The organism is Celeribacter sp. (assembly GCF_048270365.1).
Taxonomy (GTDB): Bacteria; Pseudomonadota; Alphaproteobacteria; order Rhodobacterales; family Rhodobacteraceae; genus Celeribacter.
The window spans coordinates 1-54,554 of the sequence record NZ_JBLWTA010000008.1 but is presented as its reverse complement, the minus strand read 5'-3'; the positions used below and the strand labels follow the sequence as shown (position 1 = coordinate 54,554).

60 protein-coding genes, 1 tRNA gene and 1 pseudogene (1 of these 62 running past the window's edge) are annotated in these 54,554 nt (G+C 59.3%); 36 read left to right on the top strand and 26 right to left on the bottom strand.

Translation table 11 applies throughout. The features are described 5' to 3' along the window. Window positions 1–24 carry the 3' portion of an OsmC family peroxiredoxin gene (locus ACN0X0_RS12225; protein WP_417279380.1) on the top strand. It extends 396 nt beyond the left edge of the window, so the window shows 24 of its 420 coding nt (coding positions 397–420); the start codon falls outside the window, past its left edge; it ends in the stop codon at window positions 22–24. A 70-nt stretch (window positions 25–94) separates the two neighbouring features. On the opposite strand, the gene ACN0X0_RS12220 is transcribed toward ACN0X0_RS12225, so the two are convergent. From ACN0X0_RS12220 to ACN0X0_RS12205, 4 genes are all read right to left on the bottom strand, one after another. Continuing rightward, window positions 95–541, bottom strand: a complete 447-nt coding sequence (locus tag ACN0X0_RS12220) for a hypothetical protein (protein WP_417279379.1) — start codon at window positions 539–541, stop codon at window positions 95–97. Between the two features lie 126 nt (window positions 542–667). Next, window positions 668–1,264: an exopolysaccharide biosynthesis protein gene (locus ACN0X0_RS12215; RefSeq protein ID WP_417279378.1), complete on the bottom strand. Its 597-nt coding sequence runs from the start codon at window positions 1,262–1,264 to the stop codon at window positions 668–670. Between the two features lie 83 nt (window positions 1,265–1,347). After that, the gene (locus ACN0X0_RS12210; protein ID WP_417264072.1) at window positions 1,348–2,955 is read right to left on the bottom strand and encodes a peptide chain release factor 3; all 1,608 of its coding nucleotides are present in this window, start codon (window positions 2,953–2,955) and stop codon (window positions 1,348–1,350) included. A 105-nt stretch (window positions 2,956–3,060) separates the two neighbouring features. Then, entirely contained in the window at window positions 3,061–4,104 is a 1,044-nt protein-coding gene (locus ACN0X0_RS12205; protein WP_417279377.1) for a Hint domain-containing protein, read from the bottom strand. A 353-nt stretch (window positions 4,105–4,457) separates the two neighbouring features. Between ACN0X0_RS12205 and ACN0X0_RS12200 the strand changes: the two genes are divergently transcribed. The 3 genes from ACN0X0_RS12200 to ACN0X0_RS12190 are packed head-to-tail and all read left to right on the top strand — an operon-like array spanning window position 4,458 to window position 7,454. Beyond that, entirely contained in the window at window positions 4,458–5,237 is a 780-nt protein-coding gene (locus ACN0X0_RS12200; protein WP_417279376.1) for an SDR family oxidoreductase, read from the top strand. A 22-nt stretch (window positions 5,238–5,259) separates the two neighbouring features. Beyond that, window positions 5,260–6,315 (top strand): methyltransferase domain-containing protein, encoded by a 1,056-nt coding sequence (locus ACN0X0_RS12195; RefSeq protein WP_417279375.1) that lies wholly within the window; start codon window positions 5,260–5,262, stop codon window positions 6,313–6,315. Window positions 6,316–6,371: 56 nt separating this feature from the next. Continuing rightward, the gene (locus ACN0X0_RS12190) at window positions 6,372–7,454 is read left to right on the top strand and encodes an ABC transporter ATP-binding protein (RefSeq protein WP_417279374.1); all 1,083 of its coding nucleotides are present in this window, start codon (window positions 6,372–6,374) and stop codon (window positions 7,452–7,454) included. Here ACN0X0_RS12190 and ACN0X0_RS12185 read toward each other — a convergent pair. After that, entirely contained in the window at window positions 7,451–8,185 is a 735-nt protein-coding gene (locus tag ACN0X0_RS12185; RefSeq protein ID WP_417279373.1) for a helix-turn-helix transcriptional regulator, read from the bottom strand. The genes ACN0X0_RS12190 and ACN0X0_RS12185 overlap by 4 nt on opposite strands. Before the next feature lie 3 nt (window positions 8,186–8,188). Further along, window positions 8,189–8,515: a hypothetical protein gene (locus ACN0X0_RS12180; RefSeq protein ID WP_417279372.1), complete on the bottom strand. Its 327-nt coding sequence runs from the start codon at window positions 8,513–8,515 to the stop codon at window positions 8,189–8,191. A 216-nt stretch (window positions 8,516–8,731) separates the two neighbouring features. On the opposite strand from ACN0X0_RS12180, the gene ACN0X0_RS12175 reads away from it, so the two are divergent. The 4 genes from ACN0X0_RS12175 to ACN0X0_RS12160 all read left to right on the top strand — a co-directional run bounded on the left by ACN0X0_RS12175 (window position 8,732) and on the right by ACN0X0_RS12160 (window position 11,203). Continuing rightward, entirely contained in the window at window positions 8,732–8,947 is a 216-nt protein-coding gene (locus ACN0X0_RS12175; RefSeq protein ID WP_219785174.1) for a twin-arginine translocase TatA/TatE family subunit, read from the top strand. Window positions 8,948–9,016: 69 nt separating this feature from the next. Then, the gene (tatB, locus tag ACN0X0_RS12170) at window positions 9,017–9,484 is read left to right on the top strand and encodes a Sec-independent protein translocase protein TatB (protein ID WP_417279371.1); all 468 of its coding nucleotides are present in this window, start codon (window positions 9,017–9,019) and stop codon (window positions 9,482–9,484) included. Continuing rightward, entirely contained in the window at window positions 9,481–10,371 is an 891-nt protein-coding gene (gene tatC, locus ACN0X0_RS12165) for a twin-arginine translocase subunit TatC (RefSeq protein WP_219785172.1), read from the top strand. The genes tatB and tatC overlap by 4 nt, the downstream gene beginning before the upstream one ends. Next, the gene (locus tag ACN0X0_RS12160) at window positions 10,361–11,203 is read left to right on the top strand and encodes an ATP-binding protein (protein ID WP_417279370.1); all 843 of its coding nucleotides are present in this window, start codon (window positions 10,361–10,363) and stop codon (window positions 11,201–11,203) included. Before tatC ends, ACN0X0_RS12160 begins: the two co-directional genes overlap by 11 nt. 229 nt (window positions 11,204–11,432) lie before the next feature. Here the strand turns inward: ACN0X0_RS12160 and ACN0X0_RS12155 are convergent, their stop codons facing one another. The 3 genes and pseudogenes from ACN0X0_RS12155 to surE form a co-directional block, all read right to left on the bottom strand. Beyond that, the gene (locus tag ACN0X0_RS12155) at window positions 11,433–12,620 is read right to left on the bottom strand and encodes a LysM peptidoglycan-binding domain-containing protein (RefSeq protein WP_417279369.1); all 1,188 of its coding nucleotides are present in this window, start codon (window positions 12,618–12,620) and stop codon (window positions 11,433–11,435) included. Window positions 12,621–12,697: 77 nt separating this feature from the next. Further along, window positions 12,698–13,358 (bottom strand): annotated as a pseudogene (locus ACN0X0_RS12150) (protein-L-isoaspartate(D-aspartate) O-methyltransferase). Beyond that, window positions 13,339–14,121: a 5'/3'-nucleotidase SurE gene (gene surE, locus ACN0X0_RS12145; RefSeq protein WP_417279368.1), complete on the bottom strand. Its 783-nt coding sequence runs from the start codon at window positions 14,119–14,121 to the stop codon at window positions 13,339–13,341. Before surE ends, ACN0X0_RS12150 begins: the two are co-directional and overlap by 20 nt. A gap of 87 nt (window positions 14,122–14,208) precedes the next feature. On the opposite strand from surE, the gene ACN0X0_RS12140 reads away from it, so the two are divergent. Both ACN0X0_RS12140 and ACN0X0_RS12135 read left to right on the top strand, forming a co-directional pair. Continuing rightward, window positions 14,209–14,598, top strand: coding sequence for a VOC family protein (locus ACN0X0_RS12140; RefSeq protein ID WP_417279367.1), 390 nt, complete (start codon window positions 14,209–14,211; stop codon window positions 14,596–14,598). A 134-nt stretch (window positions 14,599–14,732) separates the two neighbouring features. Then, entirely contained in the window at window positions 14,733–14,960 is a 228-nt protein-coding gene (locus tag ACN0X0_RS12135; RefSeq protein ID WP_417279366.1) for a hypothetical protein, read from the top strand. A 58-nt stretch (window positions 14,961–15,018) separates the two neighbouring features. Here the strand turns inward: ACN0X0_RS12135 and ACN0X0_RS12130 are convergent, their stop codons facing one another. The 12 genes from ACN0X0_RS12130 to pyrC form a co-directional block, all read right to left on the bottom strand. After that, complete coding sequence (locus tag ACN0X0_RS12130; RefSeq protein ID WP_417279365.1) at window positions 15,019–15,687, bottom strand: SDR family NAD(P)-dependent oxidoreductase; 669 nt, start codon at window positions 15,685–15,687, stop codon at window positions 15,019–15,021. A 31-nt stretch (window positions 15,688–15,718) separates the two neighbouring features. Further along, a complete protein-coding gene (locus tag ACN0X0_RS12125) occupies window positions 15,719–16,237 on the bottom strand; it encodes a DUF2199 domain-containing protein (protein ID WP_417279364.1) in 519 nt (172 codons plus the stop codon). A gap of 3 nt (window positions 16,238–16,240) precedes the next feature. Then, the gene (purF, locus tag ACN0X0_RS12120; RefSeq protein WP_417264086.1) at window positions 16,241–17,746 is read right to left on the bottom strand and encodes an amidophosphoribosyltransferase; all 1,506 of its coding nucleotides are present in this window, start codon (window positions 17,744–17,746) and stop codon (window positions 16,241–16,243) included. A gap of 354 nt (window positions 17,747–18,100) precedes the next feature. Further along, window positions 18,101–18,655, bottom strand: a complete 555-nt coding sequence (locus ACN0X0_RS12115; RefSeq protein WP_226553178.1) for a CvpA family protein — start codon at window positions 18,653–18,655, stop codon at window positions 18,101–18,103. 183 nt (window positions 18,656–18,838) lie between these two features. Next, complete coding sequence (gene radA / locus ACN0X0_RS12110) at window positions 18,839–20,209, bottom strand: DNA repair protein RadA (RefSeq protein ID WP_417264088.1); 1,371 nt, start codon at window positions 20,207–20,209, stop codon at window positions 18,839–18,841. Window positions 20,210–20,271: 62 nt separating this feature from the next. Further along, window positions 20,272–20,706, bottom strand: a complete 435-nt coding sequence (locus ACN0X0_RS12105; RefSeq protein WP_417279363.1) for a paraquat-inducible protein A — start codon at window positions 20,704–20,706, stop codon at window positions 20,272–20,274. Further along, window positions 20,703–21,452, bottom strand: a complete 750-nt coding sequence (locus tag ACN0X0_RS12100; protein WP_321362843.1) for an ATP-binding cassette domain-containing protein — start codon at window positions 21,450–21,452, stop codon at window positions 20,703–20,705. Before ACN0X0_RS12100 ends, ACN0X0_RS12105 begins: the two co-directional genes overlap by 4 nt. After that, window positions 21,449–22,237 (bottom strand): MlaE family ABC transporter permease, encoded by a 789-nt coding sequence (locus tag ACN0X0_RS12095; protein WP_417264091.1) that lies wholly within the window; start codon window positions 22,235–22,237, stop codon window positions 21,449–21,451. The genes ACN0X0_RS12100 and ACN0X0_RS12095 overlap by 4 nt, the downstream gene beginning before the upstream one ends. Further along, on the bottom strand, window positions 22,234–23,274 hold the full coding sequence (alr, locus tag ACN0X0_RS12090) for an alanine racemase (protein ID WP_417279362.1): 1,041 nt from the start codon (window positions 23,272–23,274) through the stop codon (window positions 22,234–22,236). Before alr ends, ACN0X0_RS12095 begins: the two co-directional genes overlap by 4 nt. 74 nt (window positions 23,275–23,348) lie before the next feature. Next, window positions 23,349–24,905: a replicative DNA helicase gene (locus tag ACN0X0_RS12085; protein WP_417279361.1), complete on the bottom strand. Its 1,557-nt coding sequence runs from the start codon at window positions 24,903–24,905 to the stop codon at window positions 23,349–23,351. 202 nt (window positions 24,906–25,107) lie between these two features. Next, entirely contained in the window at window positions 25,108–25,788 is a 681-nt protein-coding gene (locus ACN0X0_RS12080) for an orotate phosphoribosyltransferase (protein WP_226553184.1), read from the bottom strand. Window positions 25,789–25,801: 13 nt separating this feature from the next. Beyond that, a complete protein-coding gene (pyrC, locus tag ACN0X0_RS12075; protein WP_417279360.1) occupies window positions 25,802–26,842 on the bottom strand; it encodes a dihydroorotase in 1,041 nt (346 codons plus the stop codon). Window positions 26,843–27,016: 174 nt separating this feature from the next. Between pyrC and ACN0X0_RS12070 the strand changes: the two genes are divergently transcribed. The 6 genes from ACN0X0_RS12070 (at window position 27,017) to ACN0X0_RS12045 (ending at window position 30,998) form a co-directional block, all read left to right on the top strand. Then, window positions 27,017–27,862, top strand: coding sequence for an urease accessory protein UreD (locus ACN0X0_RS12070; RefSeq protein WP_417279359.1), 846 nt, complete (start codon window positions 27,017–27,019; stop codon window positions 27,860–27,862). Window positions 27,863–27,875: 13 nt separating this feature from the next. Next, entirely contained in the window at window positions 27,876–28,178 is a 303-nt protein-coding gene (locus ACN0X0_RS12065; protein WP_226553187.1) for an urease subunit gamma, read from the top strand. A gap of 10 nt (window positions 28,179–28,188) precedes the next feature. Next, entirely contained in the window at window positions 28,189–28,494 is a 306-nt protein-coding gene (locus ACN0X0_RS12060) for an urease subunit beta (RefSeq protein WP_417264097.1), read from the top strand. Next, window positions 28,494–28,865, top strand: coding sequence for a lysozyme inhibitor LprI family protein (locus ACN0X0_RS12055; RefSeq protein WP_417279358.1), 372 nt, complete (start codon window positions 28,494–28,496; stop codon window positions 28,863–28,865). The genes ACN0X0_RS12060 and ACN0X0_RS12055 overlap by 1 nt, the downstream gene beginning before the upstream one ends. Window positions 28,866–28,877: 12 nt before the next feature. Continuing rightward, a complete protein-coding gene (ureC, locus tag ACN0X0_RS12050) occupies window positions 28,878–30,620 on the top strand; it encodes an urease subunit alpha (RefSeq protein WP_417279357.1) in 1,743 nt (580 codons plus the stop codon). Window positions 30,621–30,773: 153 nt separating this feature from the next. Next, window positions 30,774–30,998: a hypothetical protein gene (locus ACN0X0_RS12045; protein ID WP_417279356.1), complete on the top strand. Its 225-nt coding sequence runs from the start codon at window positions 30,774–30,776 to the stop codon at window positions 30,996–30,998. A gap of 59 nt (window positions 30,999–31,057) precedes the next feature. On the opposite strand, the gene ACN0X0_RS12040 is transcribed toward ACN0X0_RS12045, so the two are convergent. Together ACN0X0_RS12040 and ACN0X0_RS12035 are read right to left on the bottom strand one after the other, a co-directional pair. Further along, window positions 31,058–31,384: a hypothetical protein gene (locus tag ACN0X0_RS12040; protein ID WP_417279355.1), complete on the bottom strand. Its 327-nt coding sequence runs from the start codon at window positions 31,382–31,384 to the stop codon at window positions 31,058–31,060. Window positions 31,385–31,440: 56 nt separating this feature from the next. Continuing rightward, entirely contained in the window at window positions 31,441–32,523 is a 1,083-nt protein-coding gene (locus ACN0X0_RS12035; protein WP_417279354.1) for a hypothetical protein, read from the bottom strand. Between the two features lie 74 nt (window positions 32,524–32,597). Here ACN0X0_RS12035 and ACN0X0_RS12030 point away from each other — a divergent pair, with 74 nt between their 5' ends. The 3 genes from ACN0X0_RS12030 to ureG all read left to right on the top strand — a co-directional run bounded on the left by ACN0X0_RS12030 (window position 32,598) and on the right by ureG (window position 34,549). Next, on the top strand, window positions 32,598–33,173 hold the full coding sequence (locus tag ACN0X0_RS12030) for an urease accessory protein UreE (RefSeq protein ID WP_417279353.1): 576 nt from the start codon (window positions 32,598–32,600) through the stop codon (window positions 33,171–33,173). Continuing rightward, window positions 33,127–33,804, top strand: coding sequence for an urease accessory protein UreF (locus tag ACN0X0_RS12025; protein WP_417279352.1), 678 nt, complete (start codon window positions 33,127–33,129; stop codon window positions 33,802–33,804). Before ACN0X0_RS12030 ends, ACN0X0_RS12025 begins: the two co-directional genes overlap by 47 nt. Window positions 33,805–33,934: 130 nt before the next feature. Beyond that, complete coding sequence (gene ureG, locus ACN0X0_RS12020; RefSeq protein WP_417279351.1) at window positions 33,935–34,549, top strand: urease accessory protein UreG; 615 nt, start codon at window positions 33,935–33,937, stop codon at window positions 34,547–34,549. Window positions 34,550–34,576: 27 nt separating this feature from the next. Here the strand turns inward: ureG and ACN0X0_RS12015 are convergent, their stop codons facing one another. Together ACN0X0_RS12015 and ACN0X0_RS12010 are read right to left on the bottom strand one after the other, a co-directional pair. Continuing rightward, entirely contained in the window at window positions 34,577–35,596 is a 1,020-nt protein-coding gene (locus ACN0X0_RS12015; protein WP_417279350.1) for a phosphoadenosine phosphosulfate reductase, read from the bottom strand. 316 nt (window positions 35,597–35,912) lie between these two features. Next, a complete protein-coding gene (locus tag ACN0X0_RS12010; RefSeq protein ID WP_417279349.1) occupies window positions 35,913–36,128 on the bottom strand; it encodes a hypothetical protein in 216 nt (71 codons plus the stop codon). Between the two features lie 158 nt (window positions 36,129–36,286). Between ACN0X0_RS12010 and ACN0X0_RS12005 the strand changes: the two genes are divergently transcribed. From ACN0X0_RS12005 to ACN0X0_RS11985, 5 genes are all read left to right on the top strand, one after another. Next, window positions 36,287–37,057 (top strand): 5-oxoprolinase subunit B family protein, encoded by a 771-nt coding sequence (locus ACN0X0_RS12005; protein ID WP_417279348.1) that lies wholly within the window; start codon window positions 36,287–36,289, stop codon window positions 37,055–37,057. Further along, window positions 37,054–38,067 (top strand): biotin-dependent carboxyltransferase family protein, encoded by a 1,014-nt coding sequence (locus ACN0X0_RS12000; protein WP_417279347.1) that lies wholly within the window; start codon window positions 37,054–37,056, stop codon window positions 38,065–38,067. The genes ACN0X0_RS12005 and ACN0X0_RS12000 overlap by 4 nt, the downstream gene beginning before the upstream one ends. A gap of 3 nt (window positions 38,068–38,070) precedes the next feature. Next, a complete protein-coding gene (locus ACN0X0_RS11995; protein WP_417279346.1) occupies window positions 38,071–38,826 on the top strand; it encodes a LamB/YcsF family protein in 756 nt (251 codons plus the stop codon). A 135-nt stretch (window positions 38,827–38,961) separates the two neighbouring features. Further along, window positions 38,962–39,243 carry a DUF2312 domain-containing protein gene (locus tag ACN0X0_RS11990; RefSeq protein ID WP_417263948.1) on the top strand — a complete coding sequence of 94 codons (282 nt, stop codon included), beginning with the start codon at window positions 38,962–38,964 and terminating at the stop codon, window positions 39,241–39,243. A 23-nt stretch (window positions 39,244–39,266) separates the two neighbouring features. Continuing rightward, the gene (locus tag ACN0X0_RS11985) at window positions 39,267–39,944 is read left to right on the top strand and encodes an eCIS core domain-containing protein (RefSeq protein ID WP_417279345.1); all 678 of its coding nucleotides are present in this window, start codon (window positions 39,267–39,269) and stop codon (window positions 39,942–39,944) included. Between the two features lie 12 nt (window positions 39,945–39,956). On the opposite strand, the gene ACN0X0_RS11980 is transcribed toward ACN0X0_RS11985, so the two are convergent. Then, window positions 39,957–40,835: a hypothetical protein gene (locus ACN0X0_RS11980; protein ID WP_417279344.1), complete on the bottom strand. Its 879-nt coding sequence runs from the start codon at window positions 40,833–40,835 to the stop codon at window positions 39,957–39,959. A gap of 332 nt (window positions 40,836–41,167) precedes the next feature. Here ACN0X0_RS11980 and ACN0X0_RS11975 point away from each other — a divergent pair, with 332 nt between their 5' ends. The 12 genes from ACN0X0_RS11975 to ACN0X0_RS11920 all read left to right on the top strand — a co-directional run bounded on the left by ACN0X0_RS11975 (window position 41,168) and on the right by ACN0X0_RS11920 (window position 53,516). Then, a complete protein-coding gene (locus ACN0X0_RS11975) occupies window positions 41,168–42,742 on the top strand; it encodes an ABC transporter permease (RefSeq protein WP_417279517.1) in 1,575 nt (524 codons plus the stop codon). A 98-nt stretch (window positions 42,743–42,840) separates the two neighbouring features. Then, window positions 42,841–42,916: transfer RNA gene (locus ACN0X0_RS11970), tRNA-Thr, on the top strand. Window positions 42,917–43,082: 166 nt separating this feature from the next. Next, window positions 43,083–44,270 carry a tyrosine-type recombinase/integrase gene (locus tag ACN0X0_RS11965; RefSeq protein ID WP_417279343.1) on the top strand — a complete coding sequence of 396 codons (1,188 nt, stop codon included), beginning with the start codon at window positions 43,083–43,085 and terminating at the stop codon, window positions 44,268–44,270. A 27-nt stretch (window positions 44,271–44,297) separates the two neighbouring features. Then, entirely contained in the window at window positions 44,298–45,218 is a 921-nt protein-coding gene (locus tag ACN0X0_RS11960; protein ID WP_417279342.1) for a hypothetical protein, read from the top strand. Window positions 45,219–45,299: 81 nt separating this feature from the next. After that, entirely contained in the window at window positions 45,300–45,512 is a 213-nt protein-coding gene (locus ACN0X0_RS11955; protein WP_417279341.1) for a helix-turn-helix transcriptional regulator, read from the top strand. Next, window positions 45,505–45,978, top strand: coding sequence for a hypothetical protein (locus ACN0X0_RS11950; protein ID WP_417279340.1), 474 nt, complete (start codon window positions 45,505–45,507; stop codon window positions 45,976–45,978). Before ACN0X0_RS11955 ends, ACN0X0_RS11950 begins: the two co-directional genes overlap by 8 nt. Beyond that, window positions 45,975–46,532 carry a hypothetical protein gene (locus ACN0X0_RS11945; RefSeq protein WP_417279339.1) on the top strand — a complete coding sequence of 186 codons (558 nt, stop codon included), beginning with the start codon at window positions 45,975–45,977 and terminating at the stop codon, window positions 46,530–46,532. The genes ACN0X0_RS11950 and ACN0X0_RS11945 overlap by 4 nt, the downstream gene beginning before the upstream one ends. Continuing rightward, window positions 46,454–46,990 carry a hypothetical protein gene (locus tag ACN0X0_RS11940; protein ID WP_417279338.1) on the top strand — a complete coding sequence of 179 codons (537 nt, stop codon included), beginning with the start codon at window positions 46,454–46,456 and terminating at the stop codon, window positions 46,988–46,990. Before ACN0X0_RS11945 ends, ACN0X0_RS11940 begins: the two co-directional genes overlap by 79 nt. A 74-nt stretch (window positions 46,991–47,064) precedes the next feature. Continuing rightward, entirely contained in the window at window positions 47,065–49,821 is a 2,757-nt protein-coding gene (locus ACN0X0_RS11935; protein WP_417279337.1) for a class I SAM-dependent DNA methyltransferase, read from the top strand. Beyond that, window positions 49,818–50,291 (top strand): hypothetical protein, encoded by a 474-nt coding sequence (locus tag ACN0X0_RS11930; RefSeq protein ID WP_417279336.1) that lies wholly within the window; start codon window positions 49,818–49,820, stop codon window positions 50,289–50,291. The genes ACN0X0_RS11935 and ACN0X0_RS11930 overlap by 4 nt, the downstream gene beginning before the upstream one ends. Beyond that, window positions 50,288–52,339: a DEAD/DEAH box helicase gene (locus tag ACN0X0_RS11925; RefSeq protein WP_417279335.1), complete on the top strand. Its 2,052-nt coding sequence runs from the start codon at window positions 50,288–50,290 to the stop codon at window positions 52,337–52,339. The genes ACN0X0_RS11930 and ACN0X0_RS11925 overlap by 4 nt, the downstream gene beginning before the upstream one ends. Further along, window positions 52,332–53,516 carry a GIY-YIG nuclease family protein gene (locus tag ACN0X0_RS11920; RefSeq protein ID WP_417279334.1) on the top strand — a complete coding sequence of 395 codons (1,185 nt, stop codon included), beginning with the start codon at window positions 52,332–52,334 and terminating at the stop codon, window positions 53,514–53,516. The genes ACN0X0_RS11925 and ACN0X0_RS11920 overlap by 8 nt, the downstream gene beginning before the upstream one ends. Window positions 53,517–54,554 lie beyond the last annotated feature (1,038 nt).

Below are 54,554 nucleotides of genomic sequence, written 5' to 3'. Positions count from 1 at the left end.
ACCATGGATTTGGACATTCTCTGATGTTCGATGACAAAACGCCGCCTCTGTTGGGGCGGCGTTTTGCGAATAATCTCAATGGATTGAAGGGGTTTCAGGAGCCCGTGATGACGGCATTCTGAAGCACGGCTGCCTGCCAGGTTTCCGGGTCCAGAACCGGCATCATATCGCCCTTGATGGTGACGCGTGCGCCTTCTTCGAGGCCTTGGATCGGGCTGTTCAGGCTGACTTGAACGGAGGCGCCGTGTTCGCCGCTGCCGCAGAACGGGCAGAGCCCCATGTCGGAGACAAGGATCAGCTCGCTGATGTCGGCCCCCGGCGTCAGAGGCACGGCATAGCCCGTCAATTCCATGCCCTTCACACCGTTTTTCAACCGTTCGGGAAAGCCCTTTTTGACCTCATAGGTGGTCTCGGTGACCACCTCGTCAATCGTGATGCCTTGCAAAAGATCCCAGCCGGGGGCCTCCGCGAAGACGGGGAAAGCAGTGGCGGACAGGCCTGCGGTCATGCTGGCAGTCAAGGCAATGCGGCTGACGGACATGGGATCTCCATTTTGTGCGAATACGGTTCGAATAAGTGTAATCTTTTCGGCATCATAAAGAGTTGTGCGCAGTTCGCACCCGTAAAAATCGAGCTTGGCAAAACTTCGCCGCCGGACGCTGGCGCTTCAAAGCCCAAGCGTCAGAAGTACGACGCCAGGCAGGAGCAAGGCGAGAGCCGCGATAATCCACACACCATCGCGCCCAGTCAACCCAATGCCAAGCGCGATAAGCGGAAGCGAGAGGGCGATGGGCAGACCGGGGATGAACCCGACAAGGATCATGCCGAGGCCGCAAAGCGCCGTCAGAATCGCAAAAATCCGGGATGGGCCGCGACCGGTAACCAGCCATGTCAGGCGTTCATGCACAAAGGGGGTCAGTTTGGCGGCAAAGGCTTGGGCTTTATGACTGCCGCTGCGAAGTGTGTCGGCGGAGATCGGGCGATCCCGCAGCCAATGCGGCAGCCAAAGCCCGCGCTTGCCGCGAAGCGTTTGCGCAGACAACAAGATCAAAAGCCCCCCTGCAATGGCGGGCAGGCCGGGGATCGAGCCGACAAAGGTCACAAGCATGCCGGTGAGCACGTAAAATGGCCCCACGCCCCGCGATTCCATGGTTTTCACCAGTGTGCCGATGGACAGCTCTTGCTGTGTCTCGGTGAGGCTGTCGAGATCACCAAACATCTCTGTCAGGTGATCCCTGTCATCCGAATCTCCGTCGTCACTCATGCCTGATCCTTGCGTTCCCTCATGGTCTCAAAGGGGGAGACGCATGAAAGCCTAAAAGGTTCCAAAATCGGAGCCTTTTGAGATCAGACCATCATCTCTTTCGTCGCCGACAGCGTGAGCTCCGGGTAATCGCGCTCAATGCGGTCGATGTCCCATTGCAGACGTGTCAAAAACACCGGATCGCCGTCGTGGTCGAAAGAAATATGCTGTTTGTTCGCGTTGATAAACTTGTCCAATTCCAACTTCGGACCGGTCACCCAGCGCGCAGAAGTGAATTGAGATGCATCAAATCGAACAGGCAGCCCGTATTCCAACTCGATCCGGCTGGCCAGCACTTCAAACTGAAGCGCGCCGACCACGCCGACGATAAAGCCGGAGCCAATGGCCGGTTTGAACACTTTCGCGGCACCTTCTTCGGCGAATTGCATCAGCGCCTTTTCGAGGTGTTTCGCCTTCATCGGATCGCCCGCGCGCACACCTTGCAAAAGCTCAGGCGCAAAGCTCGGAATGCCGGTCACGCGAATGTCCTCGCCCTCGGTCAACGTATCGCCGATGCGCAGCTGGCCGTGGTTCGGAATACCGATGATGTCGCCCGCCCAGGCCTCTTCGGCCAGTTCCCGGTCAGAGGCCAGAAACAGCACGGGGTTAGAGATCGCCATCGGCTTTTTCGAGCGCACATGGGTCAGTTTCATCCCGCGTTTGAAATGCCCGGCGGCCAAACGCACGAAAGCCACGCGGTCGCGGTGTTTCGGGTCCATATTGGCCTGCACCTTGAACACATAGCCCATGACTTTGGTCTCTTCGGGGCTGATCGCGCGCGGCGTGGCCTTTTGCGGCTGCGGCACGGGACCGAATTTGGCGATGCCGTCCATTAGTTCCTGCACACCAAAGGAGTTGATCGCGGAGCCAAACCAGATCGGCGTCAGCGTCCCGTCGAGGAACGCCTGACGGTCAAACGGTGGCAACAGCTCGCGCGCCATTTCAAGCTCTTCCTTGAGCTGCTCGAGCAGATGCGCGGGCACATGTTCAGCCAGTTTGGGGTCATCCAAACCTTCGATCTTGATGCTCTCGGCCACCTTGTTGCGGTCGGCACGGTCCATCAGTTCGAGACGGTCGTTCAACACGTCATAACAGCCCAAGAAATCCCGCCCGACGCCAATCGGCCAAGAGGCGGGCGTCACGTCAATCGCGAGGTTCTCCTGAATTTCGTCAATGATCTCAATCGTGTCGCGGCTTTCGCGGTCCATCTTGTTACAAAACGTCAGGATCGGCAGATCGCGCATCCGGCAGACTTCAAAGAGTTTCTGCGTCTGGCTTTCCACGCCCTTCGCGCCGTCGATCACCATGATCGCCGCGTCCACTGCGGTGAGCGTGCGGTAGGTGTCCTCGGAAAAATCCGAGTGACCGGGGGTGTCGACAAGGTTGAAACGATAGCCCGAAAAATCGAAGGACATCGCAGAGGCCGACACGGAAATCCCGCGGTCCTTTTCCATCTGCATAAAGTCCGAGCGCGTGCGGCGCGCTTCGCCTTTTGCGCGCACCTGACCGGCCATCTGGATCGCCCCCCCGTACAACAGGAATTTCTCCGTCAACGTCGTCTTACCGGCGTCCGGGTGCGAGATGATGGCGAAGGTCCGGCGACGAGCAATCTCCGGCGGCAATTCGGGGGCGTTATGGCTACGATCCAACATGCGCGTTCATATACGCGTGGGCGTCATTCCCGGCAATGGGCAAAGACACATGACACAGTCCCTGCGCGATGTGCGGCGACCTGTTTCCTTTGCTGCCAGAAATACTCAGTTTCCCGACGCGGATCGCAACACATCCGCCGCCACAGAGGGTTCCAGCATCCCGTCACGCAGCTCGAACGCGCGCGGCGTTTCGGCATAGCTATGCTCAGGCGAGAGTGTCGCCTGAATATCCGCAGGAAGGAAGGACTTCACCCGCCCATCCACAAACATGCTTTCGGCGGCGATGCCCTCGGCATAGATGATCTCGTGGCTGTCGAAGAGGATCTGGAAATAATCCACGAAGCCGCCTTCGGCCTGGATCACATTCTGGCCGTTCACGAGGAGCTTGGCCTTGACCAGAACCTCGGCCCGTCCGGCGCGCACCGCATCGCGGCGTTGGTAGATAAAAATCCGGTGGTGCGGCGAGACGACGAGGTCGTGGGCGTTGTTCAACGCGCCCTTTTTGATCACGATGGGGGCAAAGGCGCCGGTCGCCCGCACAGTTTGCGCGCCGATCCAGCGGACTTCTTTTGGACCATGGTCGCGGGTCAGGACCCGGTCGCCGACGGCGAGCTCTTCGATCGGTTTTTGCATCCCGTTGGCCAGCGTGATCCGCGTGCCGCGGGTAAAGGCGACACAGGCCACATCCGACAGGCGGGTGCGCGCGGTGTCTTCGTCGATCTTGACCAGCGCATATTCGAGATCCGGGTTGAGCGGCGCGAATGGCAGGAAAAATGTCTCTTCGATCAAGCCGTTCGCATCGGTTTCCACGATCACGAGCACTTCGATTGTGCCCCCGGAGGCGGCCATGAAGGTTGCGACGCAATCGAGGTGCAAAGCATGCGAGACGTGACCAAGCTCAGAGCCCTCAGCGATGCTCAGCCTGTCATTTTCGACCATGACTGACAGGCGTCCACGCGCGGCTGTTATGCGAAGTTGGTAATTGTCGGCCAGTTCCATTTCGGAGGCATGAGACAGGCCGTCTCCGAGGTTCACCCCGTTGGTGACACGAAAATCCTGACCGCAGTAGACCGCAAGGCTTTGAAGCGGCAGGCCGGTCTGACCATCCGCTTGGCGGGACATGGAAATGCCGTTCCCCATCGTTGTCATTCTGTGCTCCGACCCCCCGTGACGCTTGACCGACCACCCCTGTTCCGACGCTCTGGCATGGGACGCGTGTTCAGGTCTCTCGAGGGGCTCAATATGCCGGACCTCACGGTCAATGTACATAGAGTCAGCCGACAAGCACGCATCACAGGGTCTTGATCTTTAACATTTCTAATCTTCCCTGAAACAATGGCATGATTTGGGCGGGACTGGTGTAATTTTTGGCAAATCCGTGAGGTGGCTCGCGTGAACCCGGCGCTTCATGCAAGGATGAATAAGACGAAGCTGGTTCTTGGAAAACAGGACGGCTACAAACGTGACCAAAGACAGGTTGCGACAGCGCGAAGGAGACGGGAATGGATCTTGGTATCAAAGGCAAAAAGGCGCTGGTGTGCGCGTCGTCCAAAGGGCTCGGGCTGGGCTGTGCGCGGGCGCTCGCAGAGGCCGGTGTCGATCTGGTGATGAACGCCCGGGGGGCCGAATTGCTTGAGGCTGAGGCTCAGAAGATTCGCGACGAATTTGGCGTCACCGTGGTCACGGTCGCCGCAGATGTGAGCACCGAAGAGGGCCGGGCGGAACTTCTCAAAGCGGCCGAGGGCGCCGATATTTTGGTCAACAACGCAGGCGGCCCGCCCGCCGGGATGTGGACCGATTGGGACCGTGACGATTTCATCAGCGCGCTCGATTCGAACATGCTGGCCCCCATCGCGCTGATCAAGGCGCTGGTGCCGGGTATGATAGATCGCGGCTGGGGCCGGGTGGTCAATATCACCTCTGTCGCGGTGAAATCGCCTCTGGGTCATTTGGGTCTCTCGAATTCGGCGCGCGCGGGGCTGACGGGCTATGTCGCGGGCACGTCGCGCCAGATCGCGGCCTCTGGCGTTGTGATGAACAACCTTTTGCCCGGCTTTCACGCCACGGATCGTATGACCGGCATGGACAAGACGCTGGCCGACAGCCGGGGCATCACGCCCGAAGAGATCACCGCCGAGCGCGCCAAATCCGTGCCTGCCGGGCGCTATGGCACCATCGAGGAGTTCGGCGCCACTTGTGCCTTCATGTGTTCGCAATATGCGGGCTTTATGGTTGGCCAAAACGTGCTGTTGGATGGCGGCCAATTCAATTCGACCTTCTGAGACGCAATAAAGGGAGAGGGCCATGAGCCACGCGGATGTTCAGGACTATTACGGCAAGGTGTTGCAGGGCTCTGAGGACCTGAAAACCAACGCCTGTTGCTCGCCCGATGACCTGTCGGCGGAGTTGAAATCGGCTCTCTCCAACGTCCACGACGAGGTGCTCAGCCGCTATTACGGTTGCGGGTTGATCGCGCCGGATGTGTTGGAGGGCGCGCGGATTCTGGACCTCGGCTCCGGCTCGGGCCGCGATGTCTACGCCTTGGCGCAATTCGTCGGCGAAGATGGCTTTGTCGTCGGCGTCGATATGACCGAGGAACAGCTCGTCGTTGCTCGCCGTCATCAGGATTGGCACAGTGAGCGTTTCGGCTATGCGCAGTCCAATGTCGCGTTTCATCAGGGGTACATCGAAAAACTCGACGAGCTGCCGCTGGAAGACGCCAGTTTCGATGTGATCGTGTCCAATTGCGTCTTGAACCTCGCCATGGACAAACCGGCCGTGCTGCGCGAGGCCTATCGTCTGTTGAAGCCGGGCGGGGAGATGTATTTCTCCGATGTCTACGCCGACCGCCGTGTGCCGGAGGCGCTCAGGGCCGATCCGGTGCTCTATGGTGAATGCCTCTCCGGCGCGCTCTATTGGAACGATTTCGAATATATGGCCCGTGCCGCTGGTTTCGCCGATCCGCGTCTCGTCACGCATCGCGCGTTGACGGTCGAGAACCTGGAATTGGAGGCCAAAGTCGCCCCGATCAAGTTCATTTCCGCCACCTATCGCCTGTTCAAACTCGATCTCGAACCGGAATGCGAGGACTACGGGCAGGCGGTGATCTACAAGGGCACCGTGCCCGGCGCGCCGCATGAATTTGTGTTGGATGGTGGCCATGTCATTGAAACAGGGCGGGTTTTCCCGGTCTGTGGCAATACGTTCAAAATGCTGGCCGACACACGCTTTGCGCCGCATTTCGAGTTTATCGGCGATTTTTCCACCCATTACGGCATTTTCGCGGGTTGCGGCGGCACCAGCCCCTTTGACACGCTGACGGACAGCGGCGCGCCTGCCGCCTCCGGTGGCTGTTGCTAAGGGGCCGCGTGCCTGCTAGGGAAGTTGAGAATTTTCGTCAGACAAAGCTCCCGCCCGTGACTGATCCACGCCTGGAAATCCGCAACATTCGCCGCCGCTTTCAGGGCCGCGATGTTGTGTCCGATGTCTCGCTCAAGGTGATGCCGGGGCAGGTGACCTGTCTTTTGGGGCCGTCGGGCTGTGGCAAATCCACGACTTTGCGCATCATCGCGGGCGTCGATATGCAGGACGCGGGCGAGATTTATGTCGACGGTCAACTGGTCTGCGACACCGTGTTTCGGGTGCCGCCGGAGCAACGGTCCATCGGTTTGATGTTCCAAGACTTTGCACTTTTCCCACATTTGAGCGTCTCGGAGAACGTTAGCTTTGGCTTAAAAGGTCACAAATCCGACAAACGCGCGCGTGTGGAAGAACTGCTGGACAAGGTCGAGCTTCTGTCCGCCATCGACAAATTTCCGCATGAATTGTCCGGCGGCGAACAGCAACGGATCGCGCTTGCGCGCGCCTTGGCCCCGCGTCCCTCGATCATGTTGATGGACGAGCCTTTCTCCGGTCTTGATGAGCGCCTCAAAGACGACATTCGCGACAGCACTTTGGATGTTTTGAAATCCGAAAACACCGCCGTTTTGCTCGTCACCCATGAGCCGCACGAAGCCATGCGCATGGCCGATGAGATTGCGCTGATGCGCGACGGGAAAATCGTCCAACAAGGCGCGCCCTACAATATCTACAACGCCCCCGTGGACCGCAAAGCGGCGGCGTTTTTTAGCGATATCAATGTGATACGTGGCACGGTGCAAAACCTTGCCGTGACCACAGCCTTCGGAGAATTTCTCTGTCCCGGTCAGCCCGACGGCGCTGAGGTGGAAATCGTCATCCGCCCGCAACACCTGCGCATCGACTTTGACCGCGAGGGCCGTGGTCCGAACCCGACCGAGCAATTCGGCACGCCGGCGCGCGCGGTTGTGCAGCGGGCGCGGTTCATGGGGCGCGAGAGCCTTGTGGAGTTTAAAATGGACTTCGACGGATCGGTCCTGAAAGCCACAGTGCCCTCGGTGTTCCTGCCGAAAACCGGCACGGCGATGTGGCTGATGATGCGCCGGGATCGGTGTTTCGTTTTTCCGACGAGCGCGGTCTAAGTCTTTGCTGCGAAAGGTTTATTGGCCTTTTGATAGGCGATGAATTCGGTCAGCGTCTTGCCCGGTTCGTCTTTGAACTGCGCGCCGGTGTCGATCACGGTCTCGATGCGGTCGACCCGAAACGTCCGAAATCCCGCGCGTTTTTCGCACCAGGCGCTCATGGTCCAAACCCGCCCCCAATAGTCCAGTTGCAAAGGCCGCACGAGCCGGGTCGAGCTGTCGCCGGTGAGCGAGAGATAGGTGATGCGGAGCACTTTGCGGTCCCGCACGGCTTGGCGCAAAAGCGGCATGTGGCGAAACCCTGCGCGCGCATCTGCGAAAGCAAAGGGATGCACCGCGTGCCCCCAACCGGCGGCGGGCGGGCCGGTGTTTTCCGGCAGGACCGCGTCAATCTTCGCGGCCAAACTCTGTGCATTTTCAGCCAGTTCCGGGTCCGTCGCCTCGCCCAGAATGGCCACCGCGAGGTGTAATGCCTCCAATTCGCCCATGGTCAGGTTCATCGGCGGCAAGGTGATCGGCGCGGTGATCATATAGCCGACGCCGCGTTCGCCCTCGACCGGCACGCCGGAGGCCTTGAGCGTCGCCATATCGCGCCAAATCGTGCGCTCGGAGACCTCGACACGCTCGGCCAGATCGCGCGCCTTGTGCAGTTTGCCGTCACGCAAGATCTGGATGAGATCGAACAGGCGGTCGCTGCGCCGGATGCCGGTTTGTTTGCGACCGCCTGACATGATTTACACCGCCATCTGCGCCACGTTGCGATGGAGCGCGACCTGTGCATGGGCCATGTTCACGCTCTCGCGGGTGACCAAAGCCATGAAGGCCTGCGCCTCGGGCGCGGCCATGAACCCTGCGTCGGCGGATTTGGCGGCGGCCTCATTGGCCCAGACGTAATCTTCGCGCCAAAGGCCCGTCTCATCGCAGGACAGCGTGCGCGCACAAAGCCCCTCGCAACGGTCCAGATAACCGTCGAGGCCGCGTGCTACGGTCATGAATTCTGCGTCACTCACGCCATCGTTCAGGCGAAAGGTAACAGTTTCAAGGATTTGAATGTCAGTCATCGTTGTTCTCCGATTCGGTTTCGATGATCTGAGAATGGGGCTTTACAACTGACATAAACCTGTCAGTTGAAGATTTCCAGCCCACCAACCCGCGCCAATGTTGTGCAACGGGGCCGCAAGCGCGATTTTGCGCTTTTCCTCCCCGAAGCTCCGTCTTAATCCTATTTCCCGAGAGTTGTGACGGGCCGATGCGTCCCGTGAAAAATGGAGATACACATGCTCAACAACATCGGCCTTCCGGGTCTTCTGCTCATCGCCGTCGTGGTTCTGGTTCTCTTTGGCCGCGGCAAGATTTCCGGCCTCATGGGCGAGGTCGGCAAAGGCATCACGTCGTTTAAAAAAGGCGTGGCCGAGGGCACCAAAGAGATTGAAGACGAAGCCGCTGAAGTCGCCAAGGACGTCACGCCCGAGGACGAAAAAGACAAGGTCTGAGGCCTGTTTTTCTCTTTTGGGTTGGGGCGTTGGCCCCTAAGACGTGGCATTTAGACAAGGCGGTGCGAGATGTTTGACATCGGCATGTCAGAACTATTGATCATCGGGGTCGTGGCGTTGATCGTCGTCGGCCCCAAAGATTTGCCGGGCATGTTCCGCACGCTCGGGCGGTTCACGGCGCGGGCGAAATCCATGGCGCGCGAGTTCTCCCGCGCAATGGAAGCGGCGGCGGACGAAAGCGGCATGAAAGAGGCCTCCGAGGCTTTGAAAGGGGCTGCGAACCCGAAGAAATTCGGCCTCGATAAGCTCAACGAAGCGGCGGACACCTTCGAGAAATGGGACCCGATGAAGGCCTCTGACGGCAAGGCGGCCCCGAAAACGGACAAGTTGCAAAAAGACGAGCTCAGCCCGGAACGTGCCGAGGCCGCCAAGAAAATTTCGGATGCGGCCGCGAAAAAAGCGACCGAGCGGCTTCAGGCCGAATTGGATGCCGAGGCGTCGGACACAGCGACTGAGAAGAAGGGCGGCGACGTATGAGCGACAGCGATATCGAAGACAGCAGCGCGCCGCTGATCGAACATCTGGCGGAATTGCGCACGCGGATCATCCGTGCCGTTCTGGCCTTTGTCGTCGGCATGGTGATCTGTTTCGCGGTCGCCAGCCCGATCCTCGATTTCCTTCTGGTGCCGATCGAAAAATCCATGCGTGCGCTGGGCAACCCGAACCCGGTGATGCAATACACCGCGCCGCAGGAATATTTCTTTACGTTGATCCGCATCTCTATGGTCGGCGGTCTGGCGATCTCTTTTCCGGTCATTGCCTATCAGCTGTGGCGCTTTGTGGCGCCGGGGCTTTACCGCAATGAAAAGAATGCGTTTTTGCCCTTCCTGATCGCCTCTCCGGTCCTCTTCCTGATGGGCGCGGCTTTCGCGCAATATGTGGTTGTGCCGCTGGCGATGACCTTCTTCTTGGGGTTTGCCGATCTTCCGTCATTCGTGGGGGCGCTGGTTTCCAATGGCGGTGACGTGGCGGCGGCCTCGACCGACACCGGCATCGACATCGTGTTCAACGGCAAGGTCAACGAAAGCCTTGATATCACGTTGAAAATGATCGTGGCCTTCGGGTTGTGCTTCCAGCTTCCGGTGCTTTTGACCCTGATGGGCAAGGCCGGTCTTGCGACGGCGCGCGGCCTGCGGGCGACCCGGAAATATGCCGTCGTGGGCATCCTGACCGTCGCCGCCTTGGTGACGCCGCCGGACGTGACGACCCAGCTGATTTTGTTCGTCGTGGTTTATGGCCTCTACGAAGTCTCGATCTTCCTCGTGGCGCGGGTTGAAAAGAAACGCACCGAAGAGCTGCGCGCCGCTGGTGTTCTCGACGAAGACGAAGACCTGTTTGCCGAGTTTGACGAAGATGACAAGTAAGACCCTGAAACGCATTGCCGCGGCCCTCGAACGGATGGCCCCGGCGCCGATGGATGCGCCCGATTTTGACAGCGCCGAGGCTTATGTCTGGCACACCGAACCGGATGCGCTGCAGCCGGTCAAAACGGTGTCGCGGGTCGATATTTCACTGCTCGTCGGTGTGGATCGCTCTCGGGATACGCTTCTGGAAAACACGCTTCAGTTTGCGCGGGGGCTTCCGGCCAACAACGCGCTTTTGTGGGGCGCGCGCGGGATGGGGAAATCCTCTCTGGTCAAATCCGTCCACGCGGCGGTGAATGCTCAAGGCCTGCCGCTCAAGATCGTCGAGATGCAGCGTGAAGACCTGCCCACCGTGGCCCGTCTTTTGAACCTCTTGCGCGGCTCCGAGCATCGTTTCCTGCTGTTCTGTGATGACCTGTCGTTCAGCCATGACGACCAGCATTACAAGTCGCTCAAGGCCGTGCTGGATGGCGGCATCGAAGGTCGTCCGGACAATGTGCTGTTCTACGCCACCTCCAATCGCCGCCACCTGATGCCGCGCGACATGATCGAGAACGAGCGCAGCTCCGCGATCAACCCGTCGGAGGCGACCGAGGAAAAGGTTTCGCTGTCGGATCGCTTCGGGCTTTGGCTTGGTTTTCACCCCTGTTCTCAGGATGAATACCTCGAGATGATCCGAGGCTATTGTCGGGAATATGGCGTCGAAGTCGACGAAGAGACGCTCCGCGCCGAGGCCATCGAATGGCAGGCGACGCGCGGGTCTCGCTCGGGCCGTGTGGCGTGGCAGTTCTTTACCGATCTGGCGGGGCGTCAGGGCGTTAAGCTAGGCTGAGTATTTTTCTCACGAAAAAGACGAAAAGAAGGGGCGCGTCCCGGCCGTCGATACATAGCGCAGTGGCGTCTTCGAAAGGGTTTTGGCCGCACGGGCCGGGACGTCTTTTCCGTGAGCGGTCATCGGCGCTCCCGCCTGTACCGCATAATGAGGTTAATCTCACAAAGATGAACGCCGGGTTTATGGCCCGGCGTTTTGTCTTTTTCGTGAATTAAATACTCAAGTCCCGTCAGTTCAGGTAAGGCGTCGGGTCGACTGTCTGGGTGCCTTTGAATACCATGAACTGCAAGGCATTGAATTCGTTGGCCGTCACCTTGGCAATCGTCTGGCCGCGTTTCACGCTGTCGCCTTTCTTCACCGCGATGTCGTCGATGAAGCTATAGGCCGTTTGCAAGCCGCCACCGTGATCCACGACCATGATTTTCACCCCGTCTGCGTTGGTGGAAATCAGCTTCACCGTGCCGTCTTTCGCGGCCTTCACCGGCGTGCCGGAGGTGGCGGCGAAGAGGATGAATTTCGATTTCGTCTTGTCGTAATCGCGGATGATCGCGCCCGAGACGGGTTTGGCCATTTCCGAGGTGGTCGAAGTTTGCGTCGCGCCGAGATCCGCCGCCGGTTTGGTCGTCGCGGGCGCGGGTTTGGCGGCATCCGGATCGGGCAGGGGCTCGGAGGCCGAGGGCGGCGTCGGCGTCGGCGTGCCTTGGCCCGGCTGTGTCTCGGACGCTTGCGCGGTCACTTCTGAGGCTTTCACCGGGATCAGAAGGTAGCGACCTTCCTCGACGGAGAGATCGGAATCGAGACCGTTCCAATCGGCGAGCGCGCGCACGGAGATACCGTAGGTGCGGGCGATGGAATAGGCGGTTTCGCCGCGTTTCACCTGGTGGCGCACCGGCTCCATGCCGTCGATCGGGTCGGAGGGGTTGGCCTGCGTCATCGTGGTGGTTGTTGTTGTCGTCTGGCCGCTTCCGGCGTTGCTCAGCCCTTCTTCGGCCAGCGCCGTGATGTCGATCCGCTCACCCGAGGCGATGGTGCCCGCACGGGTCGTGGAGGCCGTGCCGTCAACGCGGCGCGGCAGCGCGATCACTTCGCCTTCGCGCAGGGTGACGTCATCGGTGATGCCATTGTAGCGCGCGAGTTCATTGACCGAGAGGCCGGTGCGATTGGCAACATCGGCGATGCTGTCACCCCGTTTGGCGACAGCGACCTGATAATTCGGATAAGAGATGATGCCCTGCGCGTTGGGGGTCGGTTTCGATATGGTCTTGGCGTCCGAGGCGGCGGGGGCAGTGGAAAACGCATCCGTCATGCCACGCAGATCGAAGTCGATCGGCTTGTCACAGGCGCTCAGCGCCAGAACGGCACAGCCCATCATCGCAAATCCGGCACGGCGGGTCTCAAACGTCGAAAAAATCGTCATCTCACTCTGTCCTCAATGGCGGGGGCATCGGTTCTCCGATCCCCGGTGCGCCTCTCTTTGCTGGAGGCCTGAATATGTCACTCCTGACCCATCCCCTCGACGAGGGGCACGAAACGCACGGCGCGCAGTTCTTCGTAATCGAAACCGTCCTCGAGCCGCGTCACCTTGATCAGGCTTTGCACGGCGTCGGACTGACCGACCGGCAAGACCATGATACCGCCTGTTTTCAACTGCGCCAAGAGGGGCCCCGGGGGGTCCTCTGCGGCGGCGGTCACAAGAATGCGATCAAAAGGCGCCTGATCGGGCAGGCCGAATGAGCCGTCCGCCGACATCGAGGTGATGTTGACGATGCCCAGACGGTCAAAGACGCTCTGCGCCTCGCGCACCAGACGGGCATAGCGATCCACCGTGTAGACCCGGCGCGCAAGCTGGCTCAGAACGGCGGCCTGATAGCCCGATCCCGTACCAACCTCGAGCACCTTGTCACGCGGCTGCACGTTCAAGGCCTGGGTCATCAGCCCTACCACGGAGGGTTGCGAAATGGTCTGGCCGCAGGCGATGGGCAGCGGCATGTCCTCATAGGCGCGTTCGGAAAACAGGCCTTTGACGAAATCGCCCCGGTCGATCTTTTCCATGGCCTGAAGCGTGCGCTGATCCATCACGCCCTTGGACCGGAGCGTGAAGAGATATTGCATTTTGGCTTCAGGGGTCATGGCCATCAGAGGGCGCGCTCCAGATCTTTGATCATGTCATGCGCGGTCAGATCGGCGCGCATCGGCGTCACCGAGATATGGCCTTCGAGATTGGCGGTCACGTCGGTGTCGGGACCGGTGTCGACGGATTGCTCGGAGCCGCGCACCCACAGGAACCGCCGCCCGGTGGGGGAGACTTGCCCCTCCATCACGAAGCCTGCGGTTTTGCGACGGCCTTGGCGCGCGACCATGATGTCTTTCACGTCAGAGGCCGGGATCGGCGGGAAATTCACGTTATAAAACAGGCGGTAAGCGTCGTCTTCGCCCCAAGGTGCCTTATCCAGAAGATGCCGGATCACGCGGGCGCCGTGTTGGGCCGCGGCCTCAAACGGGTCTTCGGCCTCATAGTTGCGCGGGCCGAGGAACTGCGACAGGGCGATGGCTTTCACGCCCTGAAGTGCGGCCTCCATGGCACCGCCGATGGTGCCGGAATACATGACGTTTTCGCCGGCGTTGTTGCCGCGATTGACGCCGGAGAGCACCAGATCGGGGCGTGCGGGGAGGATGTCGTGCAGGCCCGCCAGAACGCAATCCGCAGGCGAGCCCTCGGCGGCCCAGCGGCGCGGACCAAGTTCGGAAATCATCGTGGGGCTGGCGTAGGAAATGCAATGGCCGACGCCGGATTGCTCAAACGCCGGCGCGACGACCCAGACCTCGCCCTCGGGGCCGGCGATGTCTGCCGCGATGGCATCTAAGGTTTTCAGACCCGGCGCGTTGATGCCGTCGTCATTGGTGATCAGGATGCGCATGGGCTCGCTTTCTCTTGTGTTGCCTATGTCCTTAAAGCAGGCTGGGAATCGCGGCAAGTCGCCCGCCCGATCTGAGAGGAAAAACCTATGGGAAAACCTGTTTTGGACGCCGTTGCGGTCACCGCGACCGATATGGAGCGGGCGATGGCGTTCTATACGCTCTTGGGGTTCGATTTCGAAGGTGGATTTATGACCGAAGATCACGTCGAGCCGATGCGGGCGCCCGGAGAGCCGCGTTTGATGATCGATCATGCCAGCCTGATGGAAAAGCTGACGGGTGAGGCGCCGCGCGCGCCGAACCATTCGTGCTTTGCGCTTTTGTGCGAGAACCCGGCGGAGGTGGATGCTTTGGCGGCAAAGATCAAAGAGGCGGGGTTTGATGTGCTGACCCAGCCTTGGGACGCGTTTTGGGGACAACGCTACGCAACGGTCGCCGACCCGGATGGCTACCGCGTGGACTTGTTCGCGCCTCTGTGAGGAGGGGCTTTGAGCCCTTTCTTCCGCTAATGTGACTACAACTATTCGAGCTTTCAAAGTGCTCTTAGGTTAGACCATAGGCGACTAAAGTGGCTTCCTTAGCCTTGGCGGCCAACGAAGATAGGAACTGCCCAATGCCCAAACTTCAAATCGATGGTGTTGATCTCGTGGACATGAGCGCCCTAGAAGCAGAAACTCTATTGCGCCAACTTGCCAACGTTTCAAATGCTTGGATCAAGAAATTCGCGATTGAGCTTAAAGAGCCTATATCCCCAAGTATATCAGGCCGAGAGCATTGCTACGAAAGCGGTACTGTGAAGATTTTGATCGGCTGGGAAACCAAATCCGAAACCGAAAAGTAATGAGGCATGGCAGAAAAGTCCGAAAAGCGGACAATGCGTCCGCCGCTAGCTGAGGGCTTTAGAGTAGCCCCGCTTCTTTCAACAGACGCGGCGCCTCGTCGCGCGGGTGGGTGAGTGTCGCTTTGTCCTCGCCCGGAAAGAACCGTGCGCGGGTGGCGGTGGGCATGGGGTTCGGCGAGAGAATGTGGACGCGGGGGGCTTTGCTCATAGTGGCTGTCTCGGCCTGCCAGCTTTTCGCCATGGCGATTTGCGCGGCTTTCGAGGCGCCATAGGCGCCAAAGAATTTCTCGCCCGCGTGGTTGTCCTCGAAAAACAGCGCTTCGCCCGGCGCGTCGCCCATCGTCAACAGAGGCGAGATCATCGGGATCAGCTTGCCAGTGGCGATGACATTGGTGGTCATCGTGCGGTCGAAATCTTTCGGGTCCATGTGATCGGCGGGGGACAAAAGTTGTGCATAAACAGCGGTATGCGCCCAGAGGTCCAAGTGGCCCCAACGGTCGTAAATGCCGCGACAAAGATGTGCCATGGCGTCCGGGTTGGTGACATCCATCGGCGCCAAAGTGGCCTGGCCGCCCTTGGCCTTGATCAGGTCATCAAGCTCTTCGAGCGCGCCGGTCGTCTTGGCGACGGCGACGATGTGATAGTCGGGCGCCAGAGCCTCGGCGAGGAAAAAGCCAAGGCCGCGCGAGGCGCCGGTGATGAGGGCGATTTTTGGGATCTCTGTCATGGGATTTGTGTGGCGCTTGCCAGAAGCCGCGTCAAGAGGATTTGAGCGCAGTGCGCGCGAGTGTCCCGGTGGCCTCGTAGAGATCAATGAGCTGATCGAGGGAAATGTCTTTCGCATCGGCGCTGATTGCCGCGGGCCGTGCCGTGCCATCGCCGAAATCGAGCGTCACCTGACTGCCCTGAGCTGCCAGCGGCGACAGGTCGTTGGCCAGCGTCGCGGGTGTCGTCTCGGGCACAGCACCGCCGTCCAGAAGCTCGAGATAGGCATAGAACACCGCATGCGGCACCTCGGCCCAAAGCGCCACCATCAGCGCCTCGTCCGAGCCGCGCACGGGTAGGGAGAGCGTCGCCCGCAGGAACCGCCGATCCCCGAGACGGCACAGCTCAGAGGCCAGTTGATCGTCGCCCGCTTTGACAAAGGGGGCCTCGCCGCGGGCCTCATGCGGCCAGTCGGAGGGGTGATCGAATCCGATGTCGATCAGCCCGCCGAACGGTCCGTCGGGGTCCATGAGCGCACGCCAGCGCGGGTCGAGATCGAGAAGGGAGGTCAAGGTTCAGCTCGCCAGCGAGGTTGTGACTTTCTCGACGCCCTTGTCCTTCATCTTTTCGCTCACGCGCGAAGAGGACTCCAGAGAGGCGAGGTATTCCTTTGAGACGCCCGTCACGTATTCGCCGTTGAAACAGGAGCAATCAAAGGCCTCGATGTCGGGGTTGCCCTCTTTGGCGGCCCAGACCAGGTCTTCGAGCTTTTGATAGATCAGCCCGTCCGCGTCGAGATAGTCACAAATCTCCTCAACGCTGCGGTTGTTGGCGATCAGCTCGTGTTTCGTCGGCATGTCGATGCCGTAGACATTGGCGTATTTGACCGGCGGGGAGGCGGAGGCGATGTAGACTTTCTTGGCGCCAGCTTCGCGACACATCTGAACGATTTTCTTGATCGTATTGCCGCGCACGATGCTGTCGTCGACCAAGAGGATGTTGCGCCCCTTCATCTCCAATTCCATGGCGTTCAACTTGCGGCGCACGGATTTTTGACGTTCGCTTTGACCTGGCATGATGAAGGTCCGGCCCACATAGCGGTTCTTCACCAGACCCTCGCGGTAGCGAATGCCGGTGATGTTGGAGACCTCAAGCGCGGCTGGACGCGCGCTGTCCGGCACCGGGATGATCGCGTCGATCTCGAACCCGCTCTCCATGATTTGTTGCGCCAGCGTCTGGCCCATGCGGAGTTGGGTTTTGTAGACGGAGATGCCGTCGAGCATGCTGTCGGGGCGGGCGAGGTAGACATATTCAAAGATACAGGGCGTCAGCTTGCCCTCGACACATTGGCGGGTGTGCATGTTGCCGTCGAGGTCGATCAGGATCGCCTCACCCGGCGCCATGTCGCGAATTTTCTCGAAGCCGTTGATACCGAAGGCCACGTCCTCAGACGCAAAGGAATATTCATCGCCCGCATCGGTTTCGCGTTTTGCGACCGAGAGCGGGCGGATGCCATGCGGATCACGGAAGGCCAAAAGCCCGACGCCCGCGATCAGGCAAATCACGGAATAGGCGCCCTGCACCCGCTCCATGGTCATTTTGACACCGGCCAGAATGTTGCGTACCGGATCGTCGGTGCCGTTTACCTTGATGGCGTCCGAGACCTTGTCGGCCAGCACGTTCAACAGGATTTCACTGTCGGAGGTGGTGCGCAGATGGCGGGAATATTTGCCGACCACCTTGGCGCGCTGCTCTTCGGTGTTGGTGATGTTGCCGTTGTGCACGAGGTAGATGCCATAGGGCGCGTTGACGAAGAACGGCTGGGCCTCGGCGGCCGAAAGCGAGCCTGCGGTGGGGTAGCGCACATGGCCAAGCCCGAGACGGCCCAGAAGATTCGGCGCATCCTGTGGGCCGAACACGTCCTTCACAAGGCCGGAGCCTTTGCGTTCGCGGAAAAACTCGCCGTCATAGGTCACGATGCCCGAGGCGTCCTGCCCCCGATGTTGAAGCATCAAAAGCCCGTCGTAGAGTTCCGCAAAGACATCGTTCGTCCGGCTCGCGATCCCAAAAATCCCGCACATATCAGTCGCTCCAATTCGTCGTCGCTGCGATCTCTGCCGTCATGGTCAGAGAGGCCAATGGGGCAGGGCCCCGGTCATGGTGAGTTGAGAAGCTCTCAGTCGAGAGGGTGCACCTGTTCCGACGTAATCCAATACGCCAAGCTCAAAGGTAGAGGTCTGGGGCGAAAGGCGCATCCAGCCGGGCTCCGAATCCTGTCACGGGTGTCTTGCCCCTCCTTTAAGGCCTATCAAAGCCAGTGTCACGAAAGGATCACATAAAGCGTTTCTTAAAAATTGCAGGGGCGTGTTGATCGTCAGGGTGCAAAGAAAAAGGCGACCCGAAAGGCCGCCTTTGCAGATTTTGTGTCGTCGCGTTTACTGCGTGCAGGTGGAGACCAGCGCCTCATAGCGCTGCGTGATCCAATCCGGCGCATCGTCCGGCAGGCTCTCGTCGATCTTGTCTTGGGAACGGGCAAAGACCTTGGCCGTGCGGGAGTTTTCCAGCACTTCGATCGGATCGCCGGTGGAGACGCGGTCCACCACGACCAGCGCGATGGCGACCAACACGATGCCTCTGAGCACGCCGAACAGGAACCCAAGCCCCTGATCGATGCCACCAAGGGCAGAGCGTTGCACGGCGGAAGAAAACAGCGGCGTGAAGACCGACACCACGATCAGCGCCAGCGCGAAGACCGCGAAGAAACCGGTGATCACCGACAATTCGCAAGAGCCGGTGATGTAATCGCCTAAGTACGGCACTTCTTTCACCAGCGGCACGGCTTTCGGCGCAAACATATAGCCCAGAATCGCCGCCACGATCCAACCGGCAATCGCCATGCCCTCGCGCACAAAGCCGCGGCTATAGGCGAGAATGGCCGACACGATGATGACCAGCGCCACGATGCCGTCGATGATAGTAAAGCCTTCCATGGCACGTCCTTCGTCAAAACTCACTTGCCGTTCCGTCAGGAAAGGCTCGCCGGTGAAGAACCAAGTTTTGAGAATTTGTTCAACCTTTTTCACGCCTTTTTCGTCATGAGGCGGTAAAAAAGCTGGCATGTGGCGTGGCGGCGCCCGTTTGATCCGCTCCAGAGTGTGGTTTTACCCGGCGCCTCACCCGGCGCCAAAGACCTCGCCGACAAAGCCCACGAGATCGCTCATCAACCGCATTTCCATGCCGCTTTTCTCGCCCGCTTTCGATTGCGCAGGCGCGATGGCGGAGGCAAAGCCAAGCTTCTTGGCCTCTTTCAATCGGTTCTCGGTCTGGCCCACCGGGCGGAGGCTCCCGGACAGCGACAGTTCCCCAAACACCACGCAATCCTTCGGCAAAGCCGCATCCTCGCGCGCCGACAAAAGTGCTGCGGCCACGGCCAGATCGGCGGCGGGTTCCGACACCTTCATGCCACCTGCGACGTTGAGATAGACATCCAACCCCGCAAACGGAATGCCGCAACGTGCTTCCAACACGGCGAGGATCATTGCCAGACGAGAGCCGTCCCAGCCCACAACCGTGCGCCGCGCCTGCGCGTGGGGCGAGGGGGCGACAAGCGCCTGAAATTCCACCAAAACCGGACGCGTGCCTTCGATGCCCGCAAAGACCACCGAGCCGGGCGCCGGTTGATCGCGTTCTGACAGGAACAGCGCGGAGGGGTTCGTCACCTCCGACAACCCATCGCCGGTCATCTCGAACACACCGATCTCATGCGCCGGACCGAAACGGTTCTTCACCGCGCGCAAAAGCCGGAACTGATGCCCACGCTCGCCCTCGAAATAAAGCACCGTGTCGACCATATGTTCGACCACACGTGGCCCGGCAAGCTGACCCTCCTTGGTGACATGGCCCACAAGCACGACGGAAACGCCGCGCGTCTTGGCAAATGTGGTCAATTCATGCGCCGCAGCGCGCACCTGCGACACGGACCCCGGCGCGCTTTCGACATTGTCGGCCCACATGGTCTGGATCGAGTCGATGATCACCAGATCCGGCTCTTCCTTTTCCAATGTCGTCAAAATATCGCGCAGATTGGTCTCCGCGCCCAATTGCACATTGGCCTCGGCCAGCCCCAGCCGCTGCGCCCGCATCCGCACCTGCGCGCTGGCTTCCTCGCCGGAAATATAGATGACCTTCAACCCTGCGCCCGCGAACCGTGCGGCAGCCTGCAACAAAAGCGTCGACTTGCCGATCCCCGGATCGCCACCCACCAGAATAGCAGAGGCAGGCACAAGGCCGCCGCCCAATACCCGGTCGAACTCTTCCAACCCAGACGAGGTGCGCGGCGGCGGGCTTTCCTTGGTCGAGAGTTTCGAGAGCGGAATTTCCTTGCCCCGCATCCCGCCCAGCGTCTTTTTCGAAGGCCCCGCCGCAGAGAGCGGCTTTTCCTCTGAAATCGTGTTCCACTCGCCGCAGCCATCACAGCGCCCCGACCATTTGGTCGTCACCGCTCCGCAATTGGAGCACACGAAATTCTTCTGCGCCTTGGCCATTCTGCTGCCCTTGAATTGTTCTTGCTTCGTTCTAATCTGCCGCACGGGGTTTCCGCAAGCGTTCAGGTCTTTTTCTTGGTAAAAATACTCAAGCCGAGGCTCACCAGAACACATAGCGTAAACAGATAAAGCCCCCAGCCCACTTCAAGCCGTCCAACCCCGATGCCCTTCGCAACCGTAATATAGATCGCGATCAGGAACACATCCGCCATGGCCAACCGCCCAAGGTGATACAGCCAGGGTTTCACGCGATCTGAAAGGCGACCGGACAGTAGGCCCTCCATCGCCAAAACTTTCCCAATTGGCGCCAAAATCGCGAAAAACACCACGACAAGCGCCAAAAACTTGTCCTTTTCCCACAATGCGCCGATCCCGGAGAGAACCGAGATTTCCGACAGGGAAAAAAGCGGCAACAGCCCCGCTTTCATCAAAGGCGCGGCCCAGGCGATGGGAAAGAGGATCAAAAGCGAAAGGTTGAGAAGGCGCAGCCTGCTCATCGCAGTGTTTCAATCGGCCCCTCAGCAGAGCCGGTGATGAACTGTTTGAGATAGGGATCATCCGCGCTGTCCATCTCGGCCACGGGGCCAAACCAGCGGATTTTGCCCCGGTGCAGCATCGCAACTTTGTCGGCAATCGCGCGCACGGAGGTCATGTCATGGGTGATCGTCACGGCGGTCGCGCCCATTTCGACGACGATTTCACGGATCAATTCGTTGATCACGCCCGCCATGATCGGATCGAGGCCGGTCGTGGGTTCGTCAAAGAAAATGATCTCGGGATCGGCGGCGATGGCACGCGCCAGCCCCACACGTTTCTGCATCCCGCCCGACAGTTCGGCGGGGAAAAGATCGGCCACATCGGGGCCAAGCCCCACGCGGCGCAGTTTCTCGATGGCGATTTCGCGAGCCTCGGCTTTTGGCCGCTTGAGCGAGCCGCGCAGCAGGCGGAAGGCGACGTTTTGCCAGACCGGAAGGCTGTCGAACAGGGCCGCGCCTTGGAACAACATGCCAAACCGGGCGAGGAACGCATCGCGGTCGCCGGTCGCGGTGATGTCTTCGCCGCCCACTTTGATTGTGCCCTGATCCGGCGTGATCAGCCCGAGAATGCATTTCAGCGTCACCGATTTCCCGGTGCCCGAGCCGCCGATGATGACACAGCTTTCGCCGCGCGCGACATGAAGGTCGACGCCACGCAAAATCTCTTTGCTTCCAAAGGCTTTATGGACATTCTCTAGGCTGATCATGTGCTGAAAAACGCCTGCGTCAAAAGGAAGTTGGCCGCGAGGATCAACACGGCTGCGGCCACCACAGATGATTTCGTCGCACGTCCCACGCCCTGCGCGCCACGGCCCGAATTCATGCCGAAATAGCACCCCATCAGCGTCGCGATCACACCAAAGGCCGCGCCCTTGACGAGCGAGGAGATGATGTCGGAGGCCTCGAGGAAATCGATGGTGTTCTTGAGGTAAGTCGCGGGGTTGAACCCCAGCGATTGCGTCGAGACGAACCAGCCGCCGAAGACGCCAATCGTGTCGCCCACGGCCACCAACACAGGCACGGTGACGAGACCGGCAAAGACGCGCGGCGCGGTGAGATATTTCATCGGATCGGTCGAGAGCGTGACCAATGCGTCGATCTGTTCCGTGACTTTCATCGTCGCGATCTCGGCGGCAATCGACGACGTCACGCGCGCGGCCATCATCAGGCCGACCATCACGGGGCCAAGCTCGCGCACGACGCCCAAAGCGACGATCTGCGGCACGACCTGTTCGGCGGAGAAGCGCGAGCCTCCGGCATAAATCTGCAACGCCAAAGCGCCGCCGGTGAAAATCGCGGTCAGCCCCACGACCGGCAGGGACAGGTAGCCCACGGTCATCAAGGCATGCAGGAATTCGCGGCCATAAAACGGTGGCGTGATGATGTGGCGAAAGGCCGAAAGCGCAAACATAGCCACCCGTCCGACGCTGGCCAATGCGGCCAGAACTGCCGCTCCGAGCGCGGCCAGAGGGCGGGTCACAAGCGCGGTCATCCGATGTAGCGGCGCTGATATCGCGCCCCCAGAGAGGTCAGGATTTCATAGCCGATGGTCTGACCGATGGTGGCCAGATCGTCCGGCGTCTGATGCGCGCACAACAGATCAAGCGCGCGCGGCACATGGTCGAGATGTGTGATGTCCACGGTGATCAGATCCATCGAGACGCGACCCACGAGCGGGCAGGGGATCGATCCGTCGAACAGAACCGCCTTGTTGGAAATCAGCCGGGTGATCCCGTCGGCGTAGCCCGCGGACACGGTGGCGATGCGCGAGGGCACTTCGGCGGTCCAGCTGTTGGAATAGCCGACGGTTTCACCGGGCATGACGTCACGGGTCTGGATCACCGGGCATTCGAGTTTCACGACCGGTTTGCCGTCCTCATAGGGAAAGCCGCCATAAAGCCCGATGCCGGGGCGGACGAGGTCGAAATGATAGTCGGGACCCAGTAACAACCCGCCGGTCGCGGAGAGCGCACGGGGTACTTTGACCCCGTCAGTCATCGCGCGGAATGCCGCGAGTTGCTGAGCATTCATCGGGTGCTCCGGTTCGTCGGAACAGGCCAAATGGCTCATGATCAAATCAGGATTTGCCTTGAGAACCAGCGCCTTGACCGCATCCCATTCCGCGGGTTCAAGGCCTAGTCGGTTCATCCCGGTATCAAGCTGAATGCCAAAAGGCGCGCCGGGCAGGGCCTCGAAATGGCGGGTGATCTGGTCGAGCGAGTTGAGCATCGGCACCAGATTCATGTCGCCGATCATATCCGTGTCGCCCGCCATATGGCCGGAGAAGACGCCGATCCACGGTGTCGGACCGACGGCTTGGCGCAGGGTCACGCCTTCCTCGGCGGCGGCGACGAAAAACTTTTTCACGCCAGCTTTCATCAGCGCGCGCGCGGCTTTCGCGACACCCAACCCATAGGCGTCGGCCTTCACGACGGCGGCGGTTTCCACCGCGTCGGAGGAGAGCTTGTCGAGGGCCCGCCAATTGTCGGCCAGAGCCCCGAGATCGATTTGTAGAACTGAAGTACCCATGTCGATGTATTTGACGGCGCGCGCTGAGAGTCGCAAGGCGAAAGGACGCGGGCCTAACCTTTTACACGTTGAATTTATTCGTAATCGTAGTTGTTGTAGCGGTCGGCGGCGAGGTTGCCAAAGCGGGTGAACTCCGCCTCAAAACTCAACTCGACCGTGCCGATCGGACCGTGACGCTGTTTGCCAAGGATGACCTCGGCCTTGGCGTGCAGGCGCTCCATATCGGCCATCCACTTTTCCATCGCCTCGAGATTGTCGTCATCGGGCTTTTCGCGCTCTTTATAATATTCGCCACGGTAAACGAACATCACCACGTCGGCGTCCTGCTCGATGGAGCCGGATTCGCGCAAATCCGAAAGCTGCGGACGTTTGTCGTCGCGGGATTCCACCGTCCGCGACAGCTGCGACAGGGCGATCACCGGGATGTGAAGTTCTTTGGCGATGGCCTTGAGGCCCATGGAAATTTCGCCGATCTCCTGCACCCGGTTGCCCTCGGTTCGGGACGTGCCACGCACAAGCTGGAGATAGTCGACGATCAAAAGATCTAGCCCATGGGTCCGCTGCAACCTGCGGGCACGTGCCGCAAGCTGCGAGATCGGGATCGAGGGCGTGTCGTCGATATAAAGCGGACAGCTTTCCAGCGTTTTGGCGGCATCGACGAAGCGGCGGAATTCCTCCTCGGTCATGTCACCTTGACGGATCTTGTGCGAGGAAATTTCGGAGGCCTCGGCGAGAATACGCGCAGCCAACTGTTCGGCGCTCATCTCGAGCGAGTAAAAGCCCACGACGCCGCCCTCGACCGCGCCCTGCTTGCCATCGGGCAGCTGGCCCTTTTTGTAGGATTTCGCAATGTTAAAGGCGATGTTGGTCGCCAGCGAGGTTTTCCCCATCGAGGGACGCCCCGCGAGAATGATCAAGTCAGAAGGGTGAAGGCCCCCCATTTTCTTATCGAGATCAACGAGTTTCGTCGCGACCCCGGCCATGCCGCCGCCGCGCTCATAGGCGGCGTTGGCGTTCAAAACGGCCTGGGTGACAGCGGAGAGGAACGAGGTAAATCCGGTCTCGCCCTTGCCCTGTTCGGCGAGGCCGTAGAGCTTTTGTTCGGCGGCGACGATCTGTTCGCTCGGGTCGCGTGTGTCAGAGCCCGAAGAGGCTGCGCCCGCGATTTCATTGCCGAGCTCAATGAGCTGACGGCGCAGGAACAGATCGTAAATCAGCTGGGCATAGTCGCGCACCGCATAGGTCGAGATTGCCGAGGCCGCCAAACGTGCGAGATAGGCTGTGCCGCCCAGCTCCTGAAGGCCGACGTGGTCCTCCATATAGGCCTTGAGCGTCACCGGCGAGGCGAGCATGTTTTTCGAAATGCGCTCGGACGCTTTATCGAAAATATCTTTGTGGACCGGGTCGTAGAAATGATCCGGCGCGATGATCGACACGATTTTGTCGAAAACATCGTTGTTGGTCAGAAGCGCACCCAGAAGCTGTTGTTCCGCCTCGATATTATGCGGTGCGGCGCCCGCGTAAGAGGTGATCAAAGAGGCGCCATTGCCGCCAGTCTCTGTGCCCGATGCGGCCTCGGCATCGGCGGATTTCTCACCGCGATGGCTGTCGAGTTTGGCGATTTCACTCATCTTGTTCTGCCCTCTTTTATGACCCGCGAGTCGCGTGTTGCTCTCGGATTTGAGTGTCTTAGACCACTCGGGCGGGGCATCGCAAAGTGTATATTTTGTGGATAACTCCGCGGGTCGGGCTAAGCCTGCGGGATGCAAAGAAAAACGCCGCCCTCTCGAGCAGCGTTCAAATTTTGAGCATGACGTCTGGGGCTCTTCGAGCTCAGTCTTTCTTGTGCTTTTCCTGCCAGGCGCGCGGTGCACCGAGGAAATGTTCGACCTCGGCCAGCGTGCCGGCGTCGAAGATTTTCTGTTTCTTCGCCTCGGCCAGAACGTCCCACCAGGTGCAGAGGCTGATGAGGTTCACCCCGTGATCGCCCAGTGTCTTTTCCGTCTCCGGGAAGATGCCGTAGTAGAAAATCACCGCCGTCCAGCCACAGCTCGCGCCGGTTTCGCGGATCGCATCGACGAAGGACAGTTTCGAGCCGCCGTCGGTGGTCAGATCCTCGACCAACAACACGCGCTCGCCCTCAGACATTGCGCCTTCGATCCGGGCGTTGCGGCCGTAGCCTTTCGGTTTTTTGCGCACGTAAGACATGGGCAGGCCAAGACGTTCGGCCACCATGGCGGCAAAGGGAATGCCTGCCGTTTCGCCACCGGCGATGTTGTCAAAGGCCTCGAACCCGGCCTGACGCATGATCTGCACCGCCATGAAATCCATCAGCGTCGAGCGGATGCGCGGGTAGGAGATCAGCTTGCGACAGTCGATATAGGTCGGGGACGGCAGGCCGGAGGCGAGGATATAGGGGTCCTCGGGGCGGAAATTCACCGCGCCGATTTCCAACAGCATGCGCGCCGTCAGCCGGGCGATTTCGGTCTCATCGGGGAAGGACGAAGGGATCATGGTCAGTCTCTCTTTAGGCCTCTACGCTCCAGTGGAGCGGCATTTGCGGGTCGAACACCGTCACCGGCCCGTTGGGGGTGTCGATTTTCGTGGGATATTGCACCGGCGTGCCTTTGCGCAGGGTGATCGTCGCCTCGTTGAGCGGCAGCCCGTAGAAATTCGGCCCGTTCATCGAGGTGAAGGCCTCAAGTTTATCAAGCGCGCCCTCGGTCTCGAACACTTCGGCGAGGATCGACATGGTGTTGGTCGCGGTGAAACAACCGGCACAGCCACAGGCGCTTTCCTTGTCGCCATCGAGATGCGGCGCGCTGTCGGTGCCAAGGAAATAGCTCGGATCGCCGGAGGTCGCGGCCTCCACCAGCGCCAGACGATGCGTCTCGCGTTTGGCGACCGGCAGGCAGTAGTAATGCGGCTTGATCCCGCCTACGAGGATGTGGTTGCGGTTGATCACTAGGTGATGCGTCGTGATCGTCGCGCCAAGGTTTGCGCCGCCTTCGCGGGCATACTCCACGCCCTCTTTCGTGGTGATATGCTCCATCACCACTTTGAGGCCGGGGGTCGAGGTGCGGATCGGGTCCAGCACCGTGTCGATAAAGACTTTTTCGCGGTCGAAAATATCCACATCGCCATGCACCACTTCGCCGTGAACGCAGAGCGGCAGGCCAATCTCGGCCATTTTTTCCAACACAGGCCGCACCTTATCGAAATGCGTGACGCCAGAGGCGGAGTTGGTCGTGGCCCCCGCCGGGTAGAGTTTCACGGCTTTCACCAGACCGGAGGCATGGGCCAAAGCCACGTCGTCGGGGTCGGTTTGTTCGGTGAGATAGAGCGTCATCAACGGGTCGAATTGGCCCTTGCGCGGGTTCGCCTTGAGGATGCGTTCGCGGTAGGCGCTTGCATCATCCATGGTGACCACCGGCGGCACGAGGTTCGGCATCACGATGGCGCGGGCGAAATGGCGCGTGGTTTCGGGCAGGACGGCCTCCAACATCGCGCCATCGCGCAGATGCAGGTGCCAGTCGTCGGGGCGGCGGATGGTGAGAGTCTCGGTCATGCGCTTGGATTACCTCTTTCCGAAGAAAAGCGCCAGAGAGTGCATCGGGAAAGGGTGCGCTTATTTTTTGAGCGGTTGGTTGGTTTTTAGGAGCTTCCGCGTGAGAAGCACCGGATGTGGGATTGAAGCTGGTCGCCGGGTGCCGCTAGTCTCGGGGCGACTTGGAGGACCCGAATGCTGGACACGCGGCGCACAGATGAGACTTTGCAGGCGGCCGTAGCGCAGCCTGTCATGCAGCGGGTTCGGGGTCGCGCGCATGTGGTGATGGGGCCGAAAGGTCTGCGCGATCTGCATCAATCCGGCTCCGCGAAAGCGATGATGCCAAAGGTGCATTCCGCTGTTCCCGAAGTTGTTTTTCTCAATACATCCGGGGGCTTGACCGCAGGGGATCGGCTGGATTACCGGCTTGAGGTCGAAAACAGTGGACGTCTCATCGGCACCACGCAAACCGCCGAGCGGGCCTATGCCTCCCTCAAAGGCGGCGCCGATGCGGAGGTGTCTGTGTCCTTGGTTGCGGGGGCGGGGGCGTCGCTGGAGTGGTTGCCCCAGGAAACCATTCTGTTCGAAAAATCCCGCCTGTCGCGCCGGACATCTGCCGAGATCGCGGGCGACGCGCGGTTTCTCTTTGTCGAGAGCCTCGTGTTGGGCCGCGCCGCCATGGGCGAGGTGATTGAGACGCTGCATCTGACGGATCGTCGCGACATTCGTCGCGCCGGGCGGCTGGAATTCCTTGAGCCATTGGAAATCGACGCGGGGCTTTTGGCGACCCGCGACCATGCCGCCACGCTTGGCGGCGCGCGGGCCATTGCCACCATCGGGCTCTTTGCTCAAGGTGCGGAGGCGCAGGCCGAGCTGATCAAACAGATCACCCAAGACGACGTAACGGCAGGGGTCTCCGGCTGGAACGGTAAGCTGGTGATCCGGGCGATGGCCGGGGATGGCTATCCATTGCGCCGCTATGTGGCGCAGGTTTTGAAGACGATCAGACAGGCGGATGTGCCGCGGGTCTGGCAAATGTGAATGAGGGACGACGATGAACCTGACGCCCAGGGAAAAAGACAAGCTTTTGGTCTCGCTCGCCGCCATGGTGGCGCGGGGCCGATTGGAGCGTGGTGTGAAACTGAACCACCCGGAGGCGATCGCGCTGATCACAGACTTCGTGGTCGAGGGCGCGCGTGACGGCAAAATGGTGTCCGAATTGATGCAAACGGCGGCGCATGTGGTGACGAAAGACATGTGCATGGAAGGGATCGCGGAGATGATCCACGAGGTGCAGGTCGAGGCGACGTTCCCCGATGGCACCAAGCTTGTCACCGTTCACCATCCCATTCGCTAAGGAGCAGGTCATGATACCCGGAGAATATTTCATCCAAGACGGTGAGATCGAGCTGAATGCAGGCGCCGAAGTGACGACGCTGACCGTGTCCAATACCGGCGACCGTCCGGTGCAGGTCGGGTCGCATTATCATTTCTACGAGACCAACGCGGGGCTCGCGTTCGACCGTGAAGCGGCAAAGGGCAAACGTCTCGATATCGCCGCAGGGACAGCAGTGCGGTTCGAGCCGGGGCAGACGCGGGAGGTCGATCTTGTGCCTTTGTCGGGCGCGCGTGAGGTTTACGGCTTCAACCAGAAAGTGATGGGTCAGTTGTGATGCGCAAGGCCTTCATATCTTTGGCCTTTATCGTGTCGTTCGGGGCATCTGCGCAGGCGCTCGATTGCGACGATGCGATGACGCAATCCGCCATGAATGCCTGTGCGCATGAGGCTTGGGTGAAGGCGGATGAGGATCTGAATGACACCTACGCTTGGGCCATGGATCGGGCGAAAAGCATGAGCGAAAAGACCGCCGAGGCGCTTCGCACGGCGCAGCGGGCCTGGATCCCCTACCGAGACGCGGCTTGCGATGCCGAGGGCATCCTGTTCGAAGGCGGCTCGATCCAGCCGCTGATCGTCTACACCTGTTTGGAACATTTGACGCGCCAGCGCACCGAAGAGATGCGCGCCGTCTACGAGATGAATTGAGAGGGTTAACACATGCCTGCAAAGATTTCCCGCGCGACCTATGCCGATATGTTCGGGCCGACCACCGGCGACAGGGTGCGTCTGGCGGACACCGATTTGATCATTGAGGTCGAGCGCGATCTGACGTCCGAACTGGCCGGGGCGGGGCGCAACGCACCGCTTTATGGTGAAGAGGTCAAATTCGGAGGCGGCAAGGTGATCCGTGATGGCATGGGCCAGTCGCAGAAAAGCCGCGCCGAGGGTGCCGTCGACACGGTGATCACCAACGCTCTGATCTTGGATGTGACCGGCATTTACAAGGCCGACATCGGGCTCAAGGACGGGCGGATCGCGGGCATCGGCAAGGCGGGCAATCCCGACACGCAGCCGGGCGTCGACATCATCGTCGGCCCGGGGACCGAAGCGATTGCGGGCGAGGGCCGGATCATCACGGCGGGCGGCTTTGACAGCCACATCCACTTTATTTGCCCGCAACAGATTGAAGATGCACTGCATTCTGGCCTGACCACCATGTTGGGCGGTGGCACGGGGCCGGCGCATGGCACGCTTGCGACCACCTGTACGCCGGGGCCGTGGCATATCGGGAGGATGTTGCAGGCGCTGGACGGCGTGCCGATGAACATTGCGCTCGCGGGCAAAGGCAACGCCAGCCAACCGCAGGCTCTGGTCGAGATGATCAAAGCGGGCGCCGCCGCGATGAAGCTGCACGAGGATTGGGGCACGACGCCGGGGGCGATTGATTGCTGTCTGTCGGTGGCCGATGACATGGACGTTCAGGTGATGATCCACACGGATACGCTCAACGAGAGCGGCTTTGTGGAAAACACGCTGGCCGCCATCAAAGGCCGCACGATCCACGCCTATCACACCGAAGGCGCGGGCGGCGGCCATGCGCCGGACATCATTAAGGTGGTCGGCCACGAGAACATCCTGCCGTCCTCCACCAACCCGACGCGGCCTTTCACGCAAAACACGCTCGAAGAGCACCTCGACATGTTGATGGTCTGTCACCACCTCGACAAATCGATCCCCGAGGACGTGGCCTTTGCCGAAAGCCGCATCCGCAAGGAAACCATTGCCGCCGAAGACATCTTACATGACATGGGCGCGTTTTCGGTCATCTCGTCGGACAGTCAGGCGATGGGCCGTGTCGGTGAGGTGATCATTCGCACCTGGCAAACGGCTGATAAGATGAAGAAACAGCGCGGGCGTCTGTCGGATGAGACCGGTGACAATGACAATGTGCGGGTCAAGCGCTATGTCGCGAAATACACGATCAACCCGGCGATTGCGCATGGGATGAGCCAGCATATCGGCTCCATCGAAGTGGGCAAACGCGCCGACCTGGTCGTCTGGTCGCCAGCGTTTTTCGGGGTGAAACCCGAGATGGTTCTTTTGGGCGGCTCTATTGCGGTGGCGCAGATGGGGGATCCGAACGCGTCCATTCCGACGCCGCAGCCGGTCTATAGCCGTCCGATGTTTGCCTCCATGGGCCGTGCGGTTGAGCACTCCGCCGTTCTTTTCGTCAGCCAGGCCGCGCAGGCCGAGGGCGTGGGCAAGGCGCTTGGTCTCGCCAAAACGACGGTTGCGGTGGAGAACACCCGCACGATCGGCAAATCCTCGATGGTGATGAACAATGCGACGCCGGAGATCGAAGTGAACCCGGAGACTTACGAGGTGCGGGCGAATGGCGAATTGCTGACCTGCGAACCCGCCACAGAGCTTCCGATGGCGCAGCGCTACTTCTTGTTCTGATGGTTCTGCGAGCAGACGACCTGCACGATGCGGCTTTTCGCGGCGTCGTGCGGGCTTTGGCGTGAGTGAAGCGGGTGTTGCATTGTGTGTTCCCCCCTTTGGTCTACCCTGAAATTATAGGGAGGAAACCGTCCATCAGAGAGGTTTCCAGTCATGCACCATGTCGCCAATATCGCCATTCTTACGCCAAGCCTCAGGGCGCGGCTCGATCTGTTCTTTGCCACATTGGGGCAGGGGGTGAATGCCTATGCCGTCCGGCGCAAACGTTTGGGCGAACTTGCGCGCCTCGACGCGATGAGCGATGCCGAGTTGTTGAAGCTCGGGATCACCCGCGACCGCATCCCGCATTACGTGTTTCGCGACCTGTTTTCCGTCTAGCGGGCCCTGATGCGCGGCGCATAGGATCGGCGCGTCGGGCGGCGCAGGTTGCTCCGCGTTCAAAGGTGTTCGAGCACTTGAAACTCGTCCGGCCCGCCGAGCATGATCACGGCGTCGCTTTCATCGCGGTCTTCGATGCGGATCGAGGTGACATGTTTGGTTGCGTAATAATGGTCGTCGTTCAGGATGTGCTGCGGCAGTTTGGAAATGTCGAAGACCTGATAGGCGGTGCGAGACACCACAACGTCGCAGGTGTAGCCGGGAAAACGGCCCGTGTCGTTGCCTTCGATAAAGCGGGCTTCAAGGGCGGCCTCGCGGGCGCGCAGCTCAGCGATTTTCGCGCGAAGCCGGGCAAGTTCGTCAACGGGCGAGCGGGTCATATACATTGTGTCTCTCCTTCTGGATCGAGTTGGGCGCAATCGATGTCTTTGGGACTCGAGGGTCAGGTTTCTCCACCCACGGCGATGCGACGGGATGAAAAGGCGGTGGCTGGCATGAGGTCGTTGCCCTCGAAATCGGTGGTGACAGAGGCGTGCGGGGCCTGTGTGACATCTGAGGGCAGATCGGCAAGCTGGTCCGCCTGGGCTTCCAGAGCCTGTGCGATGTCCAAGGCGTCCGGCAGGGTCGCGGGCGTGAGTATGACTTCGGTTTCAGGGGTCATTTGCGCCAAATCTTCGTCCGGCAGACCAGCAAGCGGTTGCAAATGGGCATGTTCGGTCGGGCGCAAATCCTTTGGCGTTTCGCCTTCTACAGCGTCATGGGCATCGATCAGTGGCATGTCCGCTGCCATGACAGCCTCTTGTGACGAGGCGGTTTTCAAACCGAAAGGATCATCGGCATTGACGAAGGCGTCTGGGGCAACGTTGACCTCGGGCATTGCGAGATCGACAGGGGCGCTGCCGTCCGATGCGGCCAAAACCGACTCTTCGAGGTTGTACATCTCTGCGAAAGGATCATCCTTCTCCTCAAGCGGCACGCCGATGGTGCGCATCTCCACAGGGGCGTTTTCTGTGACATCCGTAAGGGGCATTTCGACCGGGCCAGGTTCGGCGACGCCCAGAGAAATGTCTTCACTCGGAAAGGCTTCTTCGTGGTCTGGACCCTCGAATGCTTCGGTTTCATCCGCCATGATGTCATCGGCGGTCGCCTCAACCTCTTGGGGAGGTTGGATTGCAGACTCCTCCTGCATCGGCATAGGCGGGACAACAGGCGCGGAGATCGCTGCCTGCGCCACCGCGGCCCGTGGCCAGAGCAGCACGACGGTTTCCTCTTCGGTGGCAAAAAAATGCGGATCGCTCAGAATTGCATGTGGCAGCTTTGCGGGATCGACCCGCGTCGGTGTCCGGGTTTCGATCACAGCGACACGGTTGGCGCCAAAAACCTTTCCCCCACCGATTTCGGTCGCAAAGCTGCGGATTTCATCGCAAAGTTCGGCCTCGAGATCGCGCAGCCGCGCCATTTGCGCGCGCAACTCAAAGAGCGCATCGACAGCATCGAGTGGGGTGTGATCATGCATGGACGTCATGGGCAAGGTCTCCTTGCCTTCCATTTGGGGGCGAGTCGGTTAAGAAAGTCCCAATTCCTGACAGGAGGAGTAAAATGAGCAAAAAAGCCTATGAGATTTGCAAGGGCTGTGGTGCGAAAGCCGAGGATTTTGTGGCGCTGACCTATGATCAGCGGCTGCTTCGGCGCAAAAAACTGACGACCGAGGCGGGCGCGGCGGTCTTTGTCGATCTGCCGCAGACGGTTTCTATTGCCGAGGGTGACGGGTTTACCTGCGAAGACGGCACGGTGATCGGGGTGCGCGCCGCAGACGAAGAGCTTTATGCCATCACCGGCGAGACGGTGACGCGCTATGCTTGGCACATCGGCAACCGGCACACGCCCTGTGAAATCGCGGCCGACCGGCTGGTGATTCAACGCGATCCGGTGCTCAAGGCGATGCTGGAACAATTGGGCGCAGAGGTCTCCGAGATCATGGCGCCGTTCAGTCCCGAAGGCGGGGCCTATGGGCATGGCCGCACGATGGGACACGATCATGGGGGACATGATCACGGGGGCCACGATCATGGACATACTCATGATCACGGGCACAGCCACACGCATGACCATTCGCACGACCACGCACATGATCACGACCACGGGCACTCTCACCACCACCACCACCATGACTGATCCGCACGCGCTTCTGACCCTGACCCAATGGCTCTCGCCCTCCTTTCCCTTGGGCGCGTTTGCCTATTCGCATGGGCTGGAACTGGCGATTTCCGACGGCCATGTCCGCGATGCGGAGGGGCTGAAAGACTGGCTCCGTGTGATCCTGACGCGGGGTGGCGGGCATGTGGATGCCTGCCTTTTGGCGATGGTCCTTCAAGGCGCCGATGCGCAAGAGATGGGCGATCTGGCGGAGGCTCTGGCGGGCTCGAAAGAGCGCTGGGCGGAGACCTTTGAGCAGGGGCGGGCCTTTGTCGCGACTGTGGCGCAGATGGGCGGCCCCGCACGACCCGCGCGCGCCTTGCCGGTCGCGGTGGGCGAGGCAGCGCGGGATCTGGATCTGCCGGATAAAACTGTGATTGCGCTTTATCTTCATAGCTTTACCTCGAACCTTGTGTCGGCTGGCGTGCGGTTCGTCCCGCTCGGCCAAGCGGCGGGGCAGACCGTGTTGTCGCAGCTTCACACAGAGATCGAACAGGTGGCCGAGGCGGCCCTGACCGCCACGCCCGAGAGCCTCACAACCGGCGCCTTTGCTGGCGATTTGAACGCGGCGCGCCATGAGGATATGGACGTCAGAATTTTCAAGACCTGAGCAAAGCGTTTCTCAAAAAACTTGAGGCACTCAATTTTTGAGAAATGCTGCAATATCAATTCAGTGTGGCAACGTTTTTCGCTCAATCTGATTCAGATTAAACGAAAGACGCTTTAGACAGGAGATCAAAATGGCATCACCAAACGGACCTTTGCGGGTGGGGATCGGTGGCCCGGTGGGCGCCGGGAAAACCACGCTGACGGGGGTGCTGGCCAAGGCGCTCTCTGAGCAATACTCCATCGCGGTCATCACCAATGACATCTACACGCGCGAGGATGCCGAGGCTCTGATGCGCCAGCAAATCCTGCCGATGGAGCGCATTCGCGGTGTCGAAACCGGGGGCTGTCCGCATACGGCGATCCGCGAAGATGCCTCGATCAACCTCGCGGCTGTGGCCGATCTGTCGGAAAAATTTCCCGATCTCGATGTGATCCTGATCGAGAGCGGTGGCGACAATCTGGCCGCGACGTTTTCGCCGGAATTGGCCGATCTGACGATCTATGTGATCGACACGGCGGCGGGGCAGGACATTCCGCGCAAACGCGGACCCGGCGTGACGCGCTCGGATATGCTGGTGGTCAATAAGCTCGATCTGGCGCCTTATGTGGGGGTCGATCCGGTGCTCTTGGAAGAGGACACGAAACGCGCGCGCGGCACCAATGCCTATGTCATGGCGGCGCTGCGCCACGGTAAGGGTGTCGAAGAGGTCGTGCGCTTTGTCGAGGAAGAGGGCGGGCTCGCCTGAGCCCATCCTTTTCGTTGAAGTGGTCTTTCAGGCCGTCTCGTTTTTGGTCTTCGCCGCGGGTTGCGCCGGGGGCAGGGCCTTGCCCTGACCTTCGAGCACTTCCATCGCCAAATCGTAAGCCCGGCGGAAGCGCGGGGCGTTGCGGCGCTGGCGCAGCACGTAACGGCAGAAGAGTGCGGTTTGATAGGGGCGAGAACTGGGCGCGAGTTCCGCCAACAGACGACGCTGATACCCCATGTGCGACCGCCGCTTGCGCAGGGCTTGAGTGATCACGCGTTGGTCAAGATGGCTCTGCATCGCGGCCTCAAGGATCGGCGCCAGTGCGTCGATCTCCATGATCTCATATTCCGGGTCGATGCCGAACAGGCGGCAGGGCACGCGGGTGATATGCGGTGCGTTGAACAGGGCGGCATGCATCGCGTCGGCTTCGACTTTGGGGTCATAGAGCACATAGGCCTTTTCCGCACCTTCCAACATGTCGGGGGCGAACCCGTAGCGCGTGGTGAAATCCATGCGCCGGGTTTTCGGGAAACGCGCGTCCCAAGACGCCAGACGTCCGTTCAGCGTGGCCTGAGGCGCAACGGCGATCACGGTGGCGCCGGGGGCCACGACGGAATAGGCGGCGGCGGCATAGCCACAGGCGCCCGCGCCGTAGAACACCACCTGGTCGAAATCTTCGAAAAAGCCTTCGTCCACGAGGCGGTCGAAATAGCGATAGATATGTTTCGAGCGGAACCAGTCGCCGGTCTCGTCGGGGCCGTGGGAGATCAGCGTCAAAGACGACCAGCCGTGCTCGCCTGCCAAAGACATGCCGATGGGATAGCCTTTTTCGGTGCGCTCCGTGGTGCGCTCATAGCTTTCGAACGTGACGAGCAGCCGGGGTTTTTCGTCGAGAAAGGCCACGCTGTGATGCTCGCCCAGCGGTTCGAAATAGCCAAGCTCTTCGCTTAAGCCTTCGATCGCTTCGCACCATTCATCGCGCGGGAAATCGGAAATATCCTCGATCCCTTTCATGGCCTTTTGCAGCTCCGTCTCCTGCTCACTCATCTGATATCTCCCCTCACTCATTGTGCGTCACGCGCCGACACCGGTCCTTTGGTCTTGCACGCTTGTTGTCGCCCGTGCTGAGACCAAGAAGGCGTAAAATGGTTAATCGCCTGTTATCCAGATAGGGCTTTTGCGCGGCGGGCAAAAGGATTTCCAGCTTTTCTTTTGCCACTGTCTCTGGAGGGGAAACGATGCGCGTATCTTTGCCGGTTTGATGTGAAATTGCCGTGAGAATGCGCAAAATGAAACGGGCCGAAAGGGCCCGTTTGAGTGGCGGGACGCGCGCCGCGAGTCGGGATGTCCACGGGGGGCGGAATCAGCCGAGAATGATTCCGATCGTGACAGCGCCCAAGCCCATGGCGGAGATCAGAAGCGCAACGAGATTGAGTGCCACGATCTTTTGCAGACGCGCGCGGATGTCCTCATCCGTGCCACCGGCTTTCTTGGCCTTCAGCGCGGCCAGGATGCAATAGCCCAACAGCGCCACCCCCGCCAAAGTCAGCGCCACGCCGCCCCAGATCAATGCATCCATCCTCAGTCCCTCGCTTTTCATTTCGCCCTGCTTGATACAGAACTGGCCCGCGCAAGCAAGCATTTGCGCGCTTGAATGGCTTTCCTGGTGGCCAAGTCATTGAAAAAAGGGCCAGGGTTTGGAATGAGTAACGGACGCATGATCCCAACAGGCCCAAAATGACCGTTGATCAGATGAACCAGCTTTCGACTTCGCAGGACGGCGGACCAGAGATTTTGCCTTTGGGACGGGACGGTTGGCTGGTGCGCTTTGCCTTGACGCCTGAGCCTTGGGCGATGGCGGCGGTGCAAAAGCTACATGCTTTGGGCTCGGCTTCTGCGCTGTCGGGCGTGACGCGTGTGGCGCCGAGCCTGACGTCCGTGTTGTTTTCCTATGATCCCGATGGCACCGACCGTGTGGTCCTGCGGGCCCAGATCGCGCGGCTGCTGGAGGGCGAAGACTGGCATCACGCCACGCCTGAACCTGCTACGCGGGTCTGGCAGGTGCCGGTGAGTTTTGGTGGGGATCATGGCCCCGATCTGGCGGAGGTGGCGGTGACGACGGGGCTGAGTCCCGAGCAGGTGATCGGTGAGATTGTCCAGACCCCGCTCAGGGTTCTGGCCATCGGATTTGCCCCCGGTCAGCCCTATCTCGGCCTCTTGCCCGATGCCTTCGATCTGCCGCGTATGACATCGCTCAACCCGCAGGTGCCGCAGGGCGCGATCGCTTTGGCGGTTCGGCAATTGGTGCTCTTTGCCAATGCCTCGCCGACCGGCTGGCGTCAGGTGGCGCGCACGGCGTTTCGGGTGTTCCGCCCCGAGAGCGACACGCCCCTGCCGCTCTGCGCAGGCGATGAAATGCGGCTGGTGCCGGTGTCGGGGACAGAGATGGACGGGCTTTTGGCCTCCGGCGACCCAACCGGCGGCGCCAAGCTGGAGCTGCGGTCATGAGTGCGGTGATCGTCCACAAAGCGGGGCCGGGGCTGACCGTGCAGGACCTCGGTCGACCCGGCAGGGCCCATCTGGGCTTGTCGCGTGGCGGAGCGGCCGATCCGGTCGCACTTTATGAAGCGGCGGCGTTGTTGTCGCAGAGCACCCCGCAAGCCGCTATTGAGATGGCCGGGATGGGCGGCACGTTTGAGGTCACGGCGCCCACGCGCATTGCACTCACGGGTGCGCCGATGCGGGCCAGTTTTGGCACGCAGGCGCTGCGTTGGAACGCAACGCATCTCTTGTCTCCGGGGGCGCGTCTGACCATCGGTGCGGCGGAGCGCGGCAGCTATGGCTATCTGAGTTTTGCGGGCGGGATCGAGACGCCAGAATTCCTGTCCAGCCGGTCGACCCATGTGACGGCGGGGCTTGGCGCGGCGCTCAAAGAGGGCACGCGCCTGCCTTTGGGAGCGGACCCTGATCCGGGCGCGGCCTCTGTCGGCCTTCCGCTCGACACACGTTTTTCCGGCGGTGACATTCGTTATATCGCCGGACCGCAGACAGCGCTCTTCGCGCCTGAGGTGCTGGCCGAATTCGAGGCCACGCGTTTCACCCGGTCCGCCACCGCCAATCGCCAAGGTGTGCGGCTTGAAGCCGACGCGCGGTTTCTGTCGCAGGCGCCTGCCGGGCTGGCTTCCGATTTCATCCTTGAGGGCGATCTTCAGATGACCGGCGACGGGTTGCCCTATGTGCTTTTGTGCGAATGCCAGACCATCGGCGGCTATCCCCGGATCGGCACGGTGATTGCGGCGGACCTGCCCATGGTGGCGCAGGCGGGGCAGGGGGCGGAGCTGCGGTTTCGGCAGATCACTTTGGAGGAGGCGGATCGGATCGCGAGCGCCCATGACGTGCGGCTGAAGGAGTTGCGCCGTAAGGTTCAGCCGCTCATTCGCGACCCGTCTTTGATCCACGATCTTTTGAGCTATCAACTGATCAGCGGCGTGACAGCCGGTGACGAATTGGAAGGATAACCCATGCTGAAAGCCGATCTGAATTCCGACATTGGCGAGGGCTTTGGCGATTGGACCAAGGGCGACGATGCCGCGCTGATGAGGGTGATCACCTCGGCCAATGTCGCCTGTGGCTTTCACGCGGGAGACCCGGATGTCATGGCACGCACCATGAAACTGGCGGTGGAGAACGGTGTCGGCATCGGCGCGCATCCGGGTTTTGCCGATCTCAAGGGCTTCGGGCGGCGGCGCTTGCCTCTGAGCCATGAGGAGATCGCCAATTTGGTGAGTTACCAACTGGGCGCGGCGCAGGCGATGGCGCGGGCGGCGGGCGGTCAGGTCCGGCATCTGAAGCTGCACGGCGCGCTGGCGAATATGGCCTCCGAGGATGCAGGTCTCGCGCGGGTCTGTTTCGAGGCGGCTCTCAAGGTTCAGCCCGATATCGTGATCATGGTGCTCGCGGCCACTGCGATGGAGCAGGCCGCGCGCGATCTCAACTGCGCCTGGGCGGGCGAAATTTTCGCGGATCGCGCCTATAATGACGACGCCACGCTGGTGGATCGTCGCCAGCCGGGCGCGGTGCTGCATGATCCGCAAGTGATCTCCACGCGCATCCTCGCGATGCTCAAGGCGGGGGCGATCATTACGGAGAGCGGCAAGCATATTCCGTGCAAAATCGACACGATTTGCGTGCATGGCGATACGGAGGGCGCGCTGGCGATGACCTCCGCGCTCAAGGCCGGGTTGCAGGCGGAGGGCGTCGAGATTGCCAGGCTTTGAGCCCGCAATCATATCGGCGAAATCCGTCGCATTGGGCAGGGTCCGAGGCTTGCCATGGCGCCGCCTGCCGGGTAGGGATCAGGGCTTGAGAAGAGCAAAAATATCCCACTACCCCCCGAGGAAGGTTTCCCCATGATGGACGACGATATCGAATCCGGCCACAGCTCCGGCCCTGACGCCTCCTACCGCGTGACCGCCGACGAGCTGCGCCAGTTCGTGGAGCGCTTTGAGCGCCTTGAGCTTGAGAAAAAAGACATCGCGGATCAGCAAAAAGAGGTGATGGCCGAGGCGAAAGGCCGTGGCTACGACACCAAAGCGATGCGCAAACTCATCGCCCTGCGCAAGAAAAGCGCCGATGAGATCGCCGAGGAAGAGGCGATTTTGGACATGTATAAGGAAGCTCTGGGCATGCGCTGAGGCGCCTGTTCTGAGCTTGCCGGATGAGCCGTCGCACCCGTCATCGCCTTGCCGTATCTGTCCTGGCGCTCGCTTTGGGCTTTGGACTTGGGTTGATGCTTTTGGGGCTGTCGCCGGTTCTGGCGGGCGTCTGCCCCGGCTGTTTCGGGTTTAAAAAAGTGGCGCCGCAGGTCTATTCCGAACTGCGGGGCCCGACCACCTCGAAAGAGATGCTGCGCCGACTGGCCTTGGCCGAAGAACGCGTCGAGGCCGTGTTCGGGCCGCAGGAGCGTCCGCGCATTCTGATTTGCTACACCGCGACCTGCAACAATGTCATGGGCGGCATGACGGCGCGGGCGATGACCTATGGCAATCACCTATTTTATCTGACGCCGCGGGGCCATGACACGGAGATCATTGCCCATGAACTGACCCATGTGGCGCTGCACCGACAGATCGGGCTCAGCGCCCAGCGGCACTTCCCGGCCTGGCTCGATGAGGGCATTGCGACCTATGTGTCGCGCGATCCGCGGTTCGATCTCAATCCTGACACCTGCGATCCGGGGGCGGGGGATTTGCCGATGCAGGCCCACGACTGGCGCCATTCCGAAGCCGCCCGCAACGCCAGCGCCTATGCGCAGGCCGGTTGCCGCGTGGCGCAATGGGCCAAGGCGCATCCGGTGAGCGGGATCGAGGGGTTGATTGCGGGGGCTTTGGAGTGAGGGCTCTCGTCCTCACGGCGCGATAAACCGCACGCCCTCCATCTCTTCGATCTTTTCCAAGTCCTCTTCATAGGCCTCGGTCAACCGCTCGACCAAGGCGTCGTCCCAGCCGGGCAGGTCAATCTCTTCTTCCAACGCGTCTTCGTCGACATATTTATCGAGAAACGCCTGTAGAATGCGGCGGCGCTGTTCTTCGGTCTGGGGGCGGTGGGTGTGCAGATAGGTGCGCAGCCGCTTCATGCCCTCGCGTTTCATGATCGTCGCCAAAATGTCGAGCCCGCCGGACATCGGCACCATCGGGCCTGCCCCGGTCATGTCACGCATCACCTGCGACCAGGTCAGCGGCGTGTCTTCATAGGCGAAACAGGTGAGACGCGCGTCGGGGCAGACCGTGCGGATGCGCAGCAAAAGCTCAGACCAGCGCAGCGCCTCAACGTCGACCCCATGGAGAAACCCCTCGAAACTCACGCTCGGCCCGCAAAAAGAAAAGGCCTCCGGCACAAAGGTCGCCGGGTTGCGGATGCCGATGAAGAATTCCATCTCGTGATCGGCAAAGACATTGCGCAGCCACGGCAGTTTGAAATTCGCCTTCTCGTAAAACCCGCCCTTCTCGAAGATGAAGGGATGCATGCAGATCACGTCTTCGTAGCTCAAGACCATGCGCGCGCAGTCGTCGATGTCGAGCATATGATCGAGCAGCATTTCCTGCGTCTCGGGGCTGGCGCGTTCGCTTTTCACCTTTTTCATGATCTGCGGCAGCATATCGCGATAATAAGCGAGGGGCGGCACCGCGACGCCTTGTTCGGCCAGCACGGCCTTATTTTTCAAAAGCCCGCGCATGAGCTGCGCGCCATTGGTGCAATGGGCGCCGATATGCATTGAGATGATCATGGTCGGGTCTTTCTCTGGCCTGGCGACGGTCTGGCAGCGGTCTTCTTGTCTCTTGATGCCCCACTTATGCCTCTGTGAGACAAGAAGGTTAAGGGGGGATTTACCATATGTGCTTTTGACGGCTGGGCAAGCCTGCTTTGATCGCGCGGGTTTCTCTTCACCTCACTTGCAAAAGCCTCTATGTCGGATGAATGACCGACCAAATCTCTCAGACACCGGCCTGCGAGGCCTCTGGCGGCTCAAGTGCCGCGCGCCGTCATGGCGGTTTGGCCCGCGTGTCGCGTCTGTCGCCCTGGTCGGCGGGGGCCTTTGTGATCGCGGGTCTGGTGTTGATGCCACTGATCGCCGTGGTCTGGATCGCCTTTCACCCAAGCGAAAACATCTGGCCGCATCTCATGGCCACCACCTTGCCACGCTACATGAAAACCACCGCGTTTCTGGCCTTTGGCGTTGCGGGGCTGGCGGCCTGTGTCGGCACCGGCTCGGCCTGGCTGGTGACCATGTATCGCTTTCCCTTGTCGAAGGCGCTGGAGTGGCTGTTGCTTTTGCCCTTGGCGATCCCGGCCTATGTCGGCGCCTATGCTTTGGTCGATTTTCTGGAATATGCCGGACCGGTGCAGGGCGGCTTGCGGCAGGTTTTCGGCTGGCAGAGCGCGCGTGACTATTGGTTCCCGGAAATCCGCTCTCTCGGCTCCGCCATCGTCGTTCTGGCCGCCGCGCTCACGCCCTATGTCTTTCTGTTGACCCGCGCCGCCTTTCGCGAGCAATCCGGCTCTGTCTATGAGACCGCCCGCGCGCTGGGCGCCGGACCTTTCGAGCGGTTTTGGCGCGTCGGCCTGCCGCTCGCGCGCCCTGCGATTGCGGCGGGCACGGCGATTGTGATGATGGAAGCCGTCTCGGATTACGGCACCGTGTCCTATTTCGCGGTCCAGACCCTCACCACCGGCATTTTCTCCACCTGGCTCGAAGGCGGCAACGCTGGCGGCGCGGCCCAGATCGCCTCCGTCGTTCTGGTCGTGGTGCTCCTCTTGGTGGCCTTCGAAAAAGCCTCGCGCGGCCGCGCCCGGTTCCACCAGAGCGCGCGCCAAACCCGCCCGATCGCGCCCATTCGCCTCAGCGGCTGGCAAGGGCTTTTGGCGCTTGCTTTATGCGCGGTGCCCTTCCTCGTGGGCTTTGTCTTGCCGGTCTCGGTGATCTCGTATCACGCCTTGGGCGAGCCGGAGCAATGGGCCGTTCCCGGTCTGATCATAGCCTTGAAAAACACGCTGACTGTGGCCGGTATAGCGGCGATTGTCACGGTTCTGGCAGCACTCTTCATGGTCTACGGCGTGCGTCTCACAGGCCGCAAACTGCCACGTCTGATCCTGCCCTTCACCACCTTGGGCTATGCTGCGCCGGGCGCCGTTTTGGGTCTCGGCATCCTGTTTCCTCTGGCCGGTCTCGACCATGTTCTGGCCGATGCCATCGCGGCGCTGACCGGCACCGATCCGGGCCTTTTGCTCACCGGCTCTGCCTTCGCCATCATCCTGGCCTATGTCGTGCGGTTCTTCGCCATCGCCCAAGGCGCGACCGATGCTGCTTTGGGCCGCGTCTCGCCGTCGCTGCCCATGGCGGCACGCTCCTTGGGGCAAAGCTTGGGCGGCACACTGCGCCGGATCTATGTCCCTCTGATCCGCGGCTCCGTCGGCACGGCGCTTTTGCTGGTCTTCGTCGACTGCGTGAAGGAACTCCCCGCAACCCTGCTCTTGCGGCCCTTCAACTACAACACGCTGGCGACGCGGGTCTATGACAAGGCCTCGCTCGAACAGCTCGAACAGGCCTCTCCTGCGGCGCTTCTGGTGATTGGCGTCGGCCTCCTGGCCGTGGTCCTCATGGCCCGTTCCGAGAATGCGGCAGACCTGAGTTAAGTCTCAGCACCTCGCTGCCGAAGGCTTTCCGGATTTGACGGCCCACTACGACAAACCTCTTGCGCACAAGTACGTCACCGCGTAAACGACGCCCGAGTGCCCCTATAGCTCAGCTGGTAGAGCAACTGATTTGTAATCAGTAGGTCCGCGGTTCGAGTCCGTGTGGGGGCACCATTTCACCATCCCGTAAAATCCGAAGACGTCCGATAACCCTTATGTTATAAGGGTTTTTGTGGATCTCTTTTGTCCGGTGGTGTTTTCTGCCGTCCGACGAAATACCCCCAGAATTGGGGGTGTTTTGGGGGTGCCGCGAAAACTGCGAAAAGGTGATACCCCCAAGATGCCGCTAAGTGATGTTCAAATTCGGAATCTGAAGCCAAAAGAAAAGCAGTATAAAATCTCCGATTTCGAGGGCTTGTATGTGCTGGTTAAGCCAAACGGTTCGAAGCTTTGGCAAATGAAGTATCGCTATTTTGGCCGGGAACGCCTTTTGTCCCTCGGCGCTTATCCCGCTGTTTCCTTGGCACAGGCTCGAAAGCTAAAAGACGAGGCCCGCGCCCTTCTTGCGCAAGACATTGACCCGAGCGAGGCAAAGCAGGAAGCGAAGCGGGCCAAGCGTGAGGCTCAAGGGCATACCTTCCAGAAGATCGGGGAAGCCTTTCTCGAAAAGCAGAAGAAGGAAGGAAAATCCAAAGCCACTTTGGACAAGACCGCTTATCACTTGAAACTGGCGGATGCGGAATTCGGGCGCAAACCAATCACAGAGATCTCCGCGCAAATGATCCTGCGAGCGCTGCGCAAACAAGAGGCGAAAGGTAACTACGAGACCGCGCACCGCCTTCGCGCTCGTATTGGGTCAGTATTCCGCTTTGCGGTCGCGAGCGGACTCGCCGAAACCGACCCGACACACGCGCTCAAAGATGCACTTATTCGCCCCAATCGCAAACATCGTGCGGCGATCACCGATCGTGATGCGCTGGGCAGTCTGTTGCAATCAATCGAGGCTTTTGAAGGGCAAGCTACAACACGGATAGCTCTTAAGCTTCTCGCGATAACAGCACAACGTCCCGGAGAGATCCGTCACGCGAAATGGGAAGAATTCGACTTTCAAGAAAAGATCTGGTCACTCCCTGCGAGCAAAATGAAAATGCGTCGTGATCACAACGTTCCATTACCTGCACAGGCGATTGCCCTTTTGGACGAGTTGCGGATGATTACAGGAAATGGCGAATTCCTGTTCCCGTCTCTTAGATCGTGGCACCGTCCAATGTCCGAGAACACACTTAATGCTGCGTTGAGGCGGATGGGATATTCCGGCGATGAAATGACGGCACACGGGTTCAGGGCGAGTTTTTCAACGTTGGCCAATGAAAGTGGTCTGTGGAACCCCGATGCCATCGAAGCAGCGCTGGCACACGTAGAACGAAATGAGGTGCGCAGGGCCTACAATCGAGGTCTCTATTGGGATGAGAGGGTAAAGCTTGCGGATTGGTGGGCTGGATATCTGGACGCTCTCAAGACAGTATAGGTCGCTCAAAACTAGAGAGGTCCAAGCATGTCCTTAGATTCCGAAGAGCGTTCCCGAATTATCGAAGCGGCCATGCGTGTCAAATTCGGAGCGTATTACGATTGGAAACGCCCCGAACTTTACCATCAATATGGCGCAAACAACCTCGATTTTGTTCTGAGCTTCGAAGAAAAACTCGCGTCCTTGCTGGATGTCGTCAGAGTAGCGTTCAAGGCAATGAGCGATGACGATCTTTCCAAGATCCAGATCGAAATTTCAAATCCGAGAGAGAATTCTCAAAAAGAATGGCTACAACTGGAGCGCGACCGGATCGCCTTGCTTCTGAGGGCGAAGCCTGCTCCGATCCAGTTTGGTTTCGGGCATCCGGAGTTGGCGGCGGACTTTGCCTACTGGAGTGCCATGCCAAAGCTGAGTTTGTATGAAGTAACGGCCCTGTCTCTCGGAGCAGACCCCAGAAATGTCTCGGAGAAATACTTCGAAATACGCATGCGCGCCGCGCGGGAAAGGAAAAGTCTTTGGGCTGCGGATGAGCGTCTTCTTGAACAGCGGGAGATATTCTCTCGCTATTTCAACCATACTGGCTTGGGGTACGTGCCGGCGCCGATTGCGCAAGTCAAGAAATGGATCGATGAAATGCAGATCCCCGTTCACCCCGAGTTCTATCGAGCGCTTGAAAACCGCGTTGTGCCAAAAACAAGAGTGAAGGCCGAAGATGATCGATCGAAACCTCTCATAGGGCAAGAACGTGAGATTTTGTTGAAATTGATCGCGGCGATGGCATGTGAGCAATATGGCTACGTGCCCGATGCGAAGCGGAGCGGAGTTTCCCGTAATATCAAGGATGACATGGACCGCGTAGGTTTGAGCATGGATGAGAAAACCATACGCAAGTGGTTGAAAACGGCGGCGGAATTGGTCGATTTCGACTACTGGGAGGATAAGGACTAACGGGAAAGTTGGCCTTCCCGCACAAGGGGGGCGGAACTGGAGAGGATGTAGCTGAACGTTAAAAACTTCAGGAGTATCCAGTTGGACAATCTAGACTTCCCTAAAACCGGTTTCGTCCGTCTTTCTCATATCCTCGCGCCGAAAGGCCCGATCCCGGTCTCTAAATCGACATGGTGGCAAGGCGTTAAAGACGGGCGTTTTCCCCAGCCCCAGAAGCTTGGGCCCCGCACGACTGTGTGGCGCGTCGAGGATATTCGTGCGCTCTTCGAGGCAGAGGCGCGGGACGATGGTTAAGCGGATCAGAACAACACACATCCGGGCTAACCGGAGCTATGATGTCGTTGAGGCGGCAAGAGCCTGCGGGGTCACCCACTGGACAATCCGCAACTGGATCAAGGCCGGGTTGGTGCCTCTCGATGGGCAGAGGCCGACATTGATCGCCGGTGAGACATTGAAGACCTTTCTCGATCAACGTCAGGAAAAACGCCGGACACGTCTCGCAACTGGACAGCTCTATTGCACCTGTTGCAAGTCGCCAACTTTCGCGCGGGGCGGCGAGATCGAGGTCAAAAAATATGGCAACCGGCTCGCGGTTCAAGGGCTTTGCGCGCGATGCGAGACCCTCAGCTCTCGCTTTGTCAGTGCGGCTCAGCTCACCGATTTCCTGAAAAATGCGTCCGGCCCATTGCTAACCGCCGAGAGCACTAAAGGAACCGAAGAGACGATACTCCAATTCCCACTTCAGGGGCGCACGACGTGATACAGAAGCAGAACCCGGAAAACGAACGCATCAAACGCAAATTCTTTGCCTATCTCCAAGGCCCGCTCGGACGTGACGAGAAGACCATCCAGAAGCACGCAGACGCGATCGCATGGTTCGAAAAGACGACCGGCCACAAAAGCTTCAAGAAGTTCCATATCGACCAGGCGACGAAGTTCCGTACCCAGTTGCAAACGGCCACCAACGCGCGGACGGGAAAGCCTTTGACCGCGAGCACGATGGACGGTCAGGTGCGGATGCTCAAGACCTACTTCGTCTGGCTGTCTCAGCAGCACGGCTACAAAAGCCGGATTAGCCATACGGATGCTGAATATTTCAATCTGAGCCGTGCCGAGCGTCGGATCGCACATACGCCCAAGCGCAAGCAGGTTGCATCGCTACAGCAATGTAAACGTGCCTTCGATCTAATGCCGAGCGCGACACTCATCCAGAGGCGGGACAAGGCCCTCTTCGCGTGTTTCATGCTCGCCGGATCCGTGACGGCGCGGCGGCTTCTCTGCCCTTGTCCTGCGTCGATCTCGATGAGGCATTGATCTATCAGGACGCGCGCCTGATGCAGACGAAGGCGGCCAAAACGATCACGAGCTACTTTCTCCCGGTCGATCCCGCCTATGAGGTGTGTTTCATTGAATGGGTCAGCTACCTCCAGAACGAGTTGCTCTTCGGGCATGATGATCCGGTTTTTCCAAAGCCCGAGATTGCGGTTGGCGAAAACGGATTTCAGGTGTCGGGGCTGTCCCGTGACTTTTATTCGAACGCTTCCAAAATCCGCGAGGTGGTCAAATCCGCCTTCACTTCCGCCGGGTTTGCGGCTTTCGCGCCACACTCCCTGCGATCGACACTGACGCGTTGGGCGGACAAACACTATAGCTCCCGCGAGGCCTTCAAAGCTTTTTCCCAGAACCTCGGCCACGAAAGCGTCGTGACCACGGTCGGAAGCTATTGCCCCGTCGATGAAGAGCGGCAGGGGGAGTTGATCCGGGGCGAATAGACCGTCTCGCCCCTTCCTTTCGATCGCGCACTCATGCCATAACTCTCCAAAGACCCACGCAATTTGAGGCGCGCATGAACGCTGTTGAGATCGAAGAGGCCATTTCCGCCCTCGCCGAACACCCCTTTGATGCCGCCGAGTTTCCCTTTGCCTTCCTACTGGCCTTCGGGAACAAGGAAACCACGCTCAAACGCCTGAGATCGGGTGCGTCCAACAAGTCCGATCTCGGCGGCGTCCTCCAAACCAACAATATCCATATCAAAACCTGCGCGCCGGGGGAGGTTGCCGACACGCTGTCCGCGCTCCGTGACAGCACCGCCACCGCCAAGGGTAAAGCAAAGTTCATCCTCGCAACCGATGGGGCAACCCTCGAAGCCGAAGACCTCACGTCCGGCGAGACCATCGTCAGCGACTATCCTAAATTTCCCGATCATTTCGGCTTTTTCCTGCCGCTCGCGGGCATCTCCACCGTCAAACAAATCCGTGAGAGCGCGTTCGACATCAAGGCCACGGGCCGCCTCAACCGCCTCTATATCCAACTCCTGAAAGACAACCCGGACTGGGGCACCTCCGCGCGCCGCCATGATATGAACCACTTCATGGCCCGGCTGATCTTTCTGTTCTTCGCGGAAGACACCTCGATCCTCAATGGCGACGATCTTTTTACCGCCACCGTCACGCAGATGTCCGACAAGGACAGCTCGAACACGCATGAGGTCATCTCAGAACTGTTCCGCGCCATGAACACGCCGGTCGACAAACGCGACGCGGCCAAGCTGCGCAACTGGGCCAATGTGTTTCCCTATGTGAACGGCGGGCTGTTTTCCGGCAGCACGGATGTGCCCAGATTCTCCAAAATCGCGCGCTCTTACCTTTTGCACATCGGCTCGCTCGACTGGACCAAGATCAACCCCGATATCTTCGGCTCGATGATTCAGGCCGTCGCCGATGACGAGGAACGCGGCGCTCTGGGAATGCATTACACCTCCGTGCCCAATATCCTCAAAGTGCTGAACCCGCTCTTCCTCGATGACCTGAACGCCCAGCTTACGGCGGCAGGCGACAACAAACGCAAGCTCGACAATCTGCGCAAACGCCTCTCGAAAATCCGCGTCTTTGATCCGGCTTGCGGCTCGGGCAACTTCCTTGTCATCGCTTATAAGGAAATGCGTGCCATCGAGGCCAAGATCAACGCCTATTGCGGCGAACCGGATCGGCGTTCGGACATTCCGCTGACCAATTTTCGCGGCATCGAGCTGCGCGATTTCCCCGCCGAGATCGCCCGACTTGCGCTGATCATCGCGGAATACCAATGCGACGTGACCTATCGCGGGCACAAGGACGCGCTGGCCGCCTTCCTGCCGCTGGATGCGGAGAACTGGATCACCCAAGGCAATGCCCTTCGCCTCGATTGGCTGACCGTCTGCCCGCCGACAAGCCAAAAGGTCGAAATGCGGGGCGAAGACCTGTTCATGTCCCCGCTGGAAAAGGCCCAGATCGATTTCAAGAACGAGGGCGGCGAGACCTATATCTGCGGCAACCCGCCCTATCTTGGCTCCACATGGCAGAGCAAGGAGCAGAAGGAAGACCTAAAGGCGATCTTTGACGGCCGGGTCAAAAGCTGGAAGTCACTGGACTATGTGGCGGGCTGGTTCATGAAGGCCGCTGATTTCGGCCAACACACCGACTGCACCGCCGCTTTCGTGTCCACCAATTCGATCTGTCAGGGCCAACAGGTGCCGATCCTCTGGCCCGCGATCTTTGTCACCGGCCATCATATCAGCTTTGCCCATACCTCCTTCAAATGGGCCAACCTTGCCAGCCACAATGCGGGTGTGACCGTGGCCATCATTGCGATTTCGAACATGTCGAACCAAACGCGCAGGCTCTACAGTCTGAATGCCGAGGGCGAGGCCGTGATGAAAGAGGTGGAGAACATCAATGCTTATTTAGTGGCCGCTCCGAATATTGTTGTTCAGCCGGTTACCAAACCAAAAGATGGTCGTGGCTTAATGGAATGGGGAAATAAGCCCACTGACGGTGGGAATTTCTTTCTAGACACTACCGAGAAAGCGGCTTTGCTGGCTGAAAGCCCTGAGGCTTCGAAATTCGTTCGGCGTTTTTTGGGTGCCCAAGAGTTTATTCAGGGCAAACAGCGATATTGTTTGTGGATCGAAGATAACGAACGCCAAGAGGCAGAAGCTATTGCCGAAATCCAGCGTCGCATTCAGGGCGTTGCAGAGATGCGTGCCGCTAGCAAAGCCGCAGAGACGCGTCCGGCGGCAGAGTTTCCGCACCGTTTTCGTCAAATACAATCAATCGCAATCAAGCGGTCTTTAGTGGTGGCCCGTGTCAGCTCTGAAAATCGGGACTATCTTCCTGTCGGTCTAGAAGATGACCAGACTATTATAGGCGACCGAAATTTCGCCCTCTATGACGCCCCGCTCTGGAACATGGCGCTGATTGCCTCGCGCTTACATTGGGTCTGGATCGGGACGGTCTGCGTCCGGATGCGGACCGATTTCAGCTATTCCAACACCCTCGGCTGGAACACCTTTCCCGTCCCCAAACTGACCGAGAAAAACAAAGCGGACCTCACCGACTGCGCCGAGGACATCCTCTTGGCCCGAGAGGCGCATTTCCCCGCGACCATCGCCGATCTCTACAAACCCGACGCCATGCCCGAAAACCTCCGCGCCGCCCACGAGCGCAACGACGAGGTGTTAGAGCGCATCTACATCGGTCGGCGCTTTCGCAACGACACGGAACGGCTTGAGAAGCTGTTCGAGATGTATACGAAAATGACAACGAAAGTTGGTGCCAGATTATGAATTTTGATTTTGAAAATGTTATGCTTACGAGCCACTACACTTACGACGTCGAGATCTATCAATGTCTTGGCTTTTCATCGGAAAATCGGAGAAGAGCCTTTCTCGAAAGGTCGAGACCCAATGCACTTGTTGTCACTTATCTGACCCGCGAATGTGGCGATCCTGATGCGGGGTGTGTTGTGGGGATTGGTTTGACCAACGGGCTTCTTGGGTCCATGCGGGATTTCACACCTAGCCATGCACATCGCGCCAACTGTGCCGAAGTGTGTGACAACTGGCCGTTTGCAATCCAGTATAATCGCGCATGGTCGATTTCGAAGAAGGATCGAATGGACGTCCGCGACTTCGCGCCGATAACATACCAGGTGCAGTATGCGCGTGATATTGGCGCACGGGGTCGGCTTTTGGCCCAATGTGAGGCCAAGAAAATCGCGTCTCTTCATCTGAAAGAGTTGAGGCTTGTTAGATGACCAAATCCGTTCCCTCCGTTTCCGTCACCTACGCGCAGAACCGTTCTTCGACCACCTCGAACGAGCTGGGCATGCGCAAGATGCAAGAGCGCGCCTATGAGATGCGGGGTGAGCAGTATCTGCTGATCAAATCGCCGCCTGCCTCGGGGAAATCGCGGGCTTTGATGTTTATCGCTTTGGACAAGCTCGAACATCAGGGCTTGAAACAAGCCATCGTCGTGGTGCCGGAAAAATCCATCGGGTCGAGTTTCAATGACGAACCGCTGAGCAAGTTCGGCTTTTGGGCCGACTGGCAAGTGGCGCCGCGTTGGAACCTCTGCAATGCGCCGGGGGGCGATGACGGCAAGGTGGGCGCGGTTGGGCGTTTTCTGGAAAGCAATGATCAGGTGCTGGTCTGCACTCATGCGACCTTTCGGTTCGCCGTGGACAAGTTCGGAATCGAGGTGTTCGACGATCGGCTGATTGCGATTGACGAATTCCATCACGTTTCCGCCAATCCCGACAACAAACTGGGCGCGCATCTCGGCGCATTGATCGCACGAGACAAGGTGCATGTCGTGGCGATGACCGGATCGTATTTCAGGGGAGATGCGGAGGCTGTCCTGTCGCCCGAGGATGAGAGCAAGTTCGAGACGGTGACCTACACCTATTATGAACAGCTCAACGGCTATGAATACCTCAAGACGCTCGACATCGGCTATTATTTCTACACGGGGTCTTATGCGGACGAAATTCTGAGTGTGCTTGATCCGAGTGAGAAAACGATCGTGCATATCCCGAACGTGAATTCGCGCGAGAGCACCAAGGACAAACACCGCGAGGTCGAGCATATCATCGACGCGCTTGGCGACTGGCAGGGGACCGATCCGGTGACCGGGTTTCAGCTGGTGAAAACCGGGGATGGGCGGATTTTGAAGATCGCGGATCTTGTGGACGATGAGCCCTCCAAGCGCGACCGCGTGGCGGCAGCGCTCAAGGACCCCGCGCATAAGAACGATCGCGATCATGTGGATATCATTATTGCATTGGGCATGGCGAAAGAGGGATTCGACTGGATCTGGTGCGAACATGCGTTGACGGTGGGGTATCGGGCGAGTTTGACGGAGATCGTGCAAATCATCGGGCGCGCGACCCGCGACGCAAAAGGCAAAACCAGGGCGCGGTTCACCAATCTGATCGCGGAGCCGGATGCGAGCGAGGAGGCCGTGACCGAGGCGATCAACGACACGCTCAAAGCGATTGCGGCAAGTTTGCTCATGGAACAGGTGCTCGCACCGCGTTTCAACTTTACACCCAAGACCAAGACGAGTGGCCCCGTCGAAGGGTTTGACTACGGCCCCGAAGGCTATAACCCCGACAAGGAAAATGTGGGTTTCGACGCGGACACCGGTCAGATCCAGATGGAAATCAAGGGGCTGACGGTTCCCAAAAGCGAGCAGGCAAAACGGATCTGTACCGAGGATCTCAATGAGGTCATCACGGCCTTTGTTCAGGATAGGCACACGATTGAGCGGGGTCTGTTTGACGAAGAACTCGTGCCCGAAGAGTTGACACAAGTTCGGATGGGCAAGATCGTGGGGCGAAAATTCCCCGAGCTTGATGCCGAGGATCAGGAAGCAGTCCGGCAACATGCGATTGCGGCCTTAAACCTGACCCAGAAGGCGAAACAAGTTACCTTGGAAGGGCTGGAGGCCGAGGAGACGCAGAGTGCGAATACCGCGCTTATTGATGGTGTTCGAAAATATGCGATGGACGTTCGTGAACTCGATATCGATTTGATCGATCAGATCAATCCTTTCGGGGAGGCATATTCGATCTTGGCAAAGACGATGAGCGAAGACAGCCTTAAACAGGTGAAAGAAGTCATCTCGGCGAAGAAGGTCAAACTCTCGCCGGAGGAGGCGAGAGAACTTGCACATCGCGCGTTGCGCTTTAAGAAAGAGCGTGGTCGCTTGCCGTCCATCACCTCCCCGGATGCATGGGAGAAAAGGATGGCCGAGGGGATCGCATTTCTCGCACGCATGAAACAAGAGGCTGGTCGTGGCTAAAGAATTCACAGACGAAGACGATGCGTTGCTTGCCGAACTCGGGATCGAGGTCGAGGATAAGAAGACAGCCCCACGCACGCCCCGAGAGGAGCGTATCATAGCCGGTTTCGAAGAGATCCAGCGGTTTGTGGAGACCAATGGACGTTTGCCAGAGCACGGCGAGAGCCGTGACATTTTCGAGCGGCTTTACGCAACGCGTCTGGATCGCTTGCGGGAGCTTTCTGAGTGCAGGGAGCTCCTGTCGTTTATAGACGCGCAGGGGCTATTGGACGGCGCGTATGTTTCTGATGAAGCGCATGAAATTGAGTTGGACGACGACGCGCTTCTTGCAGAACTGGGGGTCGAATTTGGCGGCATCACTGAATTGAAACATGTGAGATCCAGTTCAGAAAAGAAAGCCGCCGAGGAAATTGCCGGGCGCGAAAAATGCGAGGATTTCGGCACCTTCAAGCCGTTGTTTGAGCAGGTGCAAAAAGAGCTAAAGTCAGGTTTGAGAGAGGCGCGCAAGTTTGAGCTGAAGGCTGAAATCGAGCCGGGGCGGTTCTTCATTGTAGGCGGGCAAAAGGCGTATGTTGCCGAGAAGGGTGAGGTCACGATCACCGATCAGGGGCGAACGGATGCCCGTCTGCGTGTCATTTTCGACAATGGGACCGAGAGCAATATGCTCATGCGCTCTCTTCAGCGCGCTCTTAACGCGGATGGCGACGCCGGACGGCGGATCACCGAGCCGAATGCAGGTCCGTTGTTTTCCGATGAAACCGCTGATGGAGATGAGGCGAGTGGGACGATCTATGTGCTGCGAAGCCTGTCCGATCATCCCGTGGTCGCTGAAAACCGTGAGTTGGTTCATAAGATCGGAGTGACGAGCAATAGCGTGGACAAGCGTATTGCGGGGGCGCATCTGCAACCAACTTTTCTAATGGCCCAAGTTGAGGTTGTGGCAACATACGAGCTTTACAATATCAATCGTAGCAAGCTTGAAACGCTGTTGCATCGGGTATTTGCGAGTGCTCAACTCGATATTGAGATCCCCGATCGCTTCGGTCGTCCTATGAAACCGAAAGAGTGGTTCCTCGTGCCTTTCTTTGCCATTGAAGAAGCAGTCCAGCGCATCAAGGATGGCACGATTTCGGGATATGTTTATGATCCCTCCTCGGCGTCCTTCGTCAGGGCCTAGTTGCCGCGATACCCCTTTAAGTAAGCGTTTTGGGGGTGTTGTTGGGGGGTTCGTGCAATATCGAAATATAATTATCAATTATTTTCATAAACTTATGCCATGAATGGGTGTACGTGTCGGTTCAAAAAATCAACATGTTGCGAAAAATTGGCGCGTTCACATTTGTTCCGTTTTGAAAAATGGAAGCAATACGGAAGCACGCGGAGACGAATTGTAGTGCGTTGCACTGGCGCAACGGGGCGAATCTTTGCGAAGGAGGTCTTTCGTCTCTGTGGGGGAAGCGGTGGTCATTAATTAGTCGCTATAGGGCTGTAAGTCGGTTTGCCGTTTTCGGATTGGTGGTACCATGTGACCTCGACTAATGCGCGGTGAAATTCAATCCTTAGAGTTGCGTTGACTCATTCGTTTGTCTTGTGGCAACACTTCATCACGGCTGTTTGGTCTAGTCGGCACCAAGTGGTAGCGGATCATTGCTGAGTTCTTAAAGGTGATGATCAACTCCCTAGAACGCTTTCGCCTTGAGAGTGTACGCATTTGCGGTGATTTCTTTAAGGGTGTCGGCGCCCGCAAGGGTAGCAAGGAAACCGGATTTGCAGAAAGCTATTAAGAGAGAGATTAAGAGCACTTCTCGGCGTATGATTGCCAAGATGACTGCCAAAAATATGAAATTCCAAGAGCATCGCGAACGAATTGAGAGGCGCACCGGATTAGCAATGCCTCCGATTTCGTTGCCGACGAGAACAAAGGATCATTTTGATCCATACTATTGTGCGAGAAATGCAAACGTCATTTCCTCGGCTGTCTGGAGTAAAATCGAGCGCGGCACTTACAAACCAGAGGTAGCTCGTGCGTTCGACATTCCGAAGAAAGGCGGTGGTACACGCCCTCTCACTACGTTTTCCATCCCAGACAATGTCGTCGCGAAGCTCGTGTACCGGTAATCCCCCCCCCGATCTTAGGGGGATGCGGAAGTAGAATTTTCTCGGCAGGATGAACGAGGAGCTTCCGATGAAGAAGACACGTTTCACTGAAGCGCAG

Bases quoted from the DNA above. Each gene is read 5' to 3' on its own strand.
- ACN0X0_RS11950 (WP_417279340.1), top strand. From the start codon at position 45,505: ATGGTTAAGCGGATCAGAACAACACACATCCGGGCTAACCGGAGCTAT.
- ACN0X0_RS12095 (WP_417264091.1), bottom strand. From the start codon at position 22,237: ATGACCGCGCTTGTGACCCGCCCTCTGGCCGCGCTCGGAGCGGCAGTT.
- alr (WP_417279362.1), bottom strand. From the start codon at position 23,274: ATGGGTACTTCAGTTCTACAAATCGATCTCGGGGCTCTGGCCGACAAT.
- ACN0X0_RS12205 (WP_417279377.1), bottom strand. From the start codon at position 4,104: ATGACAACGATGGGGAACGGCATTTCCATGTCCCGCCAAGCGGATGGT.
- ACN0X0_RS12055 (WP_417279358.1), top strand. From the start codon at position 28,494: ATGCGCAAGGCCTTCATATCTTTGGCCTTTATCGTGTCGTTCGGGGCA.
- ACN0X0_RS12215 (WP_417279378.1), bottom strand. From the start codon at position 1,264: ATGAGTGACGACGGAGATTCGGATGACAGGGATCACCTGACAGAGATG.
- ACN0X0_RS12220 (WP_417279379.1), bottom strand. From the start codon at position 541: ATGTCCGTCAGCCGCATTGCCTTGACTGCCAGCATGACCGCAGGCCTG.
- surE (WP_417279368.1), bottom strand. From the start codon at position 14,121: ATGCGCATCCTGATCACCAATGACGACGGCATCAACGCGCCGGGTCTG.
- ACN0X0_RS12185 (WP_417279373.1), bottom strand. From the start codon at position 8,185: ATGTCAGGCGGTCGCAAACAAACCGGCATCCGGCGCAGCGACCGCCTG.
- ACN0X0_RS12115 (WP_226553178.1), bottom strand. From the start codon at position 18,655: ATGGAAGGCTTTACTATCATCGACGGCATCGTGGCGCTGGTCATCATC.
- radA (WP_417264088.1), bottom strand. From the start codon at position 20,209: ATGGCCAAGGCGCAGAAGAATTTCGTGTGCTCCAATTGCGGAGCGGTG.
- pyrC (WP_417279360.1), bottom strand. From the start codon at position 26,842: ATGACCGAGACTCTCACCATCCGCCGCCCCGACGACTGGCACCTGCAT.
- ACN0X0_RS11965 (WP_417279343.1), top strand. From the start codon at position 43,083: ATGCCGCTAAGTGATGTTCAAATTCGGAATCTGAAGCCAAAAGAAAAG.
- ACN0X0_RS12195 (WP_417279375.1), top strand. From the start codon at position 5,260: ATGAGCCACGCGGATGTTCAGGACTATTACGGCAAGGTGTTGCAGGGC.
- ACN0X0_RS12065 (WP_226553187.1), top strand. From the start codon at position 27,876: ATGAACCTGACGCCCAGGGAAAAAGACAAGCTTTTGGTCTCGCTCGCC.
- ACN0X0_RS12180 (WP_417279372.1), bottom strand. From the start codon at position 8,515: ATGACTGACATTCAAATCCTTGAAACTGTTACCTTTCGCCTGAACGAT.
- ACN0X0_RS12160 (WP_417279370.1), top strand. From the start codon at position 10,361: ATGACAAGTAAGACCCTGAAACGCATTGCCGCGGCCCTCGAACGGATG.
- ACN0X0_RS12040 (WP_417279355.1), bottom strand. From the start codon at position 31,384: ATGTATATGACCCGCTCGCCCGTTGACGAACTTGCCCGGCTTCGCGCG.
- ACN0X0_RS11925 (WP_417279335.1), top strand. From the start codon at position 50,288: ATGACCAAATCCGTTCCCTCCGTTTCCGTCACCTACGCGCAGAACCGT.
- ACN0X0_RS12210 (WP_417264072.1), bottom strand. From the start codon at position 2,955: ATGTTGGATCGTAGCCATAACGCCCCCGAATTGCCGCCGGAGATTGCT.
- ACN0X0_RS12010 (WP_417279349.1), bottom strand. From the start codon at position 36,128: ATGGATGCATTGATCTGGGGCGGCGTGGCGCTGACTTTGGCGGGGGTG.
- purF (WP_417264086.1), bottom strand. From the start codon at position 17,746: ATGTGCGGGATTTTTGGGATCGCGAGCCGGACGAACGATGTCTTTGCG.
- ACN0X0_RS12070 (WP_417279359.1), top strand. From the start codon at position 27,017: ATGCTGGACACGCGGCGCACAGATGAGACTTTGCAGGCGGCCGTAGCG.
- ACN0X0_RS12080 (WP_226553184.1), bottom strand. From the start codon at position 25,788: ATGATCCCTTCGTCCTTCCCCGATGAGACCGAAATCGCCCGGCTGACG.
- ACN0X0_RS12045 (WP_417279356.1), top strand. From the start codon at position 30,774: ATGCACCATGTCGCCAATATCGCCATTCTTACGCCAAGCCTCAGGGCG.
- tatB (WP_417279371.1), top strand. From the start codon at position 9,017: ATGTTTGACATCGGCATGTCAGAACTATTGATCATCGGGGTCGTGGCG.
- ACN0X0_RS11980 (WP_417279344.1), bottom strand. From the start codon at position 40,835: ATGATCATCTCAATGCATATCGGCGCCCATTGCACCAATGGCGCGCAG.
- ACN0X0_RS11990 (WP_417263948.1), top strand. From the start codon at position 38,962: ATGGACGACGATATCGAATCCGGCCACAGCTCCGGCCCTGACGCCTCC.
- ACN0X0_RS12000 (WP_417279347.1), top strand. From the start codon at position 37,054: ATGAGTGCGGTGATCGTCCACAAAGCGGGGCCGGGGCTGACCGTGCAG.
- ACN0X0_RS12200 (WP_417279376.1), top strand. From the start codon at position 4,458: ATGGATCTTGGTATCAAAGGCAAAAAGGCGCTGGTGTGCGCGTCGTCC.
- ACN0X0_RS12135 (WP_417279366.1), top strand. From the start codon at position 14,733: ATGCCCAAACTTCAAATCGATGGTGTTGATCTCGTGGACATGAGCGCC.
- ACN0X0_RS11935 (WP_417279337.1), top strand. From the start codon at position 47,065: ATGAACGCTGTTGAGATCGAAGAGGCCATTTCCGCCCTCGCCGAACAC.
- ACN0X0_RS11995 (WP_417279346.1), top strand. From the start codon at position 38,071: ATGCTGAAAGCCGATCTGAATTCCGACATTGGCGAGGGCTTTGGCGAT.
- ACN0X0_RS12030 (WP_417279353.1), top strand. From the start codon at position 32,598: ATGAGCAAAAAAGCCTATGAGATTTGCAAGGGCTGTGGTGCGAAAGCC.
- ACN0X0_RS12060 (WP_417264097.1), top strand. From the start codon at position 28,189: ATGATACCCGGAGAATATTTCATCCAAGACGGTGAGATCGAGCTGAAT.
- ACN0X0_RS11960 (WP_417279342.1), top strand. From the start codon at position 44,298: ATGTCCTTAGATTCCGAAGAGCGTTCCCGAATTATCGAAGCGGCCATG.
- ACN0X0_RS12130 (WP_417279365.1), bottom strand. From the start codon at position 15,687: ATGACAGAGATCCCAAAAATCGCCCTCATCACCGGCGCCTCGCGCGGC.
- tatC (WP_219785172.1), top strand. From the start codon at position 9,481: ATGAGCGACAGCGATATCGAAGACAGCAGCGCGCCGCTGATCGAACAT.
- ACN0X0_RS12140 (WP_417279367.1), top strand. From the start codon at position 14,209: ATGGGAAAACCTGTTTTGGACGCCGTTGCGGTCACCGCGACCGATATG.
- ACN0X0_RS12025 (WP_417279352.1), top strand. From the start codon at position 33,127: ATGATCACGACCACGGGCACTCTCACCACCACCACCACCATGACTGAT.
- ACN0X0_RS11975 (WP_417279517.1), top strand. From the start codon at position 41,168: ATGCCACTGATCGCCGTGGTCTGGATCGCCTTTCACCCAAGCGAAAAC.
- ACN0X0_RS11985 (WP_417279345.1), top strand. From the start codon at position 39,267: ATGAGCCGTCGCACCCGTCATCGCCTTGCCGTATCTGTCCTGGCGCTC.
- ACN0X0_RS12035 (WP_417279354.1), bottom strand. From the start codon at position 32,523: ATGACGTCCATGCATGATCACACCCCACTCGATGCTGTCGATGCGCTC.
- ACN0X0_RS12005 (WP_417279348.1), top strand. From the start codon at position 36,287: ATGACCGTTGATCAGATGAACCAGCTTTCGACTTCGCAGGACGGCGGA.
- ACN0X0_RS12100 (WP_321362843.1), bottom strand. From the start codon at position 21,452: ATGATCAGCCTAGAGAATGTCCATAAAGCCTTTGGAAGCAAAGAGATT.
- ureG (WP_417279351.1), top strand. From the start codon at position 33,935: ATGGCATCACCAAACGGACCTTTGCGGGTGGGGATCGGTGGCCCGGTG.
- ACN0X0_RS11930 (WP_417279336.1), top strand. From the start codon at position 49,818: ATGAATTTTGATTTTGAAAATGTTATGCTTACGAGCCACTACACTTAC.
- ureC (WP_417279357.1), top strand. From the start codon at position 28,878: ATGCCTGCAAAGATTTCCCGCGCGACCTATGCCGATATGTTCGGGCCG.
- ACN0X0_RS12085 (WP_417279361.1), bottom strand. From the start codon at position 24,905: ATGAGTGAAATCGCCAAACTCGACAGCCATCGCGGTGAGAAATCCGCC.
- ACN0X0_RS12015 (WP_417279350.1), bottom strand. From the start codon at position 35,596: ATGAGTGAGCAGGAGACGGAGCTGCAAAAGGCCATGAAAGGGATCGAG.
- ACN0X0_RS12175 (WP_219785174.1), top strand. From the start codon at position 8,732: ATGCTCAACAACATCGGCCTTCCGGGTCTTCTGCTCATCGCCGTCGTG.
- ACN0X0_RS12155 (WP_417279369.1), bottom strand. From the start codon at position 12,620: ATGACGATTTTTTCGACGTTTGAGACCCGCCGTGCCGGATTTGCGATG.
- ACN0X0_RS12105 (WP_417279363.1), bottom strand. From the start codon at position 20,706: ATGAGCAGGCTGCGCCTTCTCAACCTTTCGCTTTTGATCCTCTTTCCC.